Annotated in this window: 57 protein-coding genes (2 of these 57 cut by a window edge); 23 read left to right on the forward strand and 34 right to left on the reverse strand. The window is 62.4% G+C overall.

Features of this window, described 5'->3' with window-relative positions; translation table 11 throughout:
- The 5 genes from ACW4TB_RS04010 to ACW4TB_RS04030 all read right to left on the reverse strand — a co-directional run.
- Window positions 1-932 carry the 5' portion of an aldehyde dehydrogenase gene (locus ACW4TB_RS04010; RefSeq protein WP_012314146.1) on the reverse strand. The gene continues 550 nt to the left of window position 1, outside the view, so only the first 932 of its 1,482 coding nucleotides appear in the window; its start codon is at window positions 930-932; the stop codon falls past the left edge of the window.
- Window positions 929-1,762 carry an alpha/beta fold hydrolase gene (locus ACW4TB_RS04015; RefSeq protein ID WP_012314147.1) on the reverse strand — a complete coding sequence of 278 codons (834 nt, stop codon included), beginning with the start codon at window positions 1,760-1,762 and terminating at the stop codon, window positions 929-931. The genes ACW4TB_RS04010 and ACW4TB_RS04015 overlap by 4 nt, the downstream gene beginning before the upstream one ends.
- A gap of 68 nt (window positions 1,763-1,830) precedes the next feature.
- Entirely contained in the window at window positions 1,831-2,427 is a 597-nt protein-coding gene (locus tag ACW4TB_RS04020) for an amino acid synthesis family protein (protein WP_003256068.1), read from the reverse strand.
- 252 nt (window positions 2,428-2,679) lie between these two features.
- Window positions 2,680-3,723 (reverse strand): LLM class flavin-dependent oxidoreductase, encoded by a 1,044-nt coding sequence (locus ACW4TB_RS04025; protein WP_204917808.1) that lies wholly within the window; start codon window positions 3,721-3,723, stop codon window positions 2,680-2,682.
- Window positions 3,724-3,789: 66 nt separating this feature from the next.
- On the reverse strand, window positions 3,790-4,275 hold the full coding sequence (locus tag ACW4TB_RS04030) for a flavin reductase family protein (RefSeq protein ID WP_012314149.1): 486 nt from the start codon (window positions 4,273-4,275) through the stop codon (window positions 3,790-3,792).
- Between the two features lie 316 nt (window positions 4,276-4,591).
- Here ACW4TB_RS04030 and ACW4TB_RS04035 point away from each other — a divergent pair, with 316 nt between their 5' ends.
- Entirely contained in the window at window positions 4,592-5,995 is a 1,404-nt protein-coding gene (locus ACW4TB_RS04035) for a purine-cytosine permease family protein (RefSeq protein ID WP_012314150.1), read from the forward strand.
- Window positions 5,996-6,089: 94 nt separating this feature from the next.
- On the opposite strand, the gene ACW4TB_RS04040 is transcribed toward ACW4TB_RS04035, so the two are convergent.
- Together ACW4TB_RS04040 and ACW4TB_RS04045 are read right to left on the reverse strand one after the other, a co-directional pair.
- On the reverse strand, window positions 6,090-7,715 hold the full coding sequence (locus ACW4TB_RS04040; RefSeq protein ID WP_012314151.1) for a methyl-accepting chemotaxis protein: 1,626 nt from the start codon (window positions 7,713-7,715) through the stop codon (window positions 6,090-6,092).
- A 224-nt stretch (window positions 7,716-7,939) separates the two neighbouring features.
- Complete coding sequence (locus tag ACW4TB_RS04045) at window positions 7,940-9,139, reverse strand: NAD(P)/FAD-dependent oxidoreductase (protein WP_279933067.1); 1,200 nt, start codon at window positions 9,137-9,139, stop codon at window positions 7,940-7,942.
- Between the two features lie 263 nt (window positions 9,140-9,402).
- On the opposite strand from ACW4TB_RS04045, the gene ACW4TB_RS04050 reads away from it, so the two are divergent.
- Window positions 9,403-9,942, forward strand: coding sequence for an RrF2 family transcriptional regulator (locus ACW4TB_RS04050; protein ID WP_012314221.1), 540 nt, complete (start codon window positions 9,403-9,405; stop codon window positions 9,940-9,942).
- Between the two features lie 49 nt (window positions 9,943-9,991).
- Here the strand turns inward: ACW4TB_RS04050 and ACW4TB_RS04055 are convergent, their stop codons facing one another.
- Window positions 9,992-10,678, reverse strand: a complete 687-nt coding sequence (locus ACW4TB_RS04055; protein WP_254467731.1) for a GNAT family N-acetyltransferase — start codon at window positions 10,676-10,678, stop codon at window positions 9,992-9,994.
- A 79-nt stretch (window positions 10,679-10,757) separates the two neighbouring features.
- Window positions 10,758-11,699, reverse strand: a complete 942-nt coding sequence (gene argC / locus ACW4TB_RS04060) for an N-acetyl-gamma-glutamyl-phosphate reductase (RefSeq protein WP_012314223.1) — start codon at window positions 11,697-11,699, stop codon at window positions 10,758-10,760.
- 124 nt (window positions 11,700-11,823) lie between these two features.
- Between argC and ACW4TB_RS04065 the strand changes: the two genes are divergently transcribed.
- Window positions 11,824-12,705: a LysR family transcriptional regulator gene (locus tag ACW4TB_RS04065; RefSeq protein ID WP_012314224.1), complete on the forward strand. Its 882-nt coding sequence runs from the start codon at window positions 11,824-11,826 to the stop codon at window positions 12,703-12,705.
- Between the two features lie 40 nt (window positions 12,706-12,745).
- Here the strand turns inward: ACW4TB_RS04065 and ACW4TB_RS04070 are convergent, their stop codons facing one another.
- Both ACW4TB_RS04070 and ACW4TB_RS04075 read right to left on the reverse strand, forming a co-directional pair.
- Window positions 12,746-12,952 (reverse strand): tautomerase family protein, encoded by a 207-nt coding sequence (locus ACW4TB_RS04070; protein WP_012314225.1) that lies wholly within the window; start codon window positions 12,950-12,952, stop codon window positions 12,746-12,748.
- 18 nt (window positions 12,953-12,970) lie between these two features.
- Window positions 12,971-13,705, reverse strand: coding sequence for an SDR family NAD(P)-dependent oxidoreductase (locus ACW4TB_RS04075; RefSeq protein ID WP_254467733.1), 735 nt, complete (start codon window positions 13,703-13,705; stop codon window positions 12,971-12,973).
- A 124-nt stretch (window positions 13,706-13,829) separates the two neighbouring features.
- Between ACW4TB_RS04075 and ACW4TB_RS04080 the strand changes: the two genes are divergently transcribed.
- Window positions 13,830-14,750, forward strand: coding sequence for a LysR family transcriptional regulator (locus tag ACW4TB_RS04080; RefSeq protein WP_012314227.1), 921 nt, complete (start codon window positions 13,830-13,832; stop codon window positions 14,748-14,750).
- A gap of 93 nt (window positions 14,751-14,843) precedes the next feature.
- Window positions 14,844-15,107 carry a hypothetical protein gene (locus ACW4TB_RS04085; protein WP_012314228.1) on the forward strand — a complete coding sequence of 88 codons (264 nt, stop codon included), beginning with the start codon at window positions 14,844-14,846 and terminating at the stop codon, window positions 15,105-15,107.
- Between the two features lie 127 nt (window positions 15,108-15,234).
- On the opposite strand, the gene ACW4TB_RS04090 is transcribed toward ACW4TB_RS04085, so the two are convergent.
- Window positions 15,235-15,885 (reverse strand): TIGR04211 family SH3 domain-containing protein, encoded by a 651-nt coding sequence (locus ACW4TB_RS04090; protein WP_042111414.1) that lies wholly within the window; start codon window positions 15,883-15,885, stop codon window positions 15,235-15,237.
- Between the two features lie 257 nt (window positions 15,886-16,142).
- Window positions 16,143-17,360, reverse strand: a complete 1,218-nt coding sequence (locus ACW4TB_RS04095; RefSeq protein WP_254467735.1) for a hypothetical protein — start codon at window positions 17,358-17,360, stop codon at window positions 16,143-16,145.
- A 241-nt stretch (window positions 17,361-17,601) separates the two neighbouring features.
- Between ACW4TB_RS04095 and ACW4TB_RS04100 the strand changes: the two genes are divergently transcribed.
- On the forward strand, window positions 17,602-18,081 hold the full coding sequence (locus ACW4TB_RS04100; protein ID WP_042111416.1) for a VOC family protein: 480 nt from the start codon (window positions 17,602-17,604) through the stop codon (window positions 18,079-18,081).
- 29 nt (window positions 18,082-18,110) lie between these two features.
- Here the strand turns inward: ACW4TB_RS04100 and ACW4TB_RS04105 are convergent, their stop codons facing one another.
- On the reverse strand, window positions 18,111-19,175 hold the full coding sequence (locus ACW4TB_RS04105; protein WP_012314232.1) for an AbrB family transcriptional regulator: 1,065 nt from the start codon (window positions 19,173-19,175) through the stop codon (window positions 18,111-18,113).
- 122 nt (window positions 19,176-19,297) lie between these two features.
- On the opposite strand from ACW4TB_RS04105, the gene ACW4TB_RS04110 reads away from it, so the two are divergent.
- Complete coding sequence (locus ACW4TB_RS04110; protein ID WP_254467736.1) at window positions 19,298-20,200, forward strand: LysR family transcriptional regulator; 903 nt, start codon at window positions 19,298-19,300, stop codon at window positions 20,198-20,200.
- A gap of 57 nt (window positions 20,201-20,257) precedes the next feature.
- Here the strand turns inward: ACW4TB_RS04110 and ACW4TB_RS04115 are convergent, their stop codons facing one another.
- The gene (locus ACW4TB_RS04115; RefSeq protein WP_254467737.1) at window positions 20,258-21,463 is read right to left on the reverse strand and encodes an NAD(P)/FAD-dependent oxidoreductase; all 1,206 of its coding nucleotides are present in this window, start codon (window positions 21,461-21,463) and stop codon (window positions 20,258-20,260) included.
- Between the two features lie 82 nt (window positions 21,464-21,545).
- On the reverse strand, window positions 21,546-22,601 hold the full coding sequence (locus tag ACW4TB_RS04120; RefSeq protein WP_279933080.1) for a GlxA family transcriptional regulator: 1,056 nt from the start codon (window positions 22,599-22,601) through the stop codon (window positions 21,546-21,548).
- A 243-nt stretch (window positions 22,602-22,844) separates the two neighbouring features.
- Here ACW4TB_RS04120 and ACW4TB_RS04125 point away from each other — a divergent pair, with 243 nt between their 5' ends.
- From ACW4TB_RS04125 to ACW4TB_RS04140, 4 genes are all read left to right on the forward strand, one after another.
- The gene (locus ACW4TB_RS04125; RefSeq protein ID WP_012314236.1) at window positions 22,845-23,732 is read left to right on the forward strand and encodes an O-acetylserine/cysteine exporter; all 888 of its coding nucleotides are present in this window, start codon (window positions 22,845-22,847) and stop codon (window positions 23,730-23,732) included.
- A 95-nt stretch (window positions 23,733-23,827) separates the two neighbouring features.
- Complete coding sequence (locus tag ACW4TB_RS04130; RefSeq protein WP_279933083.1) at window positions 23,828-24,148, forward strand: YbjQ family protein; 321 nt, start codon at window positions 23,828-23,830, stop codon at window positions 24,146-24,148.
- Between the two features lie 142 nt (window positions 24,149-24,290).
- Entirely contained in the window at window positions 24,291-24,479 is a 189-nt protein-coding gene (locus ACW4TB_RS04135; RefSeq protein ID WP_012314238.1) for a hypothetical protein, read from the forward strand.
- A 142-nt stretch (window positions 24,480-24,621) separates the two neighbouring features.
- On the forward strand, window positions 24,622-24,921 hold the full coding sequence (locus ACW4TB_RS04140; RefSeq protein WP_012314239.1) for a hypothetical protein: 300 nt from the start codon (window positions 24,622-24,624) through the stop codon (window positions 24,919-24,921).
- 57 nt (window positions 24,922-24,978) lie between these two features.
- Here ACW4TB_RS04140 and ACW4TB_RS04145 read toward each other — a convergent pair whose 3' ends face one another.
- Together ACW4TB_RS04145 and ampC are read right to left on the reverse strand one after the other, a co-directional pair.
- Complete coding sequence (locus tag ACW4TB_RS04145) at window positions 24,979-25,311, reverse strand: hypothetical protein (RefSeq protein ID WP_012314240.1); 333 nt, start codon at window positions 25,309-25,311, stop codon at window positions 24,979-24,981.
- Window positions 25,312-25,609: 298 nt separating this feature from the next.
- Window positions 25,610-26,749 carry a class C beta-lactamase gene (gene ampC / locus ACW4TB_RS04150; RefSeq protein ID WP_279933084.1) on the reverse strand — a complete coding sequence of 380 codons (1,140 nt, stop codon included), beginning with the start codon at window positions 26,747-26,749 and terminating at the stop codon, window positions 25,610-25,612.
- Between the two features lie 118 nt (window positions 26,750-26,867).
- On the opposite strand from ampC, the gene ACW4TB_RS04155 reads away from it, so the two are divergent.
- A complete protein-coding gene (locus ACW4TB_RS04155; protein WP_254467740.1) occupies window positions 26,868-27,860 on the forward strand; it encodes a bile acid:sodium symporter family protein in 993 nt (330 codons plus the stop codon).
- A gap of 56 nt (window positions 27,861-27,916) precedes the next feature.
- Here the strand turns inward: ACW4TB_RS04155 and ACW4TB_RS04160 are convergent, their stop codons facing one another.
- Both ACW4TB_RS04160 and ACW4TB_RS04165 read right to left on the reverse strand, forming a co-directional pair.
- On the reverse strand, window positions 27,917-28,510 hold the full coding sequence (locus ACW4TB_RS04160; RefSeq protein ID WP_254467741.1) for an eCIS core domain-containing protein: 594 nt from the start codon (window positions 28,508-28,510) through the stop codon (window positions 27,917-27,919).
- Entirely contained in the window at window positions 28,497-29,060 is a 564-nt protein-coding gene (locus ACW4TB_RS04165) for a TetR/AcrR family transcriptional regulator (RefSeq protein WP_012314244.1), read from the reverse strand. Before ACW4TB_RS04165 ends, ACW4TB_RS04160 begins: the two co-directional genes overlap by 14 nt.
- 88 nt (window positions 29,061-29,148) lie before the next feature.
- Between ACW4TB_RS04165 and ACW4TB_RS04170 the strand changes: the two genes are divergently transcribed.
- Window positions 29,149-29,880, forward strand: a complete 732-nt coding sequence (locus ACW4TB_RS04170; protein WP_254467743.1) for an SDR family oxidoreductase — start codon at window positions 29,149-29,151, stop codon at window positions 29,878-29,880.
- Window positions 29,881-29,907: 27 nt separating this feature from the next.
- A complete protein-coding gene (locus tag ACW4TB_RS04175; protein ID WP_254467744.1) occupies window positions 29,908-30,501 on the forward strand; it encodes a 2-hydroxychromene-2-carboxylate isomerase in 594 nt (197 codons plus the stop codon).
- A 57-nt stretch (window positions 30,502-30,558) separates the two neighbouring features.
- Here the strand turns inward: ACW4TB_RS04175 and ACW4TB_RS04180 are convergent, their stop codons facing one another.
- From ACW4TB_RS04180 to ACW4TB_RS04195, 4 genes are all read right to left on the reverse strand, one after another.
- A complete protein-coding gene (locus ACW4TB_RS04180; protein ID WP_012314247.1) occupies window positions 30,559-31,104 on the reverse strand; it encodes a cupin domain-containing protein in 546 nt (181 codons plus the stop codon).
- A 76-nt stretch (window positions 31,105-31,180) separates the two neighbouring features.
- Window positions 31,181-32,383, reverse strand: coding sequence for an MFS transporter (locus tag ACW4TB_RS04185; RefSeq protein WP_279933097.1), 1,203 nt, complete (start codon window positions 32,381-32,383; stop codon window positions 31,181-31,183).
- Between the two features lie 87 nt (window positions 32,384-32,470).
- Window positions 32,471-33,004, reverse strand: a complete 534-nt coding sequence (locus ACW4TB_RS04190; protein WP_012314249.1) for a cytochrome b — start codon at window positions 33,002-33,004, stop codon at window positions 32,471-32,473.
- Window positions 33,001-34,047, reverse strand: coding sequence for a catalase family peroxidase (locus ACW4TB_RS04195; protein ID WP_012314250.1), 1,047 nt, complete (start codon window positions 34,045-34,047; stop codon window positions 33,001-33,003). The genes ACW4TB_RS04190 and ACW4TB_RS04195 overlap by 4 nt, the downstream gene beginning before the upstream one ends.
- Window positions 34,048-34,176: 129 nt before the next feature.
- Between ACW4TB_RS04195 and ACW4TB_RS04200 the strand changes: the two genes are divergently transcribed.
- Complete coding sequence (locus ACW4TB_RS04200) at window positions 34,177-34,698, forward strand: sigma-70 family RNA polymerase sigma factor (RefSeq protein WP_012314251.1); 522 nt, start codon at window positions 34,177-34,179, stop codon at window positions 34,696-34,698.
- Complete coding sequence (locus tag ACW4TB_RS04205) at window positions 34,695-35,447, forward strand: anti-sigma factor family protein (RefSeq protein ID WP_012314252.1); 753 nt, start codon at window positions 34,695-34,697, stop codon at window positions 35,445-35,447. The genes ACW4TB_RS04200 and ACW4TB_RS04205 overlap by 4 nt, the downstream gene beginning before the upstream one ends.
- A gap of 156 nt (window positions 35,448-35,603) precedes the next feature.
- Here the strand turns inward: ACW4TB_RS04205 and xthA are convergent, their stop codons facing one another.
- Window positions 35,604-36,416, reverse strand: a complete 813-nt coding sequence (gene xthA / locus ACW4TB_RS04210; RefSeq protein WP_012314253.1) for an exodeoxyribonuclease III — start codon at window positions 36,414-36,416, stop codon at window positions 35,604-35,606.
- A gap of 162 nt (window positions 36,417-36,578) precedes the next feature.
- Here xthA and ACW4TB_RS04215 point away from each other — a divergent pair, with 162 nt between their 5' ends.
- From ACW4TB_RS04215 to ACW4TB_RS04225, 3 genes are read left to right on the forward strand one after another with little or no spacing between them, the layout of a single operon-like run.
- Window positions 36,579-37,229, forward strand: a complete 651-nt coding sequence (locus ACW4TB_RS04215; protein ID WP_012314254.1) for a GNAT family N-acetyltransferase — start codon at window positions 36,579-36,581, stop codon at window positions 37,227-37,229.
- Window positions 37,230-37,271: 42 nt separating this feature from the next.
- Window positions 37,272-39,023: an autotransporter assembly complex protein TamA gene (locus tag ACW4TB_RS04220; RefSeq protein WP_455842887.1), complete on the forward strand. Its 1,752-nt coding sequence runs from the start codon at window positions 37,272-37,274 to the stop codon at window positions 39,021-39,023.
- On the forward strand, window positions 39,023-42,694 hold the full coding sequence (locus ACW4TB_RS04225) for a translocation/assembly module TamB domain-containing protein (RefSeq protein ID WP_455842888.1): 3,672 nt from the start codon (window positions 39,023-39,025) through the stop codon (window positions 42,692-42,694). The genes ACW4TB_RS04220 and ACW4TB_RS04225 overlap by 1 nt, the downstream gene beginning before the upstream one ends.
- 10 nt (window positions 42,695-42,704) lie before the next feature.
- Here ACW4TB_RS04225 and ACW4TB_RS04230 read toward each other — a convergent pair whose 3' ends face one another.
- The 4 genes from ACW4TB_RS04230 to ACW4TB_RS04245 form a co-directional block, all read right to left on the reverse strand.
- A complete protein-coding gene (locus ACW4TB_RS04230) occupies window positions 42,705-43,262 on the reverse strand; it encodes a DUF2589 domain-containing protein (protein WP_012314257.1) in 558 nt (185 codons plus the stop codon).
- A gap of 72 nt (window positions 43,263-43,334) precedes the next feature.
- On the reverse strand, window positions 43,335-43,991 hold the full coding sequence (locus tag ACW4TB_RS04235; RefSeq protein ID WP_012314258.1) for a DUF2589 domain-containing protein: 657 nt from the start codon (window positions 43,989-43,991) through the stop codon (window positions 43,335-43,337).
- A gap of 65 nt (window positions 43,992-44,056) precedes the next feature.
- On the reverse strand, window positions 44,057-44,437 hold the full coding sequence (locus tag ACW4TB_RS04240; protein WP_012314259.1) for a Mor transcription activator family protein: 381 nt from the start codon (window positions 44,435-44,437) through the stop codon (window positions 44,057-44,059).
- Window positions 44,438-44,669: 232 nt separating this feature from the next.
- Window positions 44,670-45,170 carry a hypothetical protein gene (locus ACW4TB_RS04245; protein WP_012314260.1) on the reverse strand — a complete coding sequence of 167 codons (501 nt, stop codon included), beginning with the start codon at window positions 45,168-45,170 and terminating at the stop codon, window positions 44,670-44,672.
- A gap of 151 nt (window positions 45,171-45,321) precedes the next feature.
- Here ACW4TB_RS04245 and ACW4TB_RS04250 point away from each other — a divergent pair, with 151 nt between their 5' ends.
- Window positions 45,322-45,510 (forward strand): hypothetical protein, encoded by a 189-nt coding sequence (locus ACW4TB_RS04250; RefSeq protein ID WP_279933105.1) that lies wholly within the window; start codon window positions 45,322-45,324, stop codon window positions 45,508-45,510.
- A gap of 36 nt (window positions 45,511-45,546) precedes the next feature.
- Here ACW4TB_RS04250 and ACW4TB_RS04255 read toward each other — a convergent pair whose 3' ends face one another.
- On the reverse strand, window positions 45,547-45,921 hold the full coding sequence (locus ACW4TB_RS04255) for a hypothetical protein (protein WP_012314262.1): 375 nt from the start codon (window positions 45,919-45,921) through the stop codon (window positions 45,547-45,549).
- A gap of 198 nt (window positions 45,922-46,119) precedes the next feature.
- Between ACW4TB_RS04255 and pvdQ the strand changes: the two genes are divergently transcribed.
- Entirely contained in the window at window positions 46,120-48,432 is a 2,313-nt protein-coding gene (gene pvdQ / locus ACW4TB_RS04260) for a bifunctional acylase PvdQ (RefSeq protein ID WP_455842889.1), read from the forward strand.
- 131 nt (window positions 48,433-48,563) lie between these two features.
- Here pvdQ and ACW4TB_RS04265 read toward each other — a convergent pair whose 3' ends face one another.
- Both ACW4TB_RS04265 and ACW4TB_RS04270 read right to left on the reverse strand, forming a co-directional pair.
- The gene (locus ACW4TB_RS04265; protein ID WP_012314264.1) at window positions 48,564-49,286 is read right to left on the reverse strand and encodes a UDP-2,3-diacylglucosamine diphosphatase; all 723 of its coding nucleotides are present in this window, start codon (window positions 49,284-49,286) and stop codon (window positions 48,564-48,566) included.
- Window positions 49,283-49,783 (reverse strand): peptidylprolyl isomerase, encoded by a 501-nt coding sequence (locus ACW4TB_RS04270; protein WP_012314265.1) that lies wholly within the window; start codon window positions 49,781-49,783, stop codon window positions 49,283-49,285. Before ACW4TB_RS04270 ends, ACW4TB_RS04265 begins: the two co-directional genes overlap by 4 nt.
- A 248-nt stretch (window positions 49,784-50,031) precedes the next feature.
- Here ACW4TB_RS04270 and ACW4TB_RS04275 point away from each other — a divergent pair, with 248 nt between their 5' ends.
- Both ACW4TB_RS04275 and cysS read left to right on the forward strand, forming a co-directional pair.
- Complete coding sequence (locus ACW4TB_RS04275; RefSeq protein ID WP_012314266.1) at window positions 50,032-51,735, forward strand: glutamine--tRNA ligase/YqeY domain fusion protein; 1,704 nt, start codon at window positions 50,032-50,034, stop codon at window positions 51,733-51,735.
- Window positions 51,736-51,744: 9 nt separating this feature from the next.
- Window positions 51,745-53,127 carry a cysteine--tRNA ligase gene (gene cysS / locus ACW4TB_RS04280; protein WP_012314267.1) on the forward strand — a complete coding sequence of 461 codons (1,383 nt, stop codon included), beginning with the start codon at window positions 51,745-51,747 and terminating at the stop codon, window positions 53,125-53,127.
- 144 nt (window positions 53,128-53,271) lie between these two features.
- Here cysS and ACW4TB_RS04285 read toward each other — a convergent pair whose 3' ends face one another.
- Window positions 53,272-54,663, reverse strand: coding sequence for a sensor histidine kinase (locus ACW4TB_RS04285; RefSeq protein WP_012314268.1), 1,392 nt, complete (start codon window positions 54,661-54,663; stop codon window positions 53,272-53,274).
- On the reverse strand, window positions 54,641-54,909 hold the 3' end of the coding sequence (locus tag ACW4TB_RS04290; protein ID WP_012314269.1) for a response regulator transcription factor. 412 nt of this gene lie beyond the right edge of the window; 269 of the gene's 681 nt are visible here — the last part of the coding sequence; its start codon lies beyond the right edge, outside the window; its stop codon occupies window positions 54,641-54,643. Before ACW4TB_RS04290 ends, ACW4TB_RS04285 begins: the two co-directional genes overlap by 23 nt.

Genomic DNA, 54,909 nt, shown 5'->3' on the forward strand with positions numbered 1-54,909 from the left:
TTGGCCCGCTCGATCAGGCGGGCGACGAACTCGTCGAAGATCTCGTCCTGCACCAGCAGGCGCGAACCTGCCACGCAGCTTTGCCCGGAGGCGGCATAGATGCCGGCCACAGCACCGTTGATGGCACTGTCCAGATCGGCGTCGGCGAAAATGATGTTCGGTGACTTGCCGCCCAGCTCCAGCGACAGTTTGGCGAAGTTCTCGGCACTGCTGCGCACCACGTGGCGAGCGGTGGCGGCGCCGCCGGTGAAGGCGATCTTGCGCACCAGCGGGTGGCGCGTCAGCGCAGCGCCGGTGCTTGGGCCGTAGCCGGTGACCACGTTGACCACGCCCGGCGGGAAGCCTGCTTCCAAGGCCAGGCGGGCCAGCTCGAGGATGGTCGCCGAGGCATGCTCGGAAGGCTTGAGCACGATGGTGTTGCCGGCGGCCAGCGCTGGCGCCAGTTTGATCGCGGTGAGGTACAGGGGGCTGTTCCACGGGATGATCCCGGCTACCACGCCGATCGGTTCGTGCACGGTGTAGGCGAACAGGTCAGGCTTGTCCAGCGGCAGGGTACCGCCTTCGAGCTTGTCGGCCAGGCCCGCGGTGTAGTGGAAGAACTCGGGCAGGTAACCGACCTGGCCGCGGGTTTCGCGGATCAGCTTGCCGTTGTCACGGCTTTCCAGCTGAGCCAAGTGTTCTTTGTTTTCGGCGATCAGGTCACCCAGCTTGCGCAGCAGTTTGCCCCGTGCGGTGGCGGTGATGCTGCGCCAGCCTTTGCTGTCGAACGCACGCTGGGCGGCCTGGACCGCCAACTCCACATCGGCCTCATCAGCGTCGGGCAGTTGCGCCCAGGCCTGGGCGGTGGCCGGGTTGAGGCTGTCGAAGGTCTTGCCGCTCTGGGCATCGAGCCATTGGCCGTCGATGCACATCTGGAAACGAACGAGGGTCATGCAACAATCCCCTTGGCGGATTCGGTGAGGGTGCGGGCTTGGCTGAGGAAATCCAGAAGCATCTTGTTGACTTCACGGGGTGCCTCCACCGGCATCATATGCCGTTGTTCGGCGAGGACCACACTTTGCGCGCCAGGAATGCTGGCAGCGAGCTGGCGGGTCATGGCCGGGGTGGAGCCCGAGTCGAGTTCGCCGGTGGCGATCAGTGTCGGCACCTGAATGCTGCCCAGGTCACTGGCGCGGTACATGTCCTGGGTGGCGAACAGCGAATAAGTGGTGTGGTAGCCCTGCGGGTCGTTGCTCGCCAGTACCTGGCGAATCGCGGCGACCTGCGCCGGGTTGGCTGCCTTGTATTCCCGACTGAACCAGCGGTCGAGCGCGGCGTCGACGTTGGCATCGGGGCCTTGTTGGGCAGCTTGGGCTGCGCGTGCGATGACGCCAGCGCTCTGCTCCGGGGTGCGGTTGAACACGCTGTTGAGTACCACCAGCGCAGACAAGCGCTGTGGGTAGTTCAGGGCAAAGGCGCGTGCGACCAGGCCGCCCATGGAGAAGCCGATCACGGTCGCCTGGGCGATCTGCAGGTGGTCGAGCAGTTCCGCCAGCTGGGCAGCGTAGCCTTCCAGGCCGGTGTCGGCGGCAGGCAGTGCGCTCTGGCCATGGCCGAGCATGTCGTAGGCAATGACGCGGTAGTCGTTGGCAAGGCCCACGAACTGCCCGCCCCACATTTCCTTGTTCAGGCCCACGCCGTGGATCAGCACCACGGGTTGGCCCTGGCCTTGGGCCAGGTAACTGGTCCCGGCCGGTGTACGTTCAGCGACAGGCTGAATCATGGAGGGCGCTCCTTGAAGGTCGGGCGCGGCGGGTAAGCACGCCACGCCCCGGCCCGTCTTGGTTGTTGTTATTGAGCGTTGGCTTTTTCGGCAGCCAGTTCTTCCAGGTCGATATAACGGTTGCCGATGCGCGGGTGCAGGCGGCCGCCGTCGGCAGCGCCCAGTACCACGACGATTTCGTCGGCACGCGGGGCGTCTTCGATCTGCATTTCCAGGGTGATGTAGTGCGAGCGCAGGCCTTCGTCGTCCTTCTGCATCATCGGGATCTGGATCGAGGTGCCCGGGCCGCCGCGCTTGTTGGTGAAGCTCAGGTAGCTCTTGGCTTGTACGGCTTCGCGGTAATGGTTGCCGAAGCGCAGGGTGTGGATCACCGCCGAAGCGTGCTCGATCTCGCCATCGGCGCCGACCACGGCAGCTTTACCGTAGGCTTCGATCTTGTCGGCGCCACCGATGGCAGCTGTCAGGCGCTCGACCATCAGCGCACCCAGCTCGGAGCAGTTGGCGCGGATTTCCGGCTTGAGGTCTTCAACGAAGCCGCGGCCGGCCCATGGGTTCTTGATCACCACGGCCAGGCCGACCATGGTCACCGGCTTGTCGGTGGCCTTGCCGCCTTCGATGCGGGTCTCTTCGGAGTAGGTGACGATCTTGCGGATTTCGAAACTCATGAGGGGCTCCTGGTGAGGGTTATCAGCTCTTGTTGTCTGATGGTATACCATAATATTTGTTGTGCAAGAGGCCGCTGGAAATTTCTCTGATGAGAAGACGAAAGGCGGCGTGAGCCGGCTTCAAGCTCCAAGCTCCAAGCTCGCGGACGAGCACGTACGCCCTTGCTTGCAGCTAAAAAAACGCCCGCTCGCGAGGGCCAACACGGCCGCCGGGAGCGGGCTGATCCCGCAACGTTTTCAGGCAATGGGAATTCAGGCGAACGCCGGCACCACTTCCTTGATGAACAGCTCGAGCGACTTCTTCTTCTCGGCGTGGGGCAGGCTGTTGTCGCACCAGAAGCTGAACTCGTCGACGCCAAGTTCCTGGTAGTACTTGATGCGCGCGATGATTTCTTCTGGTGTACCGATCATGGTGTTCTTGCGGATGTTCTCCAGCGCGAAGGCCGGCACCTCGGCGAACTTCGACTCTGGGCTTGGTTCCAGGAAGCCGTTGACCGGGACCGTCTTGTTGCCAAACCAGGCATCGAAGGTACGGTAGAAGCGCGAAATGGCCTGGGCGCCGATTTTCCAGCCATCGGGCTCCGACGGGCTGTGCACATGGGTGTGGCGCAGCACCATCAGTTGCGGGCGCGGTACCTCGGGGTTGTTGTCCAGTGCAGCCTGGAACTTGTTTTTCAGGTCCAGTACTTCTTCATCACCCTTCATCAACGGGGTGACCATGACGTTGCAGCCGTTTTTCACCGCAAAGTTGTGTGAGTCCGGATCGCGCGCAGCGATCCACATCGGCGGCATGCCCTGCTGCACCGGCTTGGGCACACTGGTGGAGGTGGGGAAATTGTAGACTTCGCCTTCGTGGGCGTAGTCGCCTTCCCACAGCTTGCGTACCGCCGGGACCATTTCGCGCAGGGCCTTGCCGCCGTCGGTGGCTGGCATGCCATTGGCCATGCGGTCGAACTCGAACTGGTAGGCGCCACGGGCCAGGCCCACTTCCATGCGGCCGTTGCTGATCACGTCGAGCAGGGCGCATTCACCGGCCACGCGGATCGGGTTCCAGAACGGCGCAATGATGGTGCCGGCGCCCAGGCGGATCTTCTCGGTACGCGCAGCCAGATAGGCCAGCAGCGGCATCGGGCTTGGCGAAATGGTGTATTCCATGGCGTGGTGTTCGCCGATCCACACGGTGCTGAAACCGCCGTTCTCGGCCATCAGGGTCAGTTCGGTAAGGTCTTCGAACAGCTGGCGGTGGCTGACCTGTTCATCCCAACGTTCCATGTGTACGAACAACGAAAATTTCATGGGGCATTCCTCGCAGCTTGAAAGTCTCGCCTGGCGTGCCAGGCGTCAGTAATAACGTTAGGCGTCTCAGGCGAAGGCGGGCAGGCTGGCCATTTTGCCGCGGCAGTAGACCATCGGCCGTGGGGCCTGCTCGGGAACGATCAGGTTGTGCACCTTGCCGACCATTATCGCGTGGTCGCCACCTTCATATTCACGCCACAACTCGCATTCGATCACCGCAGTGGCCCCCGCCAGCACCGGGTTGCCCAGTTCACTCAGGGTCCACTCGATACCGGCGGCCTTGTCCTTGCCTTTTTTGGCGAAGGCGTAGGCTTCAGCCTGCTGTTCACCAGAGAGCAGGTGAATGGCAAAGCGCTTGTTCTTGATCAGCACAGGGTAGGAATCGGAACTGTAGTTGGGGCAGAACAGCACCAGCGGCGGGTCCATCGACAGGGAAGAAAAGGCGCTGGCGGTAAGGCCGACGATCGAGCCGTCGTCGTCCAGGGTGGTGATGACGGTGACGCCTGAGGGGAAGGAGCCCAAGACGTTCTTGTAAACGGTTGCGTCGATCATGGCGTGTACCTCGAAGGGGGTAGCGGTGGGCCGCTTTTTATCGTTGATGTGTCTGATGGTATACCGTAATACTAGTTTTGCAAGCGGAATTTTTATCGGTGTAAAAAACATGATGAGTGGCTCAAAGCCGCGTGAAATGGGGCTTAGCTGAAAACATCACGGCGTGGTCGCGGCTGCTGAACCGGATCAGTAAGGGTTTTTAAAACCGAATCAGTGTTGTCAAAAGTTTGGAATACCATAATATGGTCCGCAGCTGAGAGGCCGCCTAGACGCGGTTTCCTTACAAAGATAAAAACGACCTTTCGAGCTGAAAACCATGTCCCAACCGTCATCGCAACACCAGTTTGTCGAGAATCACACGGTCGATTACGTTCCACCTGCCGAGCGCCATGGGAAGGCGCGCGACCTGTTCACCCTCTGGTTCAGTACCAACATCGCGCCACTGCCTATCGTCACCGGCGCCATGGTGGTCCAGGTATTCCACCTGAACCTGCTGTGGGGCCTGATCGCCATCGTGCTGGGCCATCTGATCGGGGGCGTGGTCATCGCCCTGGCCTCTGCGCAGGGACCACAGCTGGGGATCCCACAGATGGTGCAGAGCCGCGGCCAGTTCGGTCGGTACGGTGCCTTGCTGATCGTGTTCTTCACGGCGTTGATCTATGTTGGCTTCTTCATTTCCAACATCGTGCTGGCAGGCAAGTCGATCCACGGCATTGCTCCGAGCGTGCCGATGCCTACGGCGATTGTCATCGGCGCCCTGAGCGCGACGGCGATCGGTGTTATCGGCTACCGCTTCATTCATAGCCTGAACCGCATTGGCACCTGGGTGATGGGGTCGGCATTGCTGGCCGGTTTCATCATGATGTTTACCCAGGAACTGCCCGCCGACTTCTTAAGCCGAGGCGCGTTCAACCTCTCGGGCTTCATTGCCACCGTATCGCTGGGCACCATCTGGCAGATCAGCTTCTCCCCGTACACCTCCGATTACTCGCGCTACCTGCCTAAGGAAGTCGGTATTGCAAAGCCGTTCTGGGCGACGTATTTCGGCGCCACACTGGGCACCATACTGTGCTTCAGCTTTGGTGCGGTGGCAGTGCTGTGCGTGCCCCAAGGCACCGACGCGATGGACGCGGTCAAGCAGGCCACCGGCTGGCTGGGCCCGATCCTGATGGTGTTGTTCCTGCTCAACATCATCAGCCACAACGCCCTCAACCTGTATGGCGCGGTACTGTCGATCGTCACGGCCATCCAGACCTTCTTCGCTCAATGGACGCCTAGCATCAAGGTGCGGGTAATGCTGGCTGCAGTGATTCTGGTGGCGTGCGGGATGGTTGCGCTCAATGCCTCGGCGGATTTCATCGGCCACTTCATCGGGCTGATCCTGGCACTGTTGCTGGTGCTGGTGCCGTGGGCTTCGATCAACCTGATCGACTTTTACCTGATCAAGAAGGGCGAGTACGACATCGCCTCGATCTTCCGCGCTGATGGCGGGATTTACGGGCGCTTCAACCCCCACGCGATCATTGCCTATGCGTGCGGGATTCTGGTGCAGTTGCCGTTTGCGAACACGTCGCTTTATGTAGGGCCATATTCGAACATTGTCGAGGGGGCGGACTTGTCCTGGCTGTTCGGCTTGATCGTGACGGTGCCGTTGTATTACTGCCTGGCTACGCGGAACAAGCCCGAGAAGGCTGTGCGGGCTGTCAGCGCCAAAGGGTAGTTGCCCGGGGTTTCGCGACACCAAAGCTCAAGCGTTTGCGTAGGAGCGGCCTTGTGTCGCGAAAGGGCCGCAACGCGGCCCCTGTAGTTTCAGATCAGACTTTGAACTGCGCGACCATGCCGTTCAAATCAACCGCCAGGCGCGACAAATCCTGCGCCGCCGCACTGGTCTGGTTGGCGCCCGCCGAGGTCTGCATCGCCAGGTCGCGGATGTTGACCAGGTTGCGGTCCACCTCCCGCGCCACTTGTGCCTGTTCTTCCGAAGCACTGGCGATCACCAGGTTGCGCTGGTTGATCGAAGCGATCGCCTCGGCAATCACTTCCAGCGCCTGCCCGGCACCCTGTGCCACTTCAAGCGTACCGGTGGCACGGCCTTGGCTGCTGTGCATGGCCGTCACCGCACGCTCGGTACCGTTCTGAATCCCTGCGATCATCTGTTCGATCTCTGCGGTGGACTGCTGGGTGCGGTGGGCAAGGGCACGCACTTCATCGGCGACCACGGCAAAACCACGGCCCGCTTCACCGGCACGTGCCGCTTCGATGGCAGCGTTGAGGGCCAGCAGGTTGGTCTGGCCGGCAATCGCGCCAATCACATCGAGCACGCGGCTGATCTCGTTGGCATTGCTGGCCAACTGCTCGATTTCGGCAGAGGTGCCGGTGACGTCATCGACCAGGTGCTGGATAGAGGCCAGCGCCTGGTTGACCTGATCGCGGCCATCGCGCGTGGTGCGGTCGGCGCCCTGGGACGCATCTGCAGTGCTCACCGCGTTGTTCGCCACTTCTTCTACGGCGGCGGTCATCTGGTTGACGGCCGTCGCCGCCTGGTCGATCTCCGCGCTCTGTTGGTGCAGGCCACGGCTGGTATCTTCGGTAACCGTGTGCAGCTCTTCCGAAGCCGAGGCCAGCTGGTCGGACGAGGCCGCAATCTTGCGAATGGTATCGCGCAGGCTTGCCTGCATGCGGCTCAGGGCGCGCAGCAGCAAGGCTGGTTCATCGCGGCCGGTAATCGTGATGTCCTGGGTCAGGTCGCCGGTGGCGACACGTTCGGCCACGGCCACGGCATCTGCCAATGGCACGACGATGCTGCGGGTAAGCACGGTGGCAATGGCCACCAAGGCGATCATGATCACCAGCAGTGAACCGATAATGGCTGCGAAGGCTTCGTCGGCCACGTCACTGCTGCGCTGCGAGGCTTGTTCGGCCCCCTTGCTGTTATACGTGATCAAGGCCGACAGGGCTTTCATCATGGTGTCGGCGTGCTGGGTGAGCGGCCCGCTGATCTGCTGCTTGGCCTCGGCCATGCGGCCGGCGGCAATGTCTTTGAGTACCTGCGACTGCAGGCCGAAGTACTGTTGATGGGCCGCGATCAATGCGTTGAACAGGGCACGGTCATCGGCGGCGATGATGGTGGCTTCATAGTCTTTCAGGCCGTTGTTGAGTTGCTCATTGATGCGTTTGAACAACTCGATGTTGCGCATGCGCTCGCTGTGGCTGTCATCCAGCGCGGCGCGCAGGGTGATAGCGCGGGCGCGGCCGAGGTTGGTACTGATGTCACCGAGGGCGACCACGGCAGGCATCCAGGTGACGCGGATTTCGTCCGTGGCCTCGTCCATCTGCCGGGTTTCGTAAAGTGCTATAAGGCCCATGACCAGGACCAGGGCGCCCAACAGGGCAAATACGCTGGCAGCGCGAATGCCGATCTTCATATTCCGTAACTGCATGGAATGTTCCTTGACGGTGGTGCGCAATCAAGGGCATGGCAAACTCCCGGTTCACCGGGGCGGTGCCAAGCTCTCAATGTGCTGCAATATGGTTATGTGCCTCACCTCTGATTATTGTTTTTCAGAATAGTGCCATATTGCCATCATTATTGACCAGACATTCAATGCAGCGTCATCAGCTGATAAAACCGTCATTTATTGACGGATCTGTCAGGAAATTGCAGTTAAACGATCGGAATCAATGGGTCGGCGGCCGCCAGGGCCAAGGCACGGTCAGCGGCTGGTGGATAGATCCATACGGTGTTGATCTGGCGCTTGAGGGCTTTGCCTTCCTGGCCTTGCAATTTAAGTTCGCGCTCCCAGCCTTCACTGAACGCCGCGCCCCAGCCACCCAGGTCCAGACAGGTGACGTACTTGGGTTGGCGATACACGACCGGCTGTTCGCCGAGCAGGTCGGCCATGGCATTGTTGCCAGCGTAGCGGCCCATGGGGATGGCGTGCTGGCAGGTCATCAGCGCATGGTTGCCCAGTTCGTCGACGGCTGCCCAGGCGGTGTCACCCGTGGCGTAGATGTGTGCCTGGCCAACCACCTTGAGGTGGTCGTCTACCTTCAGACGGCCGAAGTTGTCGCGCTCGCCGGCCACCTGGGCGGTCAGCGGGCTTGCCTTGACGCCCACAGTCCAGATTACGGTTTTACTGGCGATGTACTCGCCGTTGTCCAAGGTGACGCCACCGGCATCAACCGCAACCACCGATGTACCGGCCAACCACTCGACGCCCGCCTGTTCGCAAGCCGCGACAATCGAAGGCGTGATGCCCGCGCCCAGCGCGGCGCCAACACGGGTACCGCGGTCGACCACCAGCACGCGCACCGCTGCGTCACCGAGCACGGCACGCAGGCGGGCAGGCATTTCAGTAGCGGTCTCGATGCCCGTGAAACCACCGCCGCAAACCACCACGGTGTTGCGTGCCGGTGAGGCGGGCAGGGCGGCCAAGCCCGCCAAGTGCTGCTCGAGGCGCACAGCCGACTCCATCTGGTCGACGTCAAAAGTGTGTTCGGCCATACCTGCTATCGCCGGGCGCGCCACCTGGCTGCCGGCTGCCAGGATCAGGCGGTCATAGGCGATTTGCTGGGGCAGGCCGCTTGCGTCGGTGTAGCTCACGTTGCGCCCTTGGGCGTCGATGGTCTGCGCGTGGCCTTCGAGGAACTGCACGCCCACGGCTTCGAACAGCTCACCCACTGGCGCCTTCATGGCATGCACGTCGGCTTCGTAGAAGCGTGGCCGGATACGCAGTTCAGGCTGGGGCGCCAGCACGCTGATGCTCAGGTCGTCGCGCCGGGCCTTGTCGAGCAGGCGGGCGGCGCTCAATGCACTCCATACACCGGCAAAGCCGGCACCGATGATCAGAACGTTAGATTTCATGAGGATGCTCCGTGGGTAAGGGGGCTTCGAGCGGGGTGTGTCTGCTTCGAATAACTGCGACTGTAGTGATCGTAGTTCATCCGTGCAACTCTTTTTTCCTGCCGAACGCTGACCAAAGAACGGATCTGAACGCTGAAAGGCATATGAATAAAGGTTTCCATGGAGATACAGAGGGATCACGGCTAGCGACCAATGGCATTCCTGGCTTTGCCATCGCACGCCGATCAGCGTAATCTTGGCGACAAGATTGGTCGGAGATTTATATGTCGCTCTACAGTGCTGGCGTTGAATACGGCATCCATTGCCTGCTGTACCTGGTTGACGAGCGCGGTGATACCCGCGAGTCCAGCGTTCGCGACCTGGCGCAGTTACAGGGGGTGCCGCAGGAATACCTGGCCAAGGTATTCACCAAACTGGCCCGGGCCAAACTGGTGGCAGCGACCGAAGGCGTGCGAGGGGGCTTTCGACTGGCACGGCCGTCGGACGAGATCACCGTGCTGGACATCGTCAATGCTATTGACGGGCCGAAGAAGATCTTCGACTGCCGCGAGATACGCGAGCGTTGCACGCTGTTCGAAGGCTCACCGCCGGGTTGGGCCACCGAGGGCACCTGTGCGATTCATGCAGTGATGCTGGGGGCGCAGAAGCGGATGGAAGAGGCCCTGGCGCAGCAGACTATCCTCGACCTGGCACGGCGCTTTGGGCGCAAGGCACCGGCGGAGTTCGGCCAGCAGGTCAGTGACTGGATAGGGGAGCGGCGCGAGGGCAAAGGTGGGGGAGATATTCCGGTGAGTCAGGTCTAGCTCAAGTGCTTGTTCAGGCCTGATCGCGGGGGGCGATGAGGCCCTGAGCTCAATGCACCGTCTTGCGTTGCCTCACACATGCGATGGCCTGCGCCGTCAGCTCATCCAGCCACTCATCGCGCTGCTGCTCGGCTTCGATCATCGCATCTTCACCCTGCTGATTGAGCAGGTAGGTGTGAATCTGGTGCACTTCAGTGGCCTGGTAGATTGGCGCGATATCCAGTCGTCCGATGAGTGCGCCGCTGGCCTGGCCGGTGCTGCTCATCAGTACTTGCGGCCCACTGCCGGCCACCACTTGCATGCCCCTCGCTTCGAACCATGGCACCTGGTTGGCAAAGGCGTTCAGTTCGACGCTGGCAAAGCGCGCCTGCACATCGGCCAGCAATGCGCGGCCGATACCTTGACGGCGATGCCCAGGCGCCACGGCGAGAAAGGCCAGCGCACAGGCTTGGGTATTGTCCTGGGCCGGTAACGTCAGGGCGAAACCGAGCATCTGGTCCGGCGCTTCGGCGTCCAGTGCCAGGGTCAGCTCCACGGCCAGGCCGCGCGTACCGTCCATGGCCTGCAGGTACTGATGCACTTCCATACCGACGCCGTACTGGTACAGCGGGTACAACGGATTGTCGGCACGAATGGCGACGCTGCTCAGTTCGCCGACATGGTGGATCACCAGCTCACGGATCTGGTTCTGGAAAGATTCGGGCGGCACGCTGTCGAGGCGGCTCAGAATGAACATCGGTGGACGGGCTCCGGCGGCTGTTGGATCGCCCCGCACCGGTTGATGCGGGACACACAGTCTACCCCTTTTTTGCCTGTCAGCCTTGGGCCTGCAGTGCTGCGACCATCAGCTCGAGGTTTTGCACCGCCGCACCCGAGGCGCCCTTGCCCAGGTTGTCGAATACTGCCGTGAGCAGTACCTGGCCGTGTTCGGGGTTGGCGTACAGGGCCAGGCGCAGGTCGTTGCTGTCGTTCAATGCCTCAGGATCCAGCGGCGAGGCCGCCCCCTGCTGGTGCAGTGGGGAGACCATCACGTGGCGTGCGCCCTGGTAGTGCCGTTCAAGGCATGCCTGCAATTGCTCGGCGCGGATCTGGCCTGGCAGCAGGCGCAATTGCAGCGGGATGCTCAGGACGATGCCCTGACGATAGGCCGCATAACCAGGCATGAACATCGGCCGGGCTGCCAGGCCGGCATGCAGCTGGATTTCCGGTACATGCTTGTGCGCCAGCTCCAGGCCGTACATCTGCAACGTGGGCGCCTGCTGTGCCCCGGGCTGCTCATGGCGTTCGACCGCCGCACGGCCACCGCCGGAATAGCCGGAGATGGCATGGATGCTCAGCGGGTAGTCGGCGGGTAACAGGCCAGCTTGCACCAGCGGGCGCAGCAGGGCGATGGCGCCAGTGGGGTAGCAACCGGGGTTGCTGACCCGCTTGGCCAAGGCAATGTGCTCGGCCTGCCGCGGGGCCAGTTCAGGCAGGCCGTAGACCCAGCCGGGGGTGGTGCGATGCGCGGAGCTCGCATCGATCACCCGCACCTTTGGGTTGCGGATGGCCGACACGGCCTCGCGCGCCGCGTCGTCGGGCAGGCAGAGCAGGGCGATGTCAGCGCTGTTGATGGCGTCGCTGCGCCGTTGCGGGTCCTTGCGTTCGGCGTCGGGCAGGGTCAGCAGTTGCAAATCAGTGCGTCCTTGCAGGCGGGCATGGATCTGTAGGCCGGTGGTGCCTTGGTCGCCGTCGATGAAGACAATGGGGTGGCGCATGGTCGGGTCCGTTCAAAAGAAAGATGGCCTATGCTCGCTTGTCATCGTGGTAAACAAAATTTGAATATCATGATGCAGACGTTCATATTTCCTGAACGAAAGTCACCCTGAGCCGGCCCACCCCATGCGCGAAATCAGCCTCGATCGCCTCCGCACCCTTGTGGTCATTACCGATCTGGGGTCATTCGCCGAGGCCGCGCGCCAGCTCAACCTGGCACCGCCGACCATCAGCCTGCACGTGGCCGAGCTCGAAGCGAAGGTCGGTGCGCCGCTGTTGACCCGTAACCGTAACCAGGTGCGCCCCACCGCTATAGGCGAAACCCTGCTCTTACGTGCCCGCCGGCTGTTGGCCGATGCCGACCTTGCCTTGGATGAAGTGCGGCGCCAGGTCGAAGGCTTGACCGGTCGGGTACGCCTGGGCGCCTCGACCGGCGCCATCGCCCACCTGTTGCCCCAGGCATTGGAGCACCTGCGGGTTGCACATCCAGGCATCGATGTACAGGTGCAGGTGCTGACCTCCCAGGCTTCTCTGGTGCGGCTGCGCGAAGGCGCCCTGGATATCGGCCTGGTGGCTTTGCCGCAGGTGGCGGGCAAGGGCATCAAGGTCACCGCCTGGCGGCGCGACCCGATCCTGGCCTACGTGCCGGCCGACTGGCAGCCACCGGCCAGGGTCTCCCCGGCCTGGCTTGGGCAGCGAGCGCTGATTCTCAATGACAGCAGCACCCAGCTGTCGCGGGTGACCGCAGAGTGGTTCGCTGCCGCCGGGTTGTATCCTGAGCCGCGGATCGAGTTGAACTACAACGACGCGATCAAGAGCCTGGTGGGTGCCGGTTATGGCGCTACCTTGCTGCCCCAGGAAGGCGAGATGGCCGAACTGGACCGGCGCATTGCGCGCCGGCCGCTGCGCCCTGGGTTGTGGCGGCAACTGGGGATTGCCTGCCGGGAAGGCGAGACCGAGCGGGCGACGAGGTTCGTGCTGGAGGCATTGGAGCGGTTGCGGCAGTGAGTGGCTGTGGTGAATGAGCCGCACAGCCCGCCCCAGGGGGTCACCTGTGTGCTTGTCGTCTCACCGCCGTCACGGTCTCCCCGCCCACGCCCCAATTATCCGTCGGCACTTCTTCGATCACGACGAATGTACTGGCTGGCGGCTTGCCCAGGACTTGCTCCAGCAAACGGGTGGTGCCCTCAATCAACTGACGTTTGTGCTCCGCGCTGACCCCTTCGTCGGTTACGCGAATATGGATATAAGGCATGGCTGGTCGCTCCTTTGCTCAGTGCCAGGTACCGGCGGTGCTGCCGCCGTCCACCGGAAGAATGACGCCGCTGACGAAGCGTGAGTCGGTCAGGTATAAAACGGCGTCCACCACGTCTTGAGGCGAGCCGGTCCGGCCGCTCGGCGACAGCGCACCCAGGCCCTCAACATTGCCGCTGTGCAGTGGCGTATCAATGATTCCCGGTGCCACCGCGTTAACCTGCACCCCACTGGCTGCCAGCTCCAGAGCCAGGCCTTTGACAGCTTGGTTGAGCCCGCCCTTGACCAGCACCGGTAGCAGCGCCGGCACCCGGGTATCTGGCTGTAGGGCGATGGATGCGGTAATGGCGATGATATGCCCATGGCCTTGCTCGGCCATAACCCGCGCCGCCGCCTGGGCTGGGTAGAAGAAGCCCTTGAGATTGGTGCCGACCAGAGTGTCGACATCGGCCTCGGTGTAATCGGTAAACGGTTTGGGGATAAATATACCGGCGTTGTTGATCAGTATGTCGACGCCGCCGAAGGTGTCTACGGCTGCGGCAATCAGCCGCCGGGCGGTATCAGCCTGTGCAATGTCACCTGCCACGCCGAGCAAGTGTCGGGGGTGGCCGAGGCGGGCGGCGGCCTGGTCCAGGCGTGCCTGGCTGCGGGCGTTGCCGATCACATTGTCACCCCGTTCCAGGAAAGCCTTGGTGAGGGCGAAGCCCAGACCGCTGGAGGCCCCTGTGACAATGACGGTTTTTGGCTGAGTCATGCTTGCGTTCTCCAGAAAGTGAGCCTGTGGCTCGTTGTGGAGGTCACCTTAGGCTGTAACGCGTGCTTGAAAAATACGCTGCAAGGCATTTCAATTCATACACTGTGTAATTAATCGAGCCGTCATGACCCGCCATTTCGATGATCTGCAACTGGGCAGCCTGGAGCTGTTCTGTCTGGCGGCCGAACGTAGCAGCTTCACCGCCGCCGCCACCGAGGCGGGGGTCACACCGGCTGCGGTAAGCCGCAGCGTGGCGCGCCTGGAAGAGCGTCTGGGGGTGCGCCTGTTCGTGCGTACCACCCGGCTGATGCGTCTTTCCGAGGCGGGGCAGGCGTATTACCTGCAGTGTCGCCAAGCCCTCGGACAACTGGTCGAGGCTGAGCGCCAGGTCAGTGGTGGGCAGGCCATGCCCAGTGGCCGCTTGCGCATCAGTGCGCCCACGCCCTATGCCCACTACCGCCTGTTGCCGCTGCTGCCGCATTTTCGGCAACGCTACCCGCAGGTGCAGGTTGACGTGCACGTCAGCAACCGCAACGTCGACTTTGCCGAGGAGCACTTTGATCTCGCCATCCGCGGCCGTGAGCCTGCTGACTCGCGGCTGGTGGTACGGCGGCTGGAGAACGCCGAACTAGTGGTGGTGGCAACTCCCGCCTATTTGGCGCGGATGGGTACGCCGCATGTGCCGGAGGACTTGGCCGGGCATGAATGCATTCAGTTCGAGCTGGCCAGTACCGGCCGCCGGCCGCCTTGGCGTTTTCGTCGTGAGGGCCGTGAGCTGGAACTCGAGACGCAAGGGGGCTTCACTTGTCTGGGCGACTTCCTCGCCACCGCGACCTTGGTGCGCCATGGTGGCGGGCTGATGCAGGCCTACCGTTTTACCGTGCAGGACGCGCTGGACAGCGGCGAGTTGGTGGAGGTCCTGACGGCATACGGCGGTACCTCGCAGCCCTTCATGCTGATCTATCCTCAGGCTCGGCACATGCCGTTGAGGGTGCGGCTATTCATCGATTTCCTGTTTGCCGAGGGAGTGCGACCGCAAGGCTGAGCCCAAGCGTCAGCGCGCTTGGCCGACTATGCTATTTGCTGCGTCGAGCCAATGCCTCTCGATGACCTTTCCGATTTCCGAGGAGACCGCTCCATGAAATCCATGACACTGCTGGTAATTGCTTCTGTGCTGAGTTTTGCCGCCCATGCCGACCCCGCCAGCAATTGCGATGCGAAGATCAAGGAACTGGAAGACATGCACAAGGCCAGTGGTCAGGCAATGCACGGTGGCATGGCCCATGACTTCAAGGTGCATATGCAAAATGCCAAAGATGCTCGGGAGGCGGGTGACATGACCAAATGCCAGTCCTCCGCCGACCAGGCCAAGACCATCTACAACAAGGCCCGCAACAAATAGCGGCCATCCAGTTCTGCCCTGATCGCCGCCGAGCCCGCCCACAGGATCCTTGCTGAAACATTGACCGATGAGGTATCTGTGGGAGCCTGCTCGCCGGCGATCAGGTTGGTACTGGGCCGGATAAGCCTCAGAACCAGCGGTCGTTCTTCTTGCGACCGCGGGTCAGCGCCGGCAGGATCAGCCCCGCCAGCAGGCCCGCGCCGGCAATGCTGCCGCCGTAGACCATGTAGCGCATCATTACCTGTTTGTTCTCATCGCCCAGGCGCGCCTGAGCATCGCGCAGGTTCGACTGGGCCTGATCAAGCTGTTCGTTCAATGCCTGGTTGCGTGCTTGCAGTTCGTCGACCAGCTTTTTGCGCGAGTCGAGGGTTTCCTGCATGCCCTGTACGCGGTTCTTCCAGCTGTCATCGATGGTTTTCAGCTGCCCGGACAACTGCGCCACTTGCGCGTCAAGTTCAGGCAAGCGCTCCCCTTGGCCGGGGACCGATTGCAGGTCGCTGGAGAGGATCCACACCAGGTCACCGTTCTGCCCGCGCACCTGGCTGTAATTACCCTGGCTGCCGATCAGGGTCAGCTTCTGTCCGGATTTGAGTGTGCCGACGATGCGGTGGCCGTCGGTAGGGCCGCTGCGTACATAGGTGCTCAGGCTGTCGCTGACCCAGCGCGCATCGCTGGCCGGCTCTTGGGCATGCACGGGGGCGGCGAGAGCCACCAGGGCGGCGATCAGGCTGCCGCGCAGGGCAGGGAGGGCGAGGGAGGCTGGGCGGGATTCAGGCATGTTGGGTCTTCGCTGCATCAGGAAAAATAGGCCCGTTGACGTTTGAACGTTAGCTGGCCGGCGAACCGGTCGGTGAATTGACCGTCAGCGAAAGACCTCATTTTTGTATGCAGGTTCACTGCTGGGTGCGGGAATTGTCTGCAGGATGTTGCAAAAGGCGGGCTAGAGCGCTCCGGCGTACAGGCCGCTTTGCGTGTTGGAAGCGGCCCGTACGCGGGATCGTCAAGCGCCTGGAGAGAACCTCGCAGTTACTGCCTTTATGCGCCACGACAGGGAAGCTGCTCGATGTATTCGGCAATCCTGCGCCGCAGGCCGTGATCCTCCTGTTTGAGCAGTACATCGAACAGCGCGTGGCTGTAGCGGCTGCGCGCTGCGTCGCTTGCGTAGCTGCACGGGCTGAACTGCCACTGCTCGCTCACGGCCCGTTCAGCTGCCGCCAGCATGTTGGCGGGAATGGTGCTGCTGGCATGAAGCGGCGTGACATGGCTGCGTGCTACGTAGGCAAGCGCGCCGTGCACCGCGCCGTCGACAAGCGACAAGGCAGACGCTACTGGCAGCATGCCGAGCAGGTGCGCGGCAACCCGCGCGGCCTTTTCCCTGGCTTCGAAGGGCAGGCCATGCGCTGCGCAGCGCGAAGCGATGCACGCACACACCTCTTCAATCGCCAGGGTTGTGATTGCCTCACTGAGCTGTTCGCGCCACTCGGGCCGGGGGCCTGCGCCCAGCAGTTCAAGCAGCGCGCGATGCAGTAGCATCAGGCTTGCACGTTGGTGGCCGTGCAGGCTTACATTGACTACCCAGTACACTTTGTCACGCCATGCCCTGGGCGTTAGGTCATTGCTGAAACATGCCGGCGGAGAATCAGGGTCGACCAGCAGGATCAGGTCCTCTTGCAAAGCCTGCAGCAGACTTGCATCCATGGCCTTGGAAGGGCTGACCCATTGACCACCAGTGGGATGCTCCGCCGGCAGCAGCCGGTCGTGTTGTTTGTCCATCCGCACCTCCAGCAGGGCCAACAGTTGCAGCTTGCGGGTTATCGAAAGGCTGCGCAGGGGGATCGGCTGGCGTCTGGCCAGTGACCAGTGTTCCCTTATGCGTTGGCGCTGTAGCGCTTGCAGCTCCAGCCTGGCCTGCTGACGCGCCGCCAGGCACGGTTGACACACGCAAACACGGTGCCACTGCCGACGCCCGGGGAAGTAATGGCGATGCTCGCAGGTTTTACAGAACGCCATGTTTTCGTGGCAGCTGGCAGCCGTGCGGCTTTTGCGCCGCTCGTACAGGCTGGTTTTGCAGTAGGGGCACCGAAGGGCGGCGCAGGGCAGGGGGGGAAAGGCCTTGATCAGGCTGCTGGGTGCCACGTTGATGGCGTAGCGCTTGAGCAGGTGTGCAATCTTTTCACCGCTGATGTATTCGCTGTACAGCGCCTCGACCTGTTCAGCGGTAAGGTGCTGCAGCTTTGCTTGGAAGTCCGACAAACCTGAATCTCCCTGAAAAGTCCGTAATAGCCCGCTGTGGAGATGATCGTGCTTGCCGGATGGATAAGTGAAGCGTGCAAAGGCTAGATAATTCTCCATTGCGTGTAGGGCTTTTCTGATTTGGCCAGGCATCGGCAATCACTGCGCTTGACGCACTGCGATCAAGCGTGCGCCCTGCCGATCCTCGTGCAGTGCCCAGGGGCTAGACTGAATGTTCCCGGCCTGTCCCTGGAGCTATGCCATGACTGCCAAGAACACGATTTGCCTGTGGTTCGATCACGACGCGCAAGACGCTGCGAACTTCTACGCCAGCACTTTTCCCGACAGCGAGGTGATCGCGGTACACCAGGCACCGAGTGATTACCCCTCGGGCAAGGCGGGTGATGTGATCACGGTCGAATTCACCGTAATGGGCATCCCTTGCGTGGGGCTCAATGGCGGCAAGGCGTTCAGCCACTCAGAGGCATTTTCGTTTCAGGTCAGCACTGAGGACCAGGCCGAGACCGACCGACTGTGGCACGCCATCGTCAGCAATGGTGGACAGGAAAGCGTCTGCGGCTGGTGCAAGGACAAGTGGGGAATATCCTGGCAGATCTGCCCAAGGATCCTGATCGAAGCCATCGGCAACCCGGACCGGGCGGCGGCAAAGCGGGCGTTCGAGGCGATGCTGGACATGGGCAAGATCGATGTGGCCGCAATCGAGGCGGCGTTGCGCGGCTGACCGTCAGCGCAGGGCGCGCATGAGGCAGGTCATGCCTGTGTCAACCGAATGATCTGCCGTGCACAGAAGGCGCCGGTAATAATCACGCCAAACAGGCGCAAGGTCTGCATCGCCAGCACCAGCCCGACATCGGCGTGGGTTTCGACTGCGATAATCGCCATGGCATCCAGCCCGCCGGGGCTGGTGGCCAGGTACATCGACAAAAAGTCGGTGTCCATGGCGATTGCCAGTACCCAGGCACAGGCGGCACACAGGATGATCAAGGCCATGGCGCCGGCGATCATCGTCGGCAAGCGCTTCCAGACATAGCGCACGGTCTGCCGGTCAAAGCGCAGGCCTATGTAGCAACCGATGGCGCCGTAGGCGAAGGCCAGCAGTGGTTCGGGCAGGGTGATCGTCAGCACGCCGCTCAGTTGCAGCGCACCGCCGAGCAAAAGCGGCATCAGCAGGGCGCCGGCCGGCATGCGGCTACCCACCAGCACACCGATCAGCACCACGCCAACGCTGAGCACCGCGTCGAACAGGTGCGGGCTTTGCAGCACCGCCGGTGAACTGGCCGCGGCGCCGTTGCCCTGCGTAGCGCCCAGCAGGTGGCTGACCAGTGCACCGATCATCACCACGCACACCACCCGCACATACTGCATGGTCGCCACCACCCGGGCGTCAGCGCCGTTTTCCTCGGCCATCGATACCATGGCCGAGGCCGCGCCCGGCGCGGTACCCCACGCAGCCGTGCTGCCAGGTATGCCACCGAAGCGCACGGTACCGAGCCCGACCAGGGCGCTCAGGGCAACGGTAATGAAGGTGGCCAGCAGCATCAGGTGCCAGGACTGCGCCATTGAGACCATTACAGCCCAGGTCACCGAGTGCGCAACCAGCAGGCCAACACAGCCTTGGCCGAACCGGAATACCTGGCGGTGCATGCTCAAGCGTGCTCCGGATACGCCAAACGCAATGGCTACCAGCATGGGGCCGAGGAACAAGCCGGCCGGTACAGCCATGGCATGCAGCAGCTGGCCGGAGGCTCCGGCGCAGGTCAGCAGGGCTAGCCACAGGATGGGGGTTCTGGAAGAGCCTGAGAGGGCAGTCTGCACCGGGATACTCCTTGCGTAGCGACAGCGCGGGCTGGCAGCGCCAGCGCAGAAAATTATCGACTGCGTAATCGATCAAGTCTATTTTCTACTTTTGATGAATCCATAACTGAAATTCATGAATCATGGACCTGCGCGATCTCACCTACTTCGAAACCATCGCCGAACTCGGCCATCTGGGCCGAGCCGCAGAAAAGCTCAACCGCAGCCAGCCGGCCCTGACCAAGAGCATTCAACGGCTTGAAGAGTCGCTGGGCGCCCGGTTATTTCAGCGCGACGGCCGCCGCATCAAACTCACGGATGTCGGCCAGCTATTGGTAGCGCGTGGCAGGCAGCTGCAACTGAACATCGCCGAAACCGAGCGAGAGGTACGTGATTTTGCCAATGGGCTGGTGGGTAACATTCGCCTGGGCTGCGCGGCGAGCATGGCCGACCACTTGCTGCCTCACCTGACTGCCGCCTTGCTCGAACGGGCGCCTGAGGTAACCCTGAAGCTGTCCATCGCGCAGGACGATGTACTCAAGGAATCGCTGCGGGCGGGGCGCCTGGATGTGATCATTTCGCCGCAGCTTGCCGATGACCCGCAATTCACCACGCATGCCATCCTTGAGGATGAGGCGATCGTGGTGGCCAGCGCCGAGCATCCGGTGTTCTGCGGGCCCATCGAGCTGAAGGATCTCTGCCAGTACCGGTGGGTGCTGGCAGGGCCGACCGTTACAGCGCGGCGCTGGATCGATAATGTATTCATCAGCCACCAGTTGCCGGCGCCGCAAGTGCAAGTCGAAACCAACGCGATTTCACTGTTGCCACGGCTGATCGCCCGCACGCAACTGCTCAGCTTTGTCGCACGGGAAACGCTGGAGCACGGGTTAGGGATGTCGTGGTTGCGCGAGGTGCCGCTGCAGCAAACCACCATGCGCCGGACAGTCGCGGTGTCGGTGCGCACCGACGCCTACCTGTCGCCGGCGGCCGGAGTGATGGTGGCGCTGCTGAAGGAAAAGGGCCCAAGCTTCTTCGAGCGGGATTGAGTCGCTTGCACGGCACCGGCTTTGCCGGGCTATCAAACGTGGGCCCTGTGTGCGGGGTCAGGCCACTGGAATGGTCGGGTCCGCCGCCGCCAGTGCGGCCTGGCGGTCCTCGGCTGCCGGCGGATAGATCCAGATCGAGTTGATCTGCGACTTCAGCACCTTGGCTTCGGCCTTGTCAGTGGGCGGCGAGACCGTGCGCTCCCAGCCTTCTGTGTACACCGCGCCCCAGGCACCCAGGTCGAGGCAGGTTACGTACTTGGGCTGGCTGTAGGGCATTGGCGCCACCCCAATCAGTTCGGCCACAGCGTTGTTGCCTGCGTAACGCCCGAGCGGGATGGCATGCTGGCAGGACATCACCGCGTAGTTGCCCGCGTCATCGCAGGCTGCGTAGGCCACGTCACCGGCCGCATACACAGCATCGTTGCCCTTGACCTTGAGGTTGCCATCCACATGCAGGCGGCCTTGACGGTCGCGTTCGCCGCTGATCTGTTCGGTCAACGGGTTGGCCTTGAAACCCACGGTCCAGATCACTGTACTGGCCTCGATGCGCTGGCCGTTGTCCAGCAGTACGCCTTCGGGGTCGACCGCAGCCACGGTGGCCGCGCAGATCCATTCGATACCCAGTGACGCGCAGGCCTGTTCGATAGAGGGGCGAATGCCCTCGCCCAGGGCTGCACCGATTTTCACGCCGCGGTCGACCACCACCACGCGCAGCCGTGCCTGCTCGCCGAGGATCTTGCGCAAGCGCGATGGCAATTCGGTCGCGGTCTCGATGCCGGTGAAGCCGCCGCCCGCCACCACCACTGTATTGCGGGCAGGGGTGTCGGGCAGGTTGGCCAAGGACTTGAGGTGGGCCTCAAGGCGTGCGGCACTGTCGATCTTGTCGACATCGAAGACATGTTCGATACCGACCATGTCCGGGCGGTTGAGAACGCTGCCACAGGCCATGATCAGTCGGTCGTAGGGCAGGCTGCACTCGGTGCCGCTTTGGGTGCGGTAGCTCACACGCTTGCCGGCTTCGTCGATGTGGAACGCCGTGCCCTGCACGAAACGCACACTCACCGCCTCGAACAACGCCTGCAACGGTGCAGCCATGGTGTGTACGTCGGGCTCGTAGAACCGTGGGCGCACATGCAATTCGGGCTGAGGCGCGAGCAGCGTCACCTCGATATCCGTACGGCCATGCAGGTCCAGTTGGCGGACAGCGCTCAGGGCGCTCCACAGGCCGGCGAAACCTGCGCCAATGATCAGGATGTTTTTCATCGTTGTGCTCCTGGAAGGTCCGGATAGAACAAGGTAGCCCTTGTATGCGATCAACGATGCTACGGGCGACGAAGCGCGGGCCCTAGGCCAAAGAACCCTGAATTTCGGCCAGCGGCACGCTGCGGGCGAAGCGTGCACGGTAGTCGCGCGGGGTTACAGCCAGGTGGCGCTGGAAGGCCAGGCGCATGCGTTCTTCGCTACCGAAGCCGCACAGACGGGCGACCTGCTCGATGTGGCTGTCGGTGTTTTCCAGCTGGCGCCGGGCCGCTTCCAGGCGGAACACCTCGATCGCCTTGGCCGGTGTGCGGCCGGTCTTCAGTTTGTACACCCGGGTGAAATTGCGCAGGCTCATATGCGCCTGTTCGGCCAGGCGCTCGACGCTCAGGCGTGGGTCGCCCAAGTGCTCATTGAGCCACAGGTGCAGGGCTTCGAACTCCGCGCACTGCTGGCCTTGCAGCTTGAGCAATTCGCTGAACTGCGCCTGGCCGCCCGGGCGCTTGAGAAACACCACCAGTTCGCGCGCCACCTGCATCGCGACGTCGCGGCCGCAGTCCATTTCGACCAGCGCCAGGGCCAGGTCGATCCCTGCACTCACACCCGCCGAGGTCCACACGGTGCCTTGCTGAACGAAGATCGATTCGTGGTCCACCTGCACGGCCGGGAAGTCACGGCGCAACGCCTCGCACATGGCCCAGTGGGTGGCAGCGCGCCGGCCGTCGAGCAGGCCGGCGCTGGCCAGCAGGAAAGTGCCGCTGCAGACAGACGCCGTACGCCTGGCGTGCAGGCTGGCGCGGCGCAGCCAGGCCACCAGTGGGCCGTGCTGGGGAAGGCTACGGATGATGTCCGGCGCGCCGGGTACGATCAGTGTGTCGACGGCCTGGGCCATGGCGTCATCCAGGCGCTCGGTGGCCACCACCAGGCCTTCGGCGGTTGGCTGGAGGCCACCGTCGAGGCTGGCGGTATGTAGGCGGTAGCCGGGCAGACCGCGCTCGGCCATGGCCTTGGTGGCTGCCCAGAACACGGTTTGCGCGCCGCTGAGGTCGAGCAGGCCCATGGCGGGGTAGGCAACGAAAACCACTACCCGAGGCTGGTCGACGGGTAACAGGGGAGGGTCAAGTTGCCCTGCGATATCGGTCATGGTGTGGCCTGATTGAAACGAAAGTGGCGCTTGACCGCTGGGTCACCGAAACGGCCCACAGGGCATGCACTGGTCGCGCTGTGCAACGTTACAGGGAGTTTGAGTCTGGGTGAATGCCCAGGCGCGATCCAGATTATCTGTACTGTTGCGCAAGGCCGAAGCCTAACTGTGCCGGTCCAGCATGCGCAAATGGCTTTATGCTGTAACGAAATATGTCTAGAACGCCTGAAGAAGGAAGCTGCAATGCCGCTCAAGGACCTGCTGATTGCTCTGGTGGTGATCGTCGCCTGGGGAGTCAATTTCGTGGTCATCAAGGTAGGCCTTGATGGCCTGCCTCCGATGTTGTTGGGGGCATTGCGCTTTCTGCTGGTTGCGTTCCCGGCGATCTTGCTGGTCAAGCGGCCGAAACTGCCGTGGCGCTGGCTGATCGCCTATGGCGCCACGATTTCCCTGGGGCAGTTCGCCTTCCTCTTCCAGGCCATGTACAGCGGCATGCCGCCAGGCCTGGCGTCACTGGTGTTGCAATCACAGGCTTTCTTCACCCTCGGGTTTGCCGCGCTTTTTCTCGGGGAGCGCTTGCGCCTGGCGAGCCTGCTGGGTTTGCTGGTGGCAGCCAGCGGGCTGGCGCTGATCGGCAGCGAGGACAGTGGCCACGTGCCGATGGTGGCCCTGCTGCTAACTTTGTGCGCAGGTGCGATGTGGGGCATGGGCAACATCATCACGCGGCGGTTTGGCTCGGTCGACCTGGTTGCCCTGGTGATATGGGGCGGGCTGATCCCGCCGCTGCCATTTTTGGCCCTGTCTTGGTGGCTGGAAGGGCCCGAGCGTATCGGCCATGCGTTGGCCAATATCAGCTGGAGCTCGGTGCTGGCGCTGATCTACCTGGCGTTCGTAGCCACCATGCTCGGCTACAGCTTGTGGAGCACGCTGCTGTCGCGGCACCCGGCGGGTAAGGTCGCGCCGTTCTCGTTGCTGGTGCCGGTGATTGGCTTGAGTTCTTCCGCCTGGTTGCTGGGGGAGCGGCTTACGGCGGTGCAGGGGTGGGGGGCGCTGTTGGTGATGCTAGGGTTGCTGGTCAATGTGTTCGGACCCAAGCTTGGGCAGCGGTTACGGGCTGCGAGCGCTCAATAACGATTGTGTAGAGCCGTTCGGCCCTCTCCCGGGTAAACCCGAAGGGCCGATGCTTTGTTAGACTCGGGCTCTTTTGTCACGCCACCGGAGCCCCCATGATCATATCCACCACCAGCCAGCTCGAAGGCCGGCCGATTGCTGAGTACCTTGGCGTAGTCAGCTCCGAATCGGTGCAAGGCATCAACTTCGTGCGCGATTTCTTTGCACGATTTCGCGACTTTTTCGGCGGCCGCTCCCAGACGCTGGAAGGCGCACTACGCCTCGCCCGCGAGCAGGCGACCGAAGAATTGAAAGCACGGGCATGGCAGTTGCAAGCCGATGCAGTAGTGGGTGTGGATTTCGAAATCAGCATGCCCTCGGTGCAAGGCGGCATGGTTGTAGTGTTCGCCACGGGCACCGCTGTGCGCCTTAAATAAAGGCATTGTGCCATTGGTCGGCTCCGGGTGTTTTGCCCGAGCGGTCCGTAAATGACCGGCTAGTCTCACTTTCACAGGCTGCGTTTTTCCAGGCAAAACCCTTTACTTGCCGGCGCGGTCGCCACTGAAATGGAGACGGGGCATGAGTGAGTCCTTTTTCGAAGACATGAATGATGCGTTCCCCATCAACAGCCAGGTGCGCTGCGGTCAGGCAGCGTTTCGCCTGGGCTTTGCCCACATGACGCTGGATGATTCGGAGCAGCTGCAACCGGCACATCTGCAACGCAGCAAAAAGGGCCGCTTCACGCCGAGGGTTGCGCCGAGAAAGTGACCCCGTTCACATAACCCCGCACCAGTTGCGGGGTTTTTTAGTTCCTTGTTTGATCTTGCTCATGGTAACGCTGGGTTGTGCTCGCCGAATCGATGCAACTGTGGTCTTCTGCCCGGGATCTCAGGAAAGGAGTGATGTTTGCATGCGGGTCAGGGAAGAGACTTACTGGCAGTGGGCCGATGCGCAATTGCACTGCCGCAGCCACGATGAAGCACTGAGCGATGGCACCACCATCGATGTCCAGGTGCGCCTGTCACGGCTGGGCGCCACGCAACTGTTCCTCGGGCTATACGGCCTGGACGGCAAAGCGTTGCTTGAAGAGTACTACCCGGCACGGCCTGGTGAGACCATGACACGAGCCATGGTATGGGGCGTTGAGCGGGCCAGGGCGCTGGCGACCGGCGCATTGGCATTGCCGCAGCGACAGCGTCGCCAGGCATGAAAAAGCCCGGCCTGTTCGGGCCGGGCTCAGGAAGTGGTGTGGCAGCCCAATGAAGGGTCAGTTGAGCGGCTCGATCACCTTGACTGCCTGCCGCTCACGGGCGGCGGGCCATTCTTGTTGCAGGGTCTGCAGCACGCGGCCAACGAACTCGGTGTCGGCGGCGGCCTTCTTGCCGACGTAGCCTTGGCCTCGGCGGTAGACCTTGAAGCGGGCACGCATGCTGGGCAGGTGCTCTTCAAATTCATCTTCGATGGTGTTCGGCGGCAGGCGGTCGAGGCGCACTTCGCCGGTTTGGCTGACCCACAGCAGATGGTCGTCGAGGCTGTCCTTGCGCATGGCAAACAGCTGGGCCAGTTGGTCAATTGTGGGATTGTTGTTCAAGTTCATCATAAAGCCCCCATTACCCGTTTTTGTTGGTGATTTTCACAGTTGGCGCTACAGCATGTAGCGCACTACCAAGGCTGCTACAGCAGCATCGCAACAGGGGCTTTCTCACGCTGCCTTTTGGACAGTTCCCTCTCCACGGACGGCCTGCGTTACCGCGCAGACCATCTGGAACACCCTTGCCACCGCTCCCGATCGGGGAGACAGCTTCATCATGCCCAAGCGCGATGAATGGCGTCAACCGTTTTGTAGTGAATATTTTTTGCCACTACATCTTGTCGGACAATCCTGCTCGGAGTGCCTTTCAGCGGTCGATACTGGAGAGGATCCGGTAGGCTGCACGCACGCGCTCTTCGTTGGGATAATTGCGGTTTGCGAGAAGAACGATGGCCTTGCCTTCGGCAGGAATGAACGCGGCATAGGCACCAAAGCCGCTTGTGGCGCCGGTCTTGTTGTACCAGGCCTGGGGCAGGGCGGGGCGTGTCGGGTTCAGACGCTGGGTGGCTTGAGGTTCGCGAACGATCCGCGAGCTGTTGCCATCGACCAGCGTATCGAGCGCTGCGGGGTAGGGGTAGCGCTCCCATCCCAGACCTTGGATCATTGCGCCGACCTGGAAATAGCCCGCCTGGGTGATGGCGGCCGCCTTTCTCAACGCAGGCGATAGCTCGGCTGGCTGCATGTGCAGGCGCACGTAGCGCAGCAGGTCGCTGGCGCTGGTCTTGATTCCGTAGGCCTCATCGGCATACGGGCCCGGGCTGACGTGCACCGGCCGGTTCTGCGCGTCATACCCTTGGGCATAGAGGCCCTGCGCGCTGGCAGGTACTTGCAGGTAGGTGTGTTTCAGGCCCATTTGCGGCAACAGGCTTTTGGTCATCAGTTCAGCGAATGGCTGCTGCTGCGCGCGTGCCGCCAAGTCGCCGAACAGTCCCAGGCTGGGATTGGAATAGCAGCGCTGGGTGCCGTGTTCGGCACGGGGCTTCCAGGTTCTGAAAAATTCCAGGGCTTGCTCGTCCGTCTGGACAGAGTCAGGGAACTGCAGTGGCAGGCAGTCGGCGCTGTACGCCCCCAGTTCGAGCACACTGGTCTTACCCAACGATGTGCCGGCAAGGGCTGGCTGGTAGCGTTGGGCCGGTGCGTCGAGATCGAGCTTGCCTTCGGCGCTGGCCAGTGCGGCAAGGGTAGCGGTGTAGGTCTTGCTCAATGAGCCGATCTCGAACAGCGTATCGGCGGTGACAGGGCTGTTGTCGGCCTTGCTGGCCACGCCGTAGCTGAAGTAGTGCGCCTTGCCGTTTACGTACAGGCCTACGGCCATGCCGGCGATGTCCTGGTCATGCATCAGTGGGCGGATGATGTCGTCCACCTGCGCCTGCAGTGGATCGGCTGCGTTTGCACTGGTGGCGATCAAGGCCAGTGCGGTAGCGGCGGTGAGGGAAGCGAAGTGCATACAAAGATCCTTTTCAGTTTGTGTCCGTTGAGCGATACCGGTGGGGGTTCCGGCGTTAGCGGGAAAAAGCCCAGAACCATATCGTCTGTTCTTGCACAACGACAAGACGGAAACTGTTATGAAGTATTTGCGCATGCTGTTCGACAACTTCACCTTGGCCCTGCTCGGGGTGGTGCTGATCGCCACTGTGCTGCCCTGCTCGGGCGATGGCGCGGTGTATTTCGGTTGGTTGACCAACCTGGCCATCGGTCTGCTGTTCTTCCTTCACGGTGCCAAACTGTCGCGCGAGGCGATAATCGCCGGTGCCGGGCACTGGCGTCTGCACTTGCTGGTGTTCTCCTGCACCTTCGTGCTGTTCCCGTTGCTCGGCCTGGCTTTCAAGCCACTGTTCGTGCCGCTGGTGGGCAACGAGTTGTATCTGGGCGTCCTCTACCTCTGCGCTTTGCCGGCCACCGTGCAGTCGGCCATTGCCTTCACGTCGCTGGCCCGCGGCAACGTGCCGGCAGCCATCTGCAGTGCAGCGGCCTCCAGCCTGATCGGGATTTTCCTGACGCCGCTGCTGGTGATGTTGCTGTTGGGGGCTGGGGGGGATACCGGTTCGGGGCTGGATGCAGTGTTGAAAATTACCCTGCAGCTGTTGGTGCCCTTCGTCGCCGGGCAGATCGCTCGCCGCTGGATCGGCGCATGGGTCAAGCGCAATGCGCGCTGGCTCAAACTGGTTGATCAGAGTTCGATCCTGCTGGTGGTCTACACCGCGTTCAGCGAGGCGGTAGTGACGGGCTTGTGGCACACGGTATCGGCGCAGCATCTGGCGGGGTTGTTCGCGGTGTGTGGGATTTTGCTGGCGGTGGTGCTGCTCGGTACGCGTCTGCTGGGCAAGGCATTGGGGTTCAGCCTTGAAGACCGCATCACCATCCTGTTTGCAGGCTCCAAGAAGAGCCTGGCTACGGGCGTGCCAATGGCGCAAGTGCTGTTCGTGGGCAGTGGCATCGGGGCCATGATCTTGCCGCTGATGCTGTTCCATCAGATCCAGTTGATGGTGTGTGCGGTGCTGGCGCAGCGGTATGCCAGCCGGGTGGAGGAGGGTGAGGGGGCTACTGCTTCCTCCTGATGGACATCACTTTACCGGCCTGCGCGCGGGTCTGGCCGCGAGCAGGCCGGTAAACACTAACGAGCCTGCCCCGAACTGCGCTGGCGCAAGGCTTTGCCCACCTCGGCCTCGATTTTGTAGGCGGGCTCTTCCAGCGTCTCGTAGTTGCGCGTATAGCGCCGGGCGAATTCCTCTACCCCCAGTTCCTGGTACTGCTGCACATGCTTGAGCTCATGCGCCCACAGTGCCACGTTGTCCTCTGCATCACTGGCATGGCGGAAGATGATCGTGTCGATCAGCGTCACCGCATTCACATCCGGATTCTGCAGCAGGGCATTGGCGGCGCTGATCTGCTGCTCGTCGCCAACCCGAAAGCGCGCTGCATCGAGCACGGCAAAGTCATACCAGCCCTCGAGCTGGGCCCGTATGTGCAAGGGGATCGGTTCACTGCCGTTGGCGGTAGCTTCATCGCGGGCCTGGCGCAAGGCGAAGGCCAGGCTGCTGGAGGCCATGACCTCGACGTCCTTTAGCACCTGGCCGGCCTGGCCAAGGTCGATCGGCGCGCAGAAGCAACCCATCAGGCAGACCTGATACTGCCCCGGTGGGCAGGCCTGCTCGGCAGAGGCCGCAGTGCTCAGCAACATTGCACACAGCAGGCTAGCAGCTCTCATTCAGAGCCCTTTCGACGCTACTTCGATTGGCCTGCAGAAGTTGGGTTTGAACCGACTCGCTGGCCAGCATGCGCCCGACCACCAGCGCCCCGACACACTGGCTGATCAGCACCCAGGCCAAGGCTTCATCCTCCAGCGTCTGGCTCCACGCAGCGTGCAGTTTCACCAGCCAGTGCTCGGCTTCTTCACGCACCGGCGGTTCGGCGCGGGCGATTTCCACCCCCAGTGGCGGCAACGGGCAGCCGCCCTCGGCATTGTGCAGATGCGCCAGGCTCAGGTACTGCTGCAGGCAGCGCGCCAGGCGTTCGCGGCTGGCGCCCTGATTGGCCAGGCGTGCCAGCGGGCTGTTGCAAAGCTCCTGACGGACCACTTCGGTAAACAGGTCGTCCTTGGACGGGAAGTGGTTGTAGAAGGCGCCACCGGTCAGGCCGATGGCTTTCATCAGCCCGGCCACGCCGGTGCTGGCAAAACCGCCGCGCTTGGCCAGTGCGCCGCTGCTGGCTAGCAGTTTGTCACGGGTTTGTTGCTTGTGTTCAGTTGAGTAGCGCACCTGAAAACCTCACGGGCGGGCTTGACGTTGCCGGGGATCGTAACATAGCGTTCGTTTACTAAACGATCGTTCATCAATTGAGGCGCGCATGACAGAACAAAAAAAAGTGGTGCTGGTGATCGGTGCGGGAGATGCCACTGGCGGTGAAATCGCCAAGCGCTTTTCCCGCGAGGGGTACATCGCCTGCGTCACACGGCGTCAGGTCGACAAACTGCAACCCTTGGTGGAAGAGATCCGTGCTGCCGGCGGCCAGGCACACGGTTTCGCCTCCGATGCACGCAAGGAAGATGAAGTCGCCGAGCTTGTCGAAACCATCGAGCGCGATATCGGGCCGATCGAAGCCTTCGTTTTCAATATTGGCGCCAATGTCCCCTGTAGCATCCTTGAGGAAACTCCGCGCAAGTACTTCAAGATCTGGGAAATGGCCTGTTTCGCAGGCTTTCTCACCGCCCAGGCGGTGGCGCGGCGCATGGTCGTGCGTGAGCGCGGCACAATCCTGTTTACCGGTGCCACCGCGGGCACCCGTGGCGCAGCCGGGTTTGCGGCCTTCGCCGGAGCCAAACATGGCCTGCGGGCTTTGGCGCAAAGCATGGCGCGTGAGTTGGGGCCGCGTAATATCCACGTTGCCCATGTGGTGGTGGATGGCGCCATCGACACCGCATTCATCCGTGACAGTTTCCCCGAACGCTACGCCCTCAAGGATCAGGACGGCATTCTGGATCCGGCGCACATTGCCGACAGCTACTGGTTCCTGCACGCACAACCACGCGACGCCTGGACCTTCGAACTCGACCTGCGCCCGTGGATGGAGCGCTGGTAAGCCCTGCCCCCTCAAGGAGTGCGTTGCATGAGCAAGACTGTGGAGTTCTTTTTCGACCTGGGTAGCCCCGCCAGTTATCTGGCCTGGACCCAGCTGCCGGCACTGTGCGTCCGCCATGGCGCAACGTTGCGTTATCGGCCGATGTTGCTTGGCGGTGTGTTTCAGGCCACAGGCAATGCGTCGCCAGTGATGATCCCCGCCAAGGGGCGCTACATGTTCACAGACCTGGGGCGGTTTGCCGCGCGCTATGGCGTGCCGTTCGGGCTGCCGCCTGGCTTTCCCATCAACACCTTGGCCTTGATGCGTGGCCTGGTAGGCACGCAGTTGCGCACGCCGGAACGCTTCGAAGCCTTGTTGGCGGCGCTGTTCAACGGGTTATGGGCACAACGGCGCAATCTTGGTGATGCCGCCGTATTGGAGCAGGTGCTCGCTGAAAACGGTTTTACCGCCGCTGAATTTCAGTTGCTGACTGGCGACGCAGAGGTGAAGGCGGCATTGAAACAGGCCACAGAAGAGGCTGTGGAACGCGGGGTGTTTGGTGCGCCGACCTGTTTTGTCGATGGGCAGATGTACTTTGGTCAGGATCGTCTGGACTTCGTGGCGGATGCACTGAAGCTTTGAGCGCAGCGGGCTGTTCGCGGTGTTGCCCGCGAACAGCCAGGCCCATTGGGCCTTGGATCAGAAGTTGGCCGGCGTGTTGGCGCTGATGATCTCCGCCTCGTCCTGACCAATGTTCTTGAAGCTGTGCGGCAGGGTGGTGGGGATGTAATAACCGTCGCCGGAGTTGAGAACGCTGACCTGGCCATCGACCCACAGTTCCACGGTGCCCCGTGTGACCAGCCCGCATTCCTCGCCCTCGGCGTGCACGATCGGTTCACCCGAATCGGCACCCGGTGCATACAGTTCACGCAGCATGCGCATCTGCCGTGCCTCTACGCTGGCACCGACCAGCAGCATGCGCAGGCCATTGCGGCCCAGGTCGGGCTGCTCGGAGGCGCGGAACACGAAGCGCTCTTCCCGTACCGGCTCGTCGAAGCTGAAGAACTCTGCCAGGGTCATCGGGATGCCTTCGAGCAGTTTTTTCAGGGAGCTTACCGATGGGCTGACGCGGTTTTGCTCGATTTGCGAAATGGTCGAGTTGGTCAGCCCGCTGCGGCGGGCCAGTTCGCGTTGGGAAAGGTTGTTGCGTTCACGCACCAGTTTGAGTCGTGTCCCCGTGTCCATAGCCGCCTTGTAATCAGAGGTGTTTAAAATAATGGGCGCATTAAAACACACTATGCACGCTCGCGCGCTGTGCTTGTCAGGCCCGCGAGCGCGGCATCGGCCATAGCCCGACCAGCAACAACAGCACAGCCACTACCAGAAATGGCAGGCGTGGGTCGAGGGCGTAGATCAGCGTCCCGGCCAGCGGGCCGATCACCGCGCCCATGCCTTGAGCTGCGCCGATGGAGCCAGCGGTGGCGCCCTGTTCTGAAGCGTGCATGGCATTGGCGGCAAGTGCTGAGAACGCCGGGAAGACAAAGCCCATGCCAGCGGCGGCGACAAAATAGCACCCCCACAGCCACGGCGCGCTGGTAGCCAGCGAACCGGCGGCAAAGCCCAGTGCCGAAACGCTGGCGCCAACACGGATCATTTTCAGCGGTGGCCACTCGAGCTGGCGCAGGATGATTTGTGACAGGATGAGTGCCACCCCGACGGTGGTCAGGGCGATGCCGGCAGCCTGGGCGGCCTCTGCCGGCCCCAACTGCAGGCGGTCGAGGGCGAAGAAGCCGACGATGATCTGCGACACCGTCACACTGAGCATCGCGCTGAAGGCCACCAGCAGAGGCCGGCGCAGGCGCGGGTCGCTCAAGTGCACCGGGCTGGGCGCATGGCGATGGGCCAGTGGCTGTGGCTTGAGTTTGAACAGCAGGACCAGAAACGCACTGGCAGGCAGCAGCGACATCACATGGAAGGGTAGGCTCAGGCTGTGCCGTGCCAGCAATGCCGCAAGCGCTGGCCCGAGTACCAGGCCCACAGCATTCGCTGCACCCAGCGATGCCATGGCCCGGGCGCGCTGTTGTGGCCCTATATGGTCGGCGATCAGCGCATTGCAGCCCACCGGGATGGCCGCGTAGAAGGCGCCGATGCAGCCGCGCGCGAGCATCAGGCCGACGAACGCCAAGCTAGCCCCCGGCATCCAGCGCAATGCGCCTTCGACGAACAGGCACAGCAGCCAATACGCCACCGTGAAGCCGGCACTGCCCAGCAGCAGGATGCGCCGGCGGCCCAGGCGGTCGGCTGCGCGCCCCCAGGGGCGGGCCAGCAGCACCCAGACCACACCTGACACAGTCACCGCAGCGCCGGCTTGCCAGGTGGCCATGCCGAGCAGGCGGGCGATTGGCCCGATCAAGGCGACGAACGCCATCATCGACATGGTGCAGGCCATGTTGGCCAGCAGCAACGGGCGCGTGTCCAGTGTACTGGCGGTGGTCAGTGTGGCAGGGTCCTTGGCGACATTCATTGGGCAGTCCAGGGCAGTTGAACAGACGGCGTGCAGATTGATGAGAACATTCATCGTTCGTCGGGCCTGCCCATGCACCGCATGCCGTCAGTCACTGCGGCGCAGCGGCCCTGGCCACATGCTACGCAATACCCCGTCCCGGCGCACCAGTGCATGCATCAGCGCAGCGCCCAGGTGCACCAGCACCGTAGCGAACAACAGGTAGCCGGCCCAGCCGTGCGCCTGGCGCAACATTGCGTAGAGTTGCAGGTCGTGCGGGGCGATCGCGGGCAGTTGCAGCGGGCGAGGATAGCCGCCTGCCGACAGCATGGCCCAGCCCAAGAGCGGCATTGCCAGCATCAAAGCGTAGAGCAACAGGTGCGATGCGCCTGCGGCGAGCCGCTGCAGCGCAGGCAGGTCCTTTGGTAGAGGAGGGTGAGGAAGGCTCAGGCGCAGGCCGATACGCACGATCACCAGAAGCAGCAGCCCAAGGCCCGTAGCCTTGTGCAACTCTACCAGCACCGGGTGGCGCAGCGACAGGTCGCCAACCATGCTCACGCCAATGAACAGCATGGCGATGATCAGAATCGCCATCAGCCAATGCACCAAGCGGGCAAGGGGGTGGAAGGCTTCGGGTTTCATGGGCGGGCTCCTGCGCCGAGGGCTTCGCGGCTGCGGCGGTTGAAGGACTCCGAGTAGGCCGCCGAACGGGCAGCGAGAATCGGGTCATTGGAGGGCTGAATGCCGGTGGGCAGGATCAACGGGTCGAAATTCAGGTCACGGCAAGCGCCTTGCTCCGGGGCATCCACCTGTTCGATGACCAGGGTGCCGGCATCGACGCTGCGCCGCTCGGCGGGCCAGGGCTGCGCCGGGTCGTCCTGCGCATCGCCGGGGTTGGCCAACACAAGCCGCAGGGTCCAGCGCAACGGGCCCTGGGTCAGGCGTTGCTGCAGGTCATGCTGCAGGAACTGCTTGTCGTCGACCTTGCCGGGCAGGGCAGCAAAAGGCGTTTGCGGCTCGAGTTGCCAACGCACTGGGTGCGCAGCGCCACTGGCATCGATCAGACGGAAGGCATTGATGCTGTGGTACTGGGTGTTGGCGAAACTGTCGCTGGGTTTATAGCTTGCGGCCCATTGGCGGAAGGCCGCGCTTTCCGGGTGGGCGGCAAAGAAGGCCTGCTGCTTTGCCGGGTCCGGCTTGCCGGTAGCAGGGTCTGGCGCGTTGGCCAGCACCTGGTCGTAAAACCCTTGTGGTGTGCTGATCGCCAGCACGGGCGGATTGTTCATCCCGGTGCGCCAGACCTGGCCGTCGTCGGTGCTCAGCTCAATTGCCAGGCTGCGCACCGGCACGCCCGTATCGGGGGCGAACGGGTTGGCGCCACCGATGGCGAAACGGCCGATTACCGGTACGCGATCCTGAGTGAACGCACGTGCTGTGGACAGCGTGGCGGCCTGGCCGCTGGGCTGGAAGTAGCCGCTGACGCACAGGCCTTTTGCGTGGTTCTTGCGATAGCCCGGGTAGTGGCCGGCCTGGGCTTCGAAGGTGTCGATGATGCGTTGCGGCGTCAGCTGCGGCCCGCCGATCCAGCCTGCGGCGTAGGCAAAGCCCGCGCCCAAAGCCAGCATCACGGCGCCAATGCCGGCCAGGCGCAGGGCCTTGTCCGGGCCGTGCAAGGGTGAGTTCATGGTGTTCATCCGGTTCAGTGAAGATGCCGGTACGACGGGGCAGGGAAATATTTATTCCATCGGTGGGAATAAATTTTGTGGCGGCGCGTCTGCCCCCTACACTGACAACCCCCGAGCCGGTACCTTGCCATGCACGACCTGGACGAACAGCAGTGGCGCGAGTTGCTGCAGCGCCTGCGCCGCTTTGCCTTGTGGCTGAGCCGCGACCCGGGCAGCGCCGACGACCTGGTGCAGGGCACTGTAGAGCGTGCCCTCAGCCGCAGCAGCCAGCAACGTGATGGTGATGCGCTGCGTGCCTGGTTGTTCACCATTCTTTACCGGCTGTTTCTCGACGGTAAACGCCGTGAGCGCCTGCACAACCGGTGGCTATCGTGGTTCGGCCGCGCCGAGCAGGAGAGCGAAGTACTCGGCGGCAACATCGAAAACATCGTTCTGGCCCAGGCCGACCTGCAAGCCTTTGCCCGGCTATCGACCGAACAGCGTGCCTTGTTGCTGTTGGTGAGTGTCGAAGGGCTGAGCTACAAGGAGGCGGCCCAAGCACTGGGCATTCCGATTGGCACGGTGATGTCGCGCCTGTCACGTGCCCGTGCCGCCTTGCGTGAACTGACTGAGGGCAACCCCCAGCCCCCAGCCTTGCGGAGACTGAAATGACGCGCCTGATACCCAGCGAAGACGAACTGCATGCCTATGTTGACGATCGACTCGAGCCGACGCGACGTGCCGAGGTGCAGGCCTGGCTGACGGCCAACCCTCAGCAAGCTGCGCGTATCGAGGCCTGGCGCAACGATGCTCGACGCTTGCGCACGGCCCTGGCCGGGTTTGGCGATCAACCCAGGGCGGCCCAGTTGGATCTGGGCCAGTTACAGCGTCGTGTGCGTCAACGGCGCCAGCGTCGGCTGGCTTCGGCTGCTGTGCTGCTGCTGGCCCTGGGCGTGGGCGGGGTTGGCGGTTGGCAGGCGCGGCAGGTCACGCTGGCAGGGAGCGAGTTACCCATGGCCGATGCGCTCCAGGCGCATCGCTTGTTCGCCGGCAGTGAGGCGCTGGATATCCAGGCAAGTGACCCGACGCAGCTGCGTCACTGGCTGGGCAGGCATTTCAGCAGGGTGGGGCAATTGCCTGATTTGACCGGTTACGGGTTCCAGCCTGTGGGCGCACGATTGTTGAGCAATGAGCAAGGGCCGGCGGCGTTGCTGGTGTTCCAGGACCGTCAAGGGCAGCGCATCAGCCTGTTCCTGCGCTCACCTGGCGAGCGTTTCGAGCGTATGCCGCAAGGGCAGCGTGTCGATGGCCAGCTGGAGGCGAGGTACTGGTCGCATGGAGCCTACAACTTTGCCCTGGTCAGTGCGGCAGATGATGTGCGCGGGGCGGGTGTGGGGGAGGCCTTGCGTTTAGGCCTTTAGCGCCAGTCAGGCTCTGTCGCAACGTGCCCGCTGTGGGAGCCGGCTTGCCGGCGATCACCGGCAAAGCCGGTGCCATGCACCGCAGCGCCTGCATCGCTGCAAGCAGGTTCACACTACAGGCGTTGGGCTGCCTCACTCGCAAGGCGCCGGAGCCAGTCAGCTCAGTTCCAGCCAGATCGGTGCATGGTCCGAGGGTTTTTCCATCGCGCGCAGTTCATAGTCCACACCCGCCGCCTTGATCCGCGGCACTAGGTGCTGCGAAGCCATGATCAGGTCGATGCGCAGGCCACGTTTGGGTTCGTCCTCGAAGCCGCGGCTGCGGTAATCGAACCAACTGAAACGGTCGGTTACTTCAGGGTGCAGGTGGCGGAAACTGTCCACCAGCCCCCAGCCCTTGAGGCGCTCCATCCACTCGCGCTCCTCGGGGAGGAAGCTGCATTTGCCTGTTTTCAACCAGCGTTTGGCGTTGTCAGGACCGATACCGATGTCGCAGTCCTGGGGCGAGATGTTCATGTCGCCCATCACCAGCACGGGCTGGTCCTGCTTGAACTGCCCCTCCAGCAACGCCTGCAGGTCGCTGTAGAAACGCTGCTTGGCCGGAAACTTGGTGGGATGGTCGCGGCTTTCGCCCTGCGGGAAATAACCGTTCATGATGGTGATCGGCGTGCCATTGGCATCAGCGAACGTGCCCCAGATGAAACGGCGCTGCGCGTCTTCTTCGTCTGTGGCAAAGCCTTTGAACAGGCTCAGCGGCGCCTGGCGCGAGAGCAGGGCGACGCCGTAGTGGCCTTTCTGGCCGTGGTAGTGCACGTGGTAGCCCAGGGCCTGTACGTCGGCCAAGGGGAACTGATCGTCGCTGACCTTGGTTTCCTGCAGGCCGATCACGTCAGGCTGATGCTTTTCGATCAGCGCCGCCAGCTGGTGCGGGCGGGCACGCAGGCCGTTGATGTTGAAACAGACGATCTTCATGGAAAGACAATCCCGGTAAAAGGCCGGATCCTAGCCGACATCGTCCCTGATCACCAGCGTGGCGGCTTTGCGAAGGCGCTGCTAACGTGCACTCAAGGGGGAACGATGCGCCGTGGGGCTCATCCAAGGCACTGTATGCCCATTCCAGGAGGACTGCCCGCAATGCCCGAAGCCACTGCCGCCCAGGCTCGCATCTGCACACTCGATGATGGCTATAGCCGTGAGGCACGCTCACTGCTGTACAACGCCTACCTGAATGAGCCCACCTTTGCCTACATCTTCGAGGCCCAGCGCCCTGGCTATGAACGACGCTTGCGGGTAATGGTGCGCGAGTGGGTACGACAGCATTTCTACCTGCAGTTACCGGCCATTGGCCTGTTGCTGGATGACCGCCTGATAGCATTGGCGCTGATCGTACCTCCGCAGCGCAGGTTAGGCGTGGCCGACAGCTGGGCCTGGCGCCTGCGCATGCTGCTGGGTACCGGGCAACGTTGCACGCGACGCTACATGGATTACCAGGCGGCGCTTGTCGGTTGCCTGCCAACAGAGCAGGTCCACATGTTGCCGCTTCTTGGCGTGCACCCGGCGTTTCGCGGTCAGCACTACGGCGAACAATTGTTACAGGCCGTGCACGACTGGTGCGCAGAAGACCCCAACACCCAAGGCGTGGTGCTGGATTCGGGCAACGAGCATTACCTCCCATTTTATGAGCGGCAGGGGTATGAGGAGATTGGCGAGGTGGCTGTAGGGCCAATCCGGGAAAGGGTGTTTTTTCACCCCTGTCCGGTATCTTCAATTTCCCCGACTGCATGAAAGCCCGCCAGGCGGCTCCCTTGAGCGCCTGGCTCTGGTAGCATGCGCCGCATGACGTATTCAGGAAGACTGACTTGGGGCCTGGTTTTCTGGGCCGCCAGTTCCACAGCATGGGGGCAGAGCGAATTGCTGGTGCAGGTGAAACCTGCCAACAAAGCGCTCAAAGCCAATGTCGAAGGCTATATAGGTACCCTTGGGGACCGCGATGAAGAGGCGCTTTTGCGCTTCAGTCGCGGGGCGCAGGAGCAGGCGCGAAAAGCGGCGCAAGCGCTTGGCTACTATCAGGCGCAGATCGATAGCGAGGTCAGGCCTCCTGCCAAGGCCGACCAACCTGCGAAGCTGATCCTTCATATCGACCCGGGCGAGCCTGTGCGCCTGCGCAACGTAACCGTGCGCATCGAAGGGCCTGCCAGCGAGATGAAGGCGTTTCGCGTACCTGACAGCAAAGCCCTGCGCGCCGGTGAGCAACTCAACCATGGGCTGTACGAGGACGCCAAACGGTTGATCCAGAACCAGGCCTCGCGCTACGGCTTTTTCAGCGGGCATTTCAGCCGCCAGCGCCTTGCCGTCGACCCGCAGGCCGGGGTCGCCGATATCGAACTGGTGTATCAGAGCGGCCCACGCTATCGCTTGGGGGCGGTAAGGTTCAGTGGCGATACACCGCTGGACGAAGATCTGCTGCAGCGTATGGTCTCGTTCGAACCGGGCACGCCCTACGACTCGGAACTTATCGCTGAGCTGAACAATGACCTGCAGTCCAGCGGTTATTTCGAGGGTGTACGGGTCGATGCCGCGCCCACCGCCGCAGTGGCTGAGCAAATCCCTGTGGACGTACGCCTCGATACCCGCAAGCCGCGGACGATGGGGCTTGGCCTAGGGTTTTCTACGGACGTCGGTCCGCGCGGCAAAGCCAACTGGACGCGCCACTGGGTCAACCCCCAAGGCCATAGCTACGGGTGGGAGACAGAACTTTCGGCTCCCCGGCAAAACGTGGGGCTGTGGTACGACGTGCCACTTGACCCACCCCTGACCGACAAGTTGCGTTTCGCTGGCGGCTATCAGAATGAAGAGATAGCCGGTACAGACACACTCAGCAAGCTACTGACCGTGGGGCCCGAATGGCACAGCAAGCTGCCCAGTGGCTGGCAACGCGTGATCTCGCTCAAGTACCAGCGTGAAGAGTATCGTCTTGGCGACGATTCGGGCCTGAGCAACCTGCTTATGCCGGGCGTAAGCTTCTCCTACTTGCGCAGCGACAACCGTATTGACCCGCACAACGGCTACCGCCTGCAGTTCGATACCCAGGTGGCCAAGGAAGGGCTGGTGTCCGACACCAACCTGTTGCATGGCAACGTGCTGCTCAAGGGCCTGACCACGCTCGGGCACAACCACCGCTTGCTTGGCAGGGTGCAGTTCGGTGGCAGCGCCACCAACGGTTACAAGAACAACATCCCGCCATCCCTGCGTTTCTTCGCCGGTGGCGACCAGAGCGTGCGCGGCTACGACTATCAGACGCTGTCGCCAAAGAACAGCGACGGCGACCGTATCGGTGGTCGCTATCTGGTGGCAGGCAGCGTCGAATACCAGTATTCGGTGACCGAGAAGTGGCGTGTGGCGACGTTCGTCGACCAGGGCAACTCGTTCAACACGCTGGAGCTGCCGAGCCTCAAGACCGGGGTCGGTTTCGGCGTGCGCTGGGTTTCGCCGGTTGGGCCATTGCGCCTTGACTTGGCCAAGGCCCTTGATGACGACGGTGGTATCCGCCTGCATTTCTCCATGGGGCCTGAGCTTTGATGCGTGTGTTCAAATTCATTCTGCTGGGCCTGCTTGGCAGCGTGCTGCTGGTTGTTCTGGCGCTAGGAGCGTTACTTGGTACCGAAGGCGGCAGCCATTGGGTGCTTGGGCGCGTGCCCGGCCTGCAGATCCATGACTTCCAAGGGCGCCTTGCGGGCAGGTGGCAGGCGAGCCAATTGACGTGGGCTGATGGCGGCAACCGCGTCGAAGTGCAGGCTCCGCTGCTGAACTGGACACCTGGATGTTTATTGCGGGCAACCCTGTGCATCGATCAACTGCATGCCCAGCGTATCGACATGGTGTTCGCGCCGAGCGATCAACCTGCCGATAGCGGGCCGCTGCAGTTACCGGTTTTGCGGCTGCCGGTGGCCATCGAGCTGGGTGACGTCAAGGTTGGTCAGGTGCGCCTCGATGGCAGTGACCTGCTTGGCGATCTTCACCTGGCGGCGCACTGGACTGCCACAGGTCTGCAGATCGACAGCCTGCAACTGCAGCGTGATGACCTGCACTTGAATGTGCAGGGTGATCTGCAACCCGAGGGTGACTGGCCGGTGCAACTGCAGGGGCAGGTGCAACTGCCTGCGGTGCAAGGGCAGGCCTGGCTACTGGCACTGACCGCCAAGGGCGAGTTGCAGAAAACCCTCGAACTGGATGCGACCAGCAGCGGTTACCTCAACGCGCGTCTGACCGGTGAGTTGCAGGCACTGGCCGAGCACCTGCCGGCCAGGTTGCAACTGCGCTCCGATGCCTTCAAACCCGCGCAGACGTTGCCGGACACGCTGCAGCTCAATCAGCTCAAGCTCGAAGCCGAGGGCGATTTGCTCAGGGGTTATCAGGTGTCTGGTAGCGCCAGCCTGCCGGCAGAACAGGCACCGATCGCCTTGCTGCTCACGGGCAAAGTAGATGCAAACGGGGCGAACGTTCAGGCGTTGGACCTTTCTGCCAGCGACGCTCAGCACGTGAAGCTGAAGGCCAGTGCCGACTGGCGGCAAGGCTTGCTGGCCGATGCCCAGCTCGACTGGCAGGATTTCCCTTGGCTACGTCTGTACCCCTTGGACGCGCCGCCAGATGTCACGCTCAAGCGCTTCAACGCGCAGGTGCAATACCGCGATGGCAGTTACCAGGGTACTTTCAATGGCGACCTCGACGGCCCGGCCGGAGCCTTTACGTTGGCCAGCCCTTTCGAGGGTGACCTTAGCCAGGTGCGCCTGCCGCAGTTGGCCCTGACCGCCGGGCAAGGCAAGGCCGCCGGCAGCGTCGCGGTGCGCTTTGCCGATACCCTGGCCTGGGACGTTGACCTGCAGCTGTCGGCACTCGATCCGGCCTACTGGCTCGCCGAACTGCCCGGTACTCTGGCCGGTCCGTTGCGCAGCAAAGGTGAAATGAAGGGTGAGCAGCTCACCCTCGATGCCCAGCTTGATCTAAAGGGCCGCCTGCGCGGCCAGCCGGCGATGCTCAAGGTACAGGCCGAAGGCGCCGGGCAGAACTGGACCCTCGGTGCGCTGGCCGTGCAGTTGGGCGACAACCGCATCAACGGCAGTGGCAGCCTGCAGCAGCGCTTGGCCGGGCGTGTCGACCTCGACCTGCCCCGGCTCGGGCAACTGTGGCCCGGGCTGCGAGGCCAGGCCAAAGGGCGGCTGGATGTCAGCGGCACGCTGAGCGCTCCCCAGGGTACCCTGACCCTGCAAGGCCAGAAGCTGGCGCAGGAGCAGAACCGTATCCAGCGTCTTGACCTCAATGCACGCCTGGACAACGCCCAGCGTGGTGTGATCAACCTCAAGGCCAATGGTATCCGCCTCGGCGATACGGCGCTGGGCACCTTGCAGGCCAATGGCAAGGGCGACATCCGCCAGCAAGCCTTGACCTTGGGGCTCGATGGCCCACAGCTGAAGCTGGACCTGAGCCTTGACGGCCAGTTGAACAAGGGGGACTGGCGTGGTCGCCTGGCCAGCGGCAGAGTCCAGGCAGGTGGCCAGGACTGGCAGTTGCAGGCCCCGGCTCGCCTGCAGCGCCTGGCCAGCGGCCAACTGGACTTCGGTGCCCACTGCTGGCGCTCCGGTCAGGCCAGCCTGTGTGGCGAGGATCAACGTCTGGCGCCGGAGCCGCACCTGCGTTATCACCTCAAGCAGTTTCCGCTGGACAGCCTGGCCCAATGGTTGCCGAAGGATTTCGCCTGGCAGGGGCTGCTCAACGCTGACGTGAATCTGGACATTCCGGCCAGCGGCCCCAAGGGTGCCGTGCGTATCGATGCCAGTGGCGGCACGCTGAGGGTGCGGGACGATGGGCGCTGGGTCGATTTCCCTTACCAGGCGCTGCGCCTGGACAGTACCCTGGCGCCTCGCCGCATCGATACACGGCTGAATTTCCGAGGCGAGCGCCTCGGCGAGTTGAGCGTGAACACCCGTCTCGACCCGCTGGGGAAGGACAAGCCATTGTCGGGTGACTTCCGCCTCGCCGGTCTGGACCTGTCGGTTGCCCGGCCTTTCGTACCGATGGTCGAGCGCCTGGCAGGCCAATTGAATGGCAGTGGCCGATTGTCCGGCACCTTGCTGGCGCCAAAGGTCAACGGCAACCTGATGCTCAGTGGTGGCGAGGTCAGTGGCGCTGAGCTGCCCGTCAGTTTGCAGGACCTGTCGCTGCAGGCCTTGATCGCTGGCGAGCAGGTTCAGCTCAACGGTGGCTGGCGCAGTGGCGAGGCGGGCCGTGGCCGGCTGAGCGGAGACCTGACCTGGGGCCAGGCCCTGGGCATGAACCTGCGCCTGCAGGGCCAGCAGTTGCCGGTTACCGTCGAACCCTACGCAACCCTTGAGGTAGCGCCGGACCTGAACTTGCGTCTGATCGACGACAAACTGGCGGTGATCGGCAAGGTGCTGGTGCCCAAAGGCAATATCACGGTGCGTGAACTGCCGCCATCGACCGTGAAGGTATCAGACGACACCGTCATCGTTGGCCACCAGACCGAGGAAGGTAAAACGCCTATGGCGGTGGCCATGGACATTGATGTAGAAGTGGGGCGAGACAAACTGTCGTTCAGCGGTTTTGGGCTTACCGCCAACTTGCTCGGCCATGTACATATCGGCGACAACATGGATACCCGTGGTGAGTTGAGCCTGGCTGACGGACGCTACCGCGCTTACGGTCAGCGCCTGACCATTCGCCGTGCGCGCTTGCTGTTCGCCGGGCCCATCGACCAGCCCTACCTGGACATCGAAGCCATTCGGCAAGTTGATGACGTTATTGCCGGTATTCGCCTGAGCGGCAGCGCCGAGCAGCCTACTACCAAGGTGTTCTCGGAGCCGACGATGAGCCAGGAGCAGGCGCTGTCCTACCTGGTACTGGGCCGACCGCTGGGCACTTCGGGCGAGGACAACAACATGTTGGCCGAGGCGGCTCTGGGCCTGGGCCTGGCTGGCAGCGCAGGGGTTACCGGCAGCATCGCGTCCAGCCTCGGGATTGACGACTTCCAGCTGGACACCGAGGGCTCTGGCAACACCACAAGCGTAGTGGCCAGCGGTAATTTGACCGAGAAGCTTAGCCTGCGGTACGGGGTGGGGGTGTTCGAGCCCGCCAATACCATTGCCTTGCGGTACAAGCTGAGCAAGAAAGTCTACCTCGAGGCAGCCAGTGGTCTGGCCAGTTCGCTGGATATTTTCTACAAGCGAGATTTCTGAATGGATGCCGTCATCGTACGGTGGCGGCATCGATGAACTCGTTGGTATCAGGTGTGGGCTCGGTGGCCGGTTTGCGTGTGGGGTTGATCAGCTTGGTGTATTCCTCGATCAGGCGGTTGAGCGCTTCGGGTGGCTCGCTGGCTTGAAACTGCATGCGGATCTGTACCTCGTCCGGGTCTCGAGTTTCGCCTTGGCGGCCCTGGCTCCCGATGGTGACCTTGAAGGCTGCTGCGCCGCCGGCCTCATCATTCGTCTGCATCGCACGCAGAGCCTCCGTGCCATTGACCCGCACCGAGAGGTCGACTTGCATGCGCTCCAAGGCAAGCCCCTTGGGTGATACCAGGGCGAACAATGGCACGCGTATCACATGCTTGTCGTCCATGGCGACCTCGACCATCTTGGCTTTCATCGGCGCGCCGAGGGCCTGCGCGTCTACGTCGAAAAAATGGTCGAACAAGTTGATGTACTGCTGGGCAATCAGGCTGTTGGTTGCCGCTGCGGCTTCCTGCAGGCCACGGGTGATATCCCGCAGATCAATCGATGTCATGGGGGCAGGGTGGTTGTCCACTCACGTGTCTCCTTGGTGCACAGGGTGCCCCGCTGCATCAGCGAGGCGGACATTTTGAGACAGGGCGAAGTATCAGGAAGGAGTGCCACCTGCAGCGGAGGTGCTCGCTGTATCGTCCTTCAGTACGTCTGCATCGGAAATCGAATCCGTGCTTATCAGGGTCGAGTTGGGTACCACCGTCGGTTTGGTGGCGGCATCGGTGAGGAAATCGATGACTCTCATTACCGCCTCTGGTGGATCCTGTCGGCGCAAAGTGGTGTTGAACGCATAGCGGGCACGGGTATCGGACTTGCGGGTTTGAGTGGACTTATGACTGATGCTGCCCTTCATATCCAGCTTGAACGGCCCCCAACCCAGCGAGGCGGCCACGTCCCCACTTTTGCTGGACTCACTGAAATCCTCTGCCGCCTGACTGATGGTCAGTTCGAACTCGACCTTTCCTTCTTCAATGACAATGTTCGGGTGGGTAATGGCCGCCAGCAGCGGGACCTTCATGGACTTGCTGACGACGCCTTTGTATTCGCCCTGTTCGTTGACGATGGTCTCGTCATAGTCGAACTGGATGGCAACCGCTTTACCATCCTGTACGCAAACCTGCATGAGGAAGTCCGCGTAGGATTTGCTCGCAGTGACCTGCGCTTGAACCATGGCTTGTAGTGGCCCGGCGATCATCCGGTCCATTGGCAAGGCATTGATGACCGATCCGATGAGGCTGTTGTCTAGGGACATAGCTGGATTCTCTTTCTCTGATGGGTGCTGCAAAGACGGCCGTCAGTGCGGCCGGGTGGGTGTCGTCAGCGCGTGCAAGGCTCCTGGCGACGGATATTGCCGATCTGGCGCAGGCTCAGGCCGTACTTGTCGGCCAGCAGGCTGCGTGACAGCCCTTCGGCGCTTTCTTTCTGGATTTGCAGGTTGCGCAATTGCCGCAGGAAGTGGTCCGGCTTGGGAATTTCCAGTGCCACACCGGCAAAACGCTTGATCAGCGCGTCGAGGGCTTCGCCAGGGAGTACCTCAGCGAGCTTGGTTCGCTCGCGATGCTTGGGTATGTACTTGGGTCTGCCGCCGAAGGCGCAGGTCAGCTGGTAGGCGTTTTCTATGCCGATACATTCGATCAGGGACTGCAGCGAGTGCGGTAGCTGGCTGATATCTATGGCTGTGAGGTCTTGCAATTCCATGTGTGGCTCCCTCGAGGTAGATGGGGCGCGATGCTTTGATATTCCGCATTTGCGGATCGGCGATTACCATCGGCGTTCGGTCGTTGGCATGAGCGGATTGTCAGTGAGTGACGAATACTGTCGCTAGGCGCCAAGTGGTCCAGCTGTTGTAGCCTCGGGGAGCAGGATTTGAAGGCAACGATTTCGCGTGTTGTAGGACATCGCTCTGGCGTTGCCCTACAGGCGTTGATACTCAGGGGGTCACTTTTCCGTGAGGCAACTGGGTGCCAGTACCCTCACTGCAAGGGTAAACATGCATCAAGCTCACGTTTGCGAGGTAGGCGTGGGGCCAATTGGCCATGGTTTGAGGGAGACTGCGCCAATCGACCACGAGGCAGAGTGCACTCAGAGATTGCTCATCGTGCCGGCCCAGTACTTTACCTGGGAAGGACCGGCGATAGAGTGCAAGGGTCTTGCCTACGGCATCGACCTGTCCGGCGTTGGCCAAGGTTTCGTACGCGAGCCTTGGCAACTGCGGCTGCTCGATTGTGAAATGGGCGTGGCCAGGCCTGGCGAGCAGGTGCCCGGCCGCCCTTGTTCGATGCCATAACTGTTGCCATTGGTTGCTGCCGGCGGACGCCGCCAGTTCACGGCCCAGTTGGAGCAATTGTTCAGGTGGTATCTGGCGAATATCCAGCGCGTGAGTGGGGAGAGAGGGGAGTAATAACAGAATGAGCAGGGCGGGCTTGAGCATGGAGCCTCCAGCATGGGCGGTAGGGAGGCCAATGCTTTCAGGCTTGAGGTGCCGCGCTAAGCAGGAAATGCAGCGCCGAAAGCCACCGGCGTTGTATCATGGCGCCGGCTCGTTGCGAGCCATTTGCCCCCGATGTTGCAAGGAACTATCGATGACACACGTGCAGCGCCTCAAATATTCGATTCTTATCATCCTGGTGGTGCTGGGCCTCATGCTGGGCCTGTCACACCTGCAGAAGCAGGGCACCATCAGTGAAAAGACCTTCCAGCTGCTGGCTATCGCCATTGCGGTAGTGGTGGTCGTGATCAACGGCATTCTGCGGCGCAAGGTCAAGCCCTGACCCTTGCCGGCCGGCCAGGCATGGCCGGCCATGCGCTCAGCGCGAAGAGGGCTGCTCGAGCACGGCCTGCGCTTGCGGGTTGAGGCTGTAGCACTTGTCGTTGCCCAGATTGATCACCCCCTCTGCGCACAGTCGCTTGAGCACCTCCCGCACACTGAGAAACGACAGCGGAATATCCAATTGTTCCAGGTGCGCGTGCACACCGCGCACGCCAATGCTGCGGCCGGCGCGGCCGGCGCTGTGCAGGGCATCGATCACTTTGAGACGAATCAGGCTGGTACGCAGCCCATAGGTGCGCAGCAACTCGCGGATCTGTTCGTTGCCGACACGCTCTTCCCCGCAGGCGTCCTGTCCATTGGCCGCTTTGGCCGGGGTTCGCCCGGTCTGAAGTGAAGGTTGCGGGTTGTACATGTGAATGCTCCTTTTCGTGGACTGTCCCGAAATATGGGTGCCTCACTTACTAGGACGAATGAGAGCGGAGAATCTGCAGCCTTCGCGCAAAAAAAATCTCTGCCGGTGTCATGAAGACGAATCTGTGACTCCTCCTGCGTAAAATTTTCATCTGGGTGTTCGTCTGATTGGAATGATCCCAGAAGCCGAGGAGTGCCCGTGCTCTCAATTTCAAGTCCCATGACCTGCGTTGGCCTAGCGGCCGCGTTGGTTGCCTGCAGCCTGGCCGCACAGGCGCGAGAAGCCAGCACCGATGCCGCTGCGCAAATTCGGCGCACCAGTTTCGGCGTGCCGCATATCGTGGCCAAGGATGAGCGCGGCCTGGGTTACGGTATCGGTTATGCCTATGGCCAGGACAATCTGTGCCTGCTTGCCAATGAAGTGCTGACGGTCAACGGTGAGCGTTCGCGCTTTTTTGGCACGCAGGGCAAAACCCTTGAGCAGCGCGATAACCTGGCCAGCGACCTGTTTTTCACCTGGCTCAATACGCCGACTGCGGTCAACAGCTTCCTCCAGGCCCAACCCGCTCAGGTGCGTGATTTGCTGGAGGGCTATGCCAGTGGTTTCAATCGCGCCTTGGCCGAGCGTCGTAGCCAAGGGCTGCCGGCAGAGTGTGGGGATGGCCAGTGGTTGCGGCCGATCACCAGTCTGGACCTGGTCAAGCTGACCCGTCGCCTGCTATCGGAGGGCGGGCTGGGGCAGTTCGCCGAAGCGTTGGCGGCTGCCCAGCCGCCACAGTTGACGAGTCAGCAGGCAGTGCACACGTTTGGCGAGGCACTGGCCCAGCAACAGCGCTTCGCTTCGGAACGGGGCAGTAACGCCGTTGCGGTGGGCGCAGAGCGTTCGGCCAACGGCCGCGGGCTGTTGCTGGCCAACCCGCATTTCCCTTGGATGGGCGGGATGCGCTTCTACCAGATGCAACTGACCATCCCTGGCCAACTGGACGTCATGGGGGCCGCACTGCCTGGGTTACCGGTAGTGAACATCGGTTTCAACCGTCATCTGGCCTGGACCCACACGGTCGATACTTCCAAACACTTCACCCTCTACCGACTGCAACTGGACCCCAAGGATCCGACGCGCTACCTGTTCGATGGCAAGTCATTGCCGCTGACCCGGCAGGCTGTGAGTGTCACGGTCAAGGCTGGTGATGGCACGCTGAGCAAGGTGGAGCGCCAGGTCTACAGCTCGAAGTTCGGGCCCGTGGTGCAGTGGCCAGGTCGCCTGGACTGGGACAGCAAAGCGGCCTATAGCCTGCGTGACGCCAATCTGGACAATACTCGCGTGCTGCAGCAGTGGTATCGCATCAACCGCGCCGATAGCCTGGCGGCACTGAAGGGCTCGATTGAGCAGTTGCAAGGCATCCCCTGGGTCAACACCTTGGCCGTCGATTCGGGTGGCCAGGCGCTTTACCTGAACCAATCGGTGGTGCCATATGTGGACCAGCAGTTGCTGAGCCAGTGCAGTAACCCGGCGGCGCAAGGCCCGCTGGTGGTGCTCGATGGTTCGCGCAGCGCCTGCCAGTGGAAGGTCGATGCACAGGCGGCGCAGCCTGGCATCTTCCCGGCGCATCTGTTGCCCAGCCTTGCGCGCAAGGATTTCGTGCAAAGCTCCAACGATCCGGCGTGGATGACCAACCCCGCCCAGCCGTTGACGGGGTACTCGCCGCTGATCAGCCGCAGCGACCAGCCTTTGGGTATGCGCGGGCGTTTCGCGCTTGAGCGCCTGCAAGGCAATGCCAAGCTGGGTGTGGAGGACCTGCAGCGTATGGTGATGGATGACGAGGTCTACTTGGCCAGCCTGGTGCTTCCAGACTTGTTGCAATGGTGCAAAGGCGCTGAGGCTGATTTGCAGGCACTGTGTACGAGCCTGGCGAGCTGGGATGGCAAGGCTGACCTGAACAGTGGCATTGGCCTGGTGCATTTCCAGAACATCGTCGAGGCCATGGCCAGGTATCCGCAAAGCTGGCGAGTGGCGTTTGACCCGGCAGACCCGCAGCACACGCCGCGTGGTTTGGCAGTGGAGCAGGCGGCGGTGCGCAAGTTGCTGCGCGAAGCGGCGCTGGCCTCAATGCAGCAGGTAGCCAAAGCCGGCGTTGCTGAAGGCAGCCGTTGGGGGCAGATCCAGCAGGCGGCCGATGGCACGCCGGTACCGGGCGGCCCGCAGGGGTTGGGGGTGTATAACGCGATCTTCAGCGTACCGCACGGGGCGGGCAAGCGGCTGGTGGTCAGTGGCACCAGTTACTTGCAACTGGTCAGTTTCACCGAGGATGGGCCCCAGGCGCGCGGGTTGTTGGCCTTCTCGCAGTCCAGCGAAGCCGCATCGGCGCATTCGAGCGACCAGACCAAGGCGTTCTCGACCAAGCAGTTGGCGCCCATTCCGTTCACCGAGGCGCAAATCAAGGCTGACCCCGAGTATCGGCATTATGTGATCAGTGAGCGGGACAAGGGGGCAGTGGCGAGCCAGCCTTAAGATGCAAACCTGTACCGGCCTCATCGCCGGCAAGCCGGCTCCTGCAGGCACTCCACTGCTCTCGAGGGCGGTGGCGTACCTGTAGGAGCCGGCTTGCCGGCGATGAGGCCGGTATGGCAAAGCTGCCAGTTTCAGGAAAACTCGAACGGCTCCAGCTGAAAGCCCTGCGCATCCACCTGCAGGGTCCAGCCGCGACGATCCCAATCACCCAGCACGATGCGCCGGGCCGGCTCCCCGTTCACCACCAGCTTGTGGATCGCCGGCCGATGAGTGTGGCCATGCACCAGCGTTTTCACACCGTGTGCCGCCATCACCGCTGGCACTTCTTCCGGTGTGACATCGACAATTTCGGTGGCTTTCATGCGCGTCTGTGCACGGCTTTCGCTACGCAGCTTGCGCGCCAATTTCTGCCGGGTGGCAAGCGGCAAGTGCCGCAAAATCCACAGGCTCAACGGGTTGCGCAGATAGCGGCGCATCTTCATGTAGCCAATGTCGCGGGTGCACAGGGTGTCGCCATGCATCAGCAAAACCTGCTCGCCGCCCAGGCTGATCACGCTGGGGTCAGCCAACAGGGTGCAGCCGGCGGCCTTGCAGAAACCCTCGCCGATCAGAAAGTCACGGTTGCCGTGCATCAGGTACACGGCGGTGCCGCTGTCGCTCAGCTGGCGCACGGCCTGGCAGATCGACTGCTGGAACGGCGTCATGGCATCGTCGCCGATCCAGGCTTCGAAGAAGTCGCCGAGGATGTACAGCGCCTTGGCATGGCGTGCGCGGCCGTCGAGCAGATCAAGAAACGCCCGGGTAATGTCCGGGCGTTCTTCTTGCAGGTGCAGATCAGAGATCAGCAGTATCACTCAGCGATCTCGGCTTTCTCGATGATCACGTCGTCTTTTGGTACGTCCTGGTGGCCAGCCTTGGAACCGGTGGCAACCTTTTCGATGGCGTCGACGATTTCACGGCCTTCGGTCACTTCGCCGAATACCGCGTAGCCCCAGCCCTGGGTGTTCTTGCCGCTGTGGTTGAGGAAGTCGTTGTCGGAAGCGTTGATGAAGAACTGGGCCGAGGCGGAGTGCGGCTCCATGGTGCGGGCCATGGCGATGCTGTACTTGGTGTTCTTCAGGCCGTTGTCAGCTTCGTTCTGGATGCTGGCGCGGGTTTTCTTCTGGCTCATGCCCGGCTCGAAGCCGCCGCCCTGGATCATGAAACCCTTGATCACACGGTGGAACACGGTGCCATCGTAGTGACCGTCCTTGACGTACTGAACGAAGTTTTCCGTGGTGAGCGGCGCCTTCTCGGCGTCCAGTTGCAGGACGATAACGCCGTGGTTGGTGGTCAGTTTGACTTTGGACATGCTGGAATTCGCTCTTTCAAGGCATTCGGGAATTAGGGTGCGCAGTGCGCCTGTAGTCACCTGACGCAAGATCGGGCGACCGCGACACATGGCGCGCACTGGCCATTTTGCCAGGCCGCGACAAAAAGCTGCGATAAATCACGGCAGTTTGTCCGAGCCTGGCTGTCAGCAGCTTGACTGCTTCGGCTATGATAGGCCCTTTGATTCAATCGGCCTACCCAGGCCGGACACGTGCATTCAAGGATCCTATGAGCAAGCCCACTGCCGACAACGCGCCCAACGCCGCTGCCAAAGGCGCCCCCGCCGTCCCTGCGAACTTCCTGCGGCCGATCATCCAGGCCGACCTGGACTCGGGCAAGCACAGCAGCATCGTCACTCGTTTCCCGCCGGAGCCCAATGGCTACCTGCACATCGGCCATGCCAAGTCGATCTGCGTCAATTTCGGCCTGGCCAAGGAGTTCGGCGGCGTCTGTCACCTGCGCTTCGACGACACCAACCCGGCCAAGGAAGACCAGGAGTACATCGATGCCATCCAGCGCGACGTCAAATGGCTGGGCTTCGACTGGGCCGGCGACGTGCGTTATGCCTCCAACTACTTCGACCAATTGCACGACTGGGCCGTTGAACTGATCAAGCGTGGCAAGGCCTATGTCTGCGACCTGACCCCTGATCAGGCCAAGGCCTACCGTGGCAGCCTGACCGAACCAGGCCAGAACAGCCCGTTCCGTGAGCGCAGCGTTGAAGAGAACCTCGACCTGTTCGCACGCATGAAGGCCGGCGAGTTCAAGGATGGCGAGCGCGTGCTGCGTGCCAAGATCGACATGGCCTCGCCGAACATGAACCTGCGCGACCCGATCCTGTACCGCATCCGTCATGCCCACCACCACCAGACCGGTGACAAGTGGTGCATCTACCCCAACTACGACTTCACCCATGGTCAGTCCGATGCCATCGAAGGCATCACCCACTCGATCTGCACCCTGGAGTTCGAAGGCCATCGGCCGCTGTACGACTGGTTCCTCGACAACCTGCCGGTACCGGCGCACCCGCGTCAGTACGAGTTCAGCCGCCTGAACCTGAACTACACCATCACCTCCAAGCGCAAGCTCAAGCAGCTGGTCGACGAGAAGCACGTCAGCGCCTGGGACGATCCGCGCATGTCGACCCTGTCGGGCTTCCGTCGTCGCGGTTACACCCCGGCCTCGATCCGCAACTTCTGCGAGATGGTCGGTACCAACCGCTCCGACGGTGTTGTCGACATGTCGATGCTCGAATTCAGCATCCGTGACGACCTCGACCGCACCGCGCCTCGGGCCATGTGCGTACTGCGCCCGCTGAAAGTGGTCATCACCAACTACCCTGAAGGCCAGGTCGAGCAGCTCGAACTGCCGCGCCATCCCAAGGAAGACATGGGCGTACGCGTACTGCCCTTCGCCCGCGAACTGTACATCGACCGCGACGACTTCATGGAAGAACCGCCAAAGGGCTACAAGCGCCTGGAACCGGCCGGTGAAGTGCGCCTGCGCGGCAGCTACGTGATCCGCGCCGACGAAGCGGTCAAGGACGCCGATGGCAACATCGTCGAGCTGCGCTGCTCCTACGACCCGGACACACTGGGCAAGAACCCCGAGGGGCGCAAGGTCAAGGGCGTGATCCACTGGGTGCCGGCAGAGGCCAGCGTCGAATGCGAAGTACGCCTGTACGACCGCCTGTTCCGCTCGCCGAACCCGGAAAAGGCCGAGGAGGGCGCCAGCTTCCTCGACAACATCAACCCGGACTCGCTGCAAGTGCTGACCGGCTGCCGTGCCGAGCCGTCGCTGGGCCAGGCGCAGCCTGAAGACCGCTTCCAGTTCGAGCGCGAAGGCTACTTCTGCGCCGACCTCAAGGACAGCCAGCCGGGCCGCCCGGTGTTCAACCGCACCGTCACCCTGCGTGACTCCTGGGGCAGCTAAGGAACCACCGTGCTTACCATCTACAACACGCTGAGCAAAACCAAGGAAGTCTTCAAGCCGCTCGATGGCAACAAGGTGCGCATGTACGTGTGCGGCATGACCGTGTACGACTACTGCCACCTTGGCCATGGGCGCAGCATGGTGGCCTTCGACCTGGTCACGCGCTGGCTGCGCAAGAGCGGCTATGAGCTGACCTATGTGCGCAACATCACCGACATCGACGACAAGATCATCAACCGGGCCAACGAGAACGGCGAAACGTTCGACGCGCTGACGGCCCGCATGATCGATGCGATGCACGAGGATGAACGGCGCCTGAACATCCTCAAGCCGGATCAGGAACCGCGAGCCACCGATCATATCGCCGGCATGCACGCGATGATCCAGACCCTGATCGACAAGGGTTACGCCTACGCACCGGGCAATGGCGACGTGTACTACCGGGTCGGGAAGTTCGTCGGCTACGGCAAGCTGTCGCGCAAGAAGATCGAGGACCTGCGCATCGGTGCCCGCATCGAGGTCGACGAGGCCAAGCAGGACCCGCTCGACTTCGTGCTGTGGAAAGGCGTCAAACCGGGCGAACCGTACTGGGATTCGCCTTGGGGACCGGGCCGTCCGGGCTGGCACATCGAGTGCTCGGTGATGTCCACCTGCTGCCTGGGCGAGAGCTTCGACATCCACGGTGGCGGCAGCGACCTGGAGTTCCCGCACCACGAGAACGAAATCGCCCAGAGCGAAGCGGCGACCGGCAAGCAGTACGCCAACGCCTGGATGCATTGCGGCATGATCCGCATCAATGGCGAGAAGATGTCCAAGTCATTGAACAACTTCTTTACCATCCGTGACGTGCTCGACGTGTACCACCCGGAGGTGGTGCGCTACCTGCTGGTGGCCAGCCACTACCGCAGTGCCATCAACTACTCCGAAGACAGCTTGCGTGATGCCAAGGGTGCCCTAGAGCGCTTCTATCACGCACTGCGTGGCTTGCCACGTGTGGCGGCCAAGGGTGGTGAGGAATTCGTCGAGCGCTTCAGCGTGGCGATGAACGACGACTTCGGCACCCCCGAAGCCTGCGCTGTGCTGTTCGACCTGGTGCGCGAAATCAACCGCCTGCGCGACAGCGACCCGGATGCGGCTGCCGGCCTGGCCGGTCGCCTGCGTGAGCTGGGTGATGTGCTGGGTGTACTGCAGCTGGAGGCCGATGACTTCCTGCGTGCAGGGGCTGAGGGCAAGGTCGATGCGGCTGAAGTAGAAGCGCTGATCCAGGCGCGCCTGCAGGCGCGTGCCGACAAGAACTGGGCAGAGTCCGACCGTATCCGCGACCAGCTGACCGCCATGGGCGTAGTGCTGGAAGACAGCAAGGGCGCGACCACCTGGCGTCTGGCTGACTGATGATGTAACGGGGGCCGCTTTGCGGCCCCATCGCCGGCAAGCCGGCTCCCACAGGAATTGGCTTAACTTTTAGAAATTGGGAAGGTTGTGCGGTCGTGGTGGGAGCCGGCTTGCCGGCGATGGGCTGCATAGCAGCCCCCGCTTTTACCTGGGCAACCCCGCCAACGGGCAATGCAACACCAGCTTGGCCCCACCCAGCTCACTATCACCCACCACCAGCTCAAACCCATGCAGGTCGACGATCGCCGCAACGATCGACAACCCCAGCCCGAACCCCGGGTGACGGTGTCCTTCCTCGCTGCGATAAAACCGCTTCAGCACTGCAGTCCGCTCTTCCTCCGGAATCCCGGGTCCGCTGTCCTCGATAGCGATATGCACGCCTGCTTCGTCCTGCGTAGCCGTAATGGCCACCCGGCCACCTTCTGGCGTGAACTTGATGGCATTGCCCACCAGGTTGGCCAGCGCTTCGAACAGCAACTCGCGGTCCCCATGCAGCGCCGGCAAGTGCTCAGGCTGTTGCAGCTGCAGGCGAATACCGCCATCTTCGGCCAGGGGCAGGTAGAAATCATGCAACTCCACCAGCAGCTCACGCGGGGCCAGCTGAACGAAGCCAGCGCGGCGCTGGCGATCCTCCAGTTCACTGATGCGCAACAGGCCGCGAAAACGTGCCATCAGGGTATCGGTTTCGCCGATGGCCTGGTCCAGTGCCTCGGCTTGTGCCGAGTCCAGCCCGGTCTGCTGGCGGATGCGGTACAGCTGTGCACGCAGGCGGGTGAGCGGTGTGCGCAGGTCGTGGGCAATGTTGTCGCACACGCCCTTGACCTCATGCATCAGCCGTTCTATCCGGTCAAGCATGGCGTTGACGATGGCGGCCAGCATGTCCAGCTCGTCGCGCCGGGCCGACAGCGGCAGGCGGTGGGTGAGGTCGCCGGCGACGATCAGCTCTGCCTGCGCCTGTATGGCCCGAATGCGTTTCAAAGGCCTGCGGCGCAGCAGGTACCAGCCGGCGAAGCCCGGGATAAGTGTCAGCGATATGCCCCATAGCAAGGCGTGCAGGATGATGCGTGTCACCACGAACAACGAGCCGTTGTCGCGCAGCAGTACCAGCCAGCGGCCGTCCTGAACCTTGATTGCCACCGCGTCGCAGCTGTCACGTGGCATGTGCGGATCATCGGCGTCCAGGCAACGCTCCAGTTCATGCACCTTGCCGTCCAGGCCGAGTTCCGGCGGAATTGCACGGATACGCCCGCCGATCGGGTTTAGCTGGGCGTCGAACAGGCCGTAAGCATCAAAGGCGCGTTCCTCGAACGCCTGGCTGGCGATCAGTGCGTCGTCCAGCTGCTTGCCGCTCATATGCGCGAACAGGTGCTGGCGCTGCAGCATGGAATGGCGGGTCAGCTTGTTCAGGTAGCTGGAAACCTCGAAGTACAGCACCCCCATGAGGATGCTGCTCCACGCCACGAAGAGGAAGCTGTACAGCGCCAGCAGGCGGCTGGTCGAGGAGCTCCAGCCCTTAGACGGGTTCAGCAATGGCATAGCCGGAGCCCCGTACGGTACGGATCAGCGGCGATTGCCCGGGGGAATCGATCTTCTTGCGCAGCCGGCCGATATGCACATCGATCAGGTTGGTGCCAGGGTCGAAGTGGTAGCCCCAGACTTCCTCGAAGATCATCATCCGCGTGATTACCTGGCCGCTGTGGCGCATCAGGTACTCCAGCAATTTGTACTCGGTGGGCAGCAGGTTGAGCGTCTGGTCGCCGCGGCGGGCCTCATGGCTGATCA

The organism is Lelliottia jeotgali (assembly GCF_977070485.1).

Coding starts and splice junctions, on each gene's coding strand:
- ACW4TB_RS04110 (WP_254467736.1), top strand. CDS start 19,298: ATGGACCTGCGCGATCTCACCTACTTCGAAACCATCGCCGAACTCGGC.
- ACW4TB_RS04020 (WP_003256068.1), bottom strand. CDS start 2,427: ATGAGTTTCGAAATCCGCAAGATCGTCACCTACTCCGAAGAGACCCGC.
- ACW4TB_RS04125 (WP_012314236.1), top strand. CDS start 22,845: ATGCCGCTCAAGGACCTGCTGATTGCTCTGGTGGTGATCGTCGCCTGG.
- ACW4TB_RS04030 (WP_012314149.1), bottom strand. CDS start 4,275: ATGATCGACGCAACCGTTTACAAGAACGTCTTGGGCTCCTTCCCCTCA.
- ACW4TB_RS04235 (WP_012314258.1), bottom strand. CDS start 43,991: ATGTCCCTAGACAACAGCCTCATCGGATCGGTCATCAATGCCTTGCCA.
- ACW4TB_RS04215 (WP_012314254.1), top strand. CDS start 36,579: ATGCCCGAAGCCACTGCCGCCCAGGCTCGCATCTGCACACTCGATGAT.
- ACW4TB_RS04035 (WP_012314150.1), top strand. CDS start 4,592: ATGTCCCAACCGTCATCGCAACACCAGTTTGTCGAGAATCACACGGTC.
- argC (WP_012314223.1), bottom strand. CDS start 11,699: ATGCGCCACCCCATTGTCTTCATCGACGGCGACCAAGGCACCACCGGC.
- ACW4TB_RS04285 (WP_012314268.1), bottom strand. CDS start 54,663: ATGCCATTGCTGAACCCGTCTAAGGGCTGGAGCTCCTCGACCAGCCGC.
- ACW4TB_RS04155 (WP_254467740.1), top strand. CDS start 26,868: ATGAAGTATTTGCGCATGCTGTTCGACAACTTCACCTTGGCCCTGCTC.
- ACW4TB_RS04275 (WP_012314266.1), top strand. CDS start 50,032: ATGAGCAAGCCCACTGCCGACAACGCGCCCAACGCCGCTGCCAAAGGC.
- ACW4TB_RS04255 (WP_012314262.1), bottom strand. CDS start 45,921: ATGTACAACCCGCAACCTTCACTTCAGACCGGGCGAACCCCGGCCAAA.
- ACW4TB_RS04220 (WP_455842887.1), top strand. CDS start 37,272: ATGCGCCGCATGACGTATTCAGGAAGACTGACTTGGGGCCTGGTTTTC.
- ACW4TB_RS04205 (WP_012314252.1), top strand. CDS start 34,695: ATGACGCGCCTGATACCCAGCGAAGACGAACTGCATGCCTATGTTGAC.
- ACW4TB_RS04140 (WP_012314239.1), top strand. CDS start 24,622: ATGCGGGTCAGGGAAGAGACTTACTGGCAGTGGGCCGATGCGCAATTG.
- ACW4TB_RS04075 (WP_254467733.1), bottom strand. CDS start 13,705: ATGACTCAGCCAAAAACCGTCATTGTCACAGGGGCCTCCAGCGGTCTG.
- ACW4TB_RS04270 (WP_012314265.1), bottom strand. CDS start 49,783: ATGTCCAAAGTCAAACTGACCACCAACCACGGCGTTATCGTCCTGCAA.
- ACW4TB_RS04175 (WP_254467744.1), top strand. CDS start 29,908: ATGAGCAAGACTGTGGAGTTCTTTTTCGACCTGGGTAGCCCCGCCAGT.
- ACW4TB_RS04180 (WP_012314247.1), bottom strand. CDS start 31,104: ATGGACACGGGGACACGACTCAAACTGGTGCGTGAACGCAACAACCTT.
- ACW4TB_RS04250 (WP_279933105.1), top strand. CDS start 45,322: ATGACACACGTGCAGCGCCTCAAATATTCGATTCTTATCATCCTGGTG.
- ACW4TB_RS04145 (WP_012314240.1), bottom strand. CDS start 25,311: ATGATGAACTTGAACAACAATCCCACAATTGACCAACTGGCCCAGCTG.
- ACW4TB_RS04130 (WP_279933083.1), top strand. CDS start 23,828: ATGATCATATCCACCACCAGCCAGCTCGAAGGCCGGCCGATTGCTGAG.
- ACW4TB_RS04080 (WP_012314227.1), top strand. CDS start 13,830: ATGACCCGCCATTTCGATGATCTGCAACTGGGCAGCCTGGAGCTGTTC.
- ACW4TB_RS04015 (WP_012314147.1), bottom strand. CDS start 1,762: ATGATTCAGCCTGTCGCTGAACGTACACCGGCCGGGACCAGTTACCTG.
- ampC (WP_279933084.1), bottom strand. CDS start 26,749: ATGCACTTCGCTTCCCTCACCGCCGCTACCGCACTGGCCTTGATCGCC.
- ACW4TB_RS04055 (WP_254467731.1), bottom strand. CDS start 10,678: ATGTTCATTCTGAGCCGCCTCGACAGCGTGCCGCCCGAATCTTTCCAG.
- ACW4TB_RS04185 (WP_279933097.1), bottom strand. CDS start 32,383: ATGAATGTCGCCAAGGACCCTGCCACACTGACCACCGCCAGTACACTG.
- ACW4TB_RS04200 (WP_012314251.1), top strand. CDS start 34,177: ATGCACGACCTGGACGAACAGCAGTGGCGCGAGTTGCTGCAGCGCCTG.
- xthA (WP_012314253.1), bottom strand. CDS start 36,416: ATGAAGATCGTCTGTTTCAACATCAACGGCCTGCGTGCCCGCCCGCAC.
- ACW4TB_RS04100 (WP_042111416.1), top strand. CDS start 17,602: ATGACTGCCAAGAACACGATTTGCCTGTGGTTCGATCACGACGCGCAA.
- ACW4TB_RS04085 (WP_012314228.1), top strand. CDS start 14,844: ATGAAATCCATGACACTGCTGGTAATTGCTTCTGTGCTGAGTTTTGCC.
- ACW4TB_RS04190 (WP_012314249.1), bottom strand. CDS start 33,004: ATGAAACCCGAAGCCTTCCACCCCCTTGCCCGCTTGGTGCATTGGCTG.
- ACW4TB_RS04115 (WP_254467737.1), bottom strand. CDS start 21,463: ATGAAAAACATCCTGATCATTGGCGCAGGTTTCGCCGGCCTGTGGAGC.
- ACW4TB_RS04195 (WP_012314250.1), bottom strand. CDS start 34,047: ATGAACTCACCCTTGCACGGCCCGGACAAGGCCCTGCGCCTGGCCGGC.
- ACW4TB_RS04025 (WP_204917808.1), bottom strand. CDS start 3,723: ATGAAATTTTCGTTGTTCGTACACATGGAACGTTGGGATGAACAGGTC.
- ACW4TB_RS04160 (WP_254467741.1), bottom strand. CDS start 28,510: ATGAGAGCTGCTAGCCTGCTGTGTGCAATGTTGCTGAGCACTGCGGCC.
- ACW4TB_RS04120 (WP_279933080.1), bottom strand. CDS start 22,601: ATGACCGATATCGCAGGGCAACTTGACCCTCCCCTGTTACCCGTCGAC.
- ACW4TB_RS04065 (WP_012314224.1), top strand. CDS start 11,824: ATGCGCGAAATCAGCCTCGATCGCCTCCGCACCCTTGTGGTCATTACC.
- ACW4TB_RS04090 (WP_042111414.1), bottom strand. CDS start 15,885: ATGCCTGAATCCCGCCCAGCCTCCCTCGCCCTCCCTGCCCTGCGCGGC.
- ACW4TB_RS04045 (WP_279933067.1), bottom strand. CDS start 9,139: ATGAAATCTAACGTTCTGATCATCGGTGCCGGCTTTGCCGGTGTATGG.
- ACW4TB_RS04135 (WP_012314238.1), top strand. CDS start 24,291: ATGAGTGAGTCCTTTTTCGAAGACATGAATGATGCGTTCCCCATCAAC.
- ACW4TB_RS04040 (WP_012314151.1), bottom strand. CDS start 7,715: ATGCAGTTACGGAATATGAAGATCGGCATTCGCGCTGCCAGCGTATTT.
- ACW4TB_RS04245 (WP_012314260.1), bottom strand. CDS start 45,170: ATGCTCAAGCCCGCCCTGCTCATTCTGTTATTACTCCCCTCTCTCCCC.
- ACW4TB_RS04050 (WP_012314221.1), top strand. CDS start 9,403: ATGTCGCTCTACAGTGCTGGCGTTGAATACGGCATCCATTGCCTGCTG.
- ACW4TB_RS04225 (WP_455842888.1), top strand. CDS start 39,023: ATGCGTGTGTTCAAATTCATTCTGCTGGGCCTGCTTGGCAGCGTGCTG.
- ACW4TB_RS04170 (WP_254467743.1), top strand. CDS start 29,149: ATGACAGAACAAAAAAAAGTGGTGCTGGTGATCGGTGCGGGAGATGCC.
- ACW4TB_RS04240 (WP_012314259.1), bottom strand. CDS start 44,437: ATGGAATTGCAAGACCTCACAGCCATAGATATCAGCCAGCTACCGCAC.
- ACW4TB_RS04070 (WP_012314225.1), bottom strand. CDS start 12,952: ATGCCTTATATCCATATTCGCGTAACCGACGAAGGGGTCAGCGCGGAG.